The organism is Demequina phytophila (assembly GCF_000971135.1).
GTDB lineage: Bacteria > Actinomycetota > Actinomycetes > Actinomycetales > Demequinaceae > Demequina > Demequina phytophila.
In genome coordinates this window covers 110,484-168,154 of the sequence record NZ_BBLW01000004.1, presented here as the reverse complement: position 1 = coordinate 168,154, position 57,671 = coordinate 110,484, and the positions used below count along the sequence as shown (strand labels likewise).

The 57,671-nt window shown below is 72.3% G+C and carries 47 protein-coding genes (2 of these 47 cut by a window edge); 33 read left to right on the top strand and 14 right to left on the bottom strand.

Features of this window, described 5'->3' with window-relative positions; genetic code table 11:
- From AOM01_RS07725 to AOM01_RS07630, 20 genes are all read left to right on the top strand, one after another.
- Positions 1 to 417: the 3' portion of an immune inhibitor A domain-containing protein gene (locus tag AOM01_RS07725; protein WP_062291438.1), read on the top strand. Its footprint begins 1,938 nt before the window's first position; 417 of the gene's 2,355 nt are visible here — the last part of the coding sequence; its start codon lies beyond the left edge, outside the window; the stop codon is at positions 415 to 417.
- Positions 418 to 645: 228 nt separating this feature from the next.
- Complete coding sequence (gene rpmE / locus AOM01_RS07720) at positions 646 to 855, top strand: 50S ribosomal protein L31 (RefSeq protein ID WP_062291434.1); 210 nt, start codon at positions 646 to 648, stop codon at positions 853 to 855.
- Between the two features lie 13 nt (positions 856 to 868).
- Positions 869 to 1,951: a peptide chain release factor 1 gene (gene prfA, locus AOM01_RS07715; protein WP_062291431.1), complete on the top strand. Its 1,083-nt coding sequence runs from the start codon at positions 869 to 871 to the stop codon at positions 1,949 to 1,951.
- 26 nt (positions 1,952 to 1,977) lie between these two features.
- Positions 1,978 to 2,868 carry a peptide chain release factor N(5)-glutamine methyltransferase gene (prmC, locus tag AOM01_RS07710; protein WP_062291428.1) on the top strand — a complete coding sequence of 297 codons (891 nt, stop codon included), beginning with the start codon at positions 1,978 to 1,980 and terminating at the stop codon, positions 2,866 to 2,868.
- A gap of 16 nt (positions 2,869 to 2,884) precedes the next feature.
- Entirely contained in the window at positions 2,885 to 3,532 is a 648-nt protein-coding gene (locus AOM01_RS07705) for an L-threonylcarbamoyladenylate synthase (RefSeq protein WP_082110112.1), read from the top strand.
- Positions 3,529 to 4,785 carry an MraY family glycosyltransferase gene (locus tag AOM01_RS07700; RefSeq protein ID WP_082110086.1) on the top strand — a complete coding sequence of 419 codons (1,257 nt, stop codon included), beginning with the start codon at positions 3,529 to 3,531 and terminating at the stop codon, positions 4,783 to 4,785. The genes AOM01_RS07705 and AOM01_RS07700 overlap by 4 nt, the downstream gene beginning before the upstream one ends.
- Positions 4,782 to 5,201, top strand: a complete 420-nt coding sequence (locus AOM01_RS07695; RefSeq protein WP_062291422.1) for a Cg1360 family ATP-synthase-associated protein — start codon at positions 4,782 to 4,784, stop codon at positions 5,199 to 5,201. The genes AOM01_RS07700 and AOM01_RS07695 overlap by 4 nt, the downstream gene beginning before the upstream one ends.
- 75 nt (positions 5,202 to 5,276) lie before the next feature.
- The gene (atpB, locus tag AOM01_RS07690) at positions 5,277 to 6,128 is read left to right on the top strand and encodes a F0F1 ATP synthase subunit A (protein ID WP_369401559.1); all 852 of its coding nucleotides are present in this window, start codon (positions 5,277 to 5,279) and stop codon (positions 6,126 to 6,128) included.
- Between the two features lie 58 nt (positions 6,129 to 6,186).
- Positions 6,187 to 6,414 (top strand): ATP synthase F0 subunit C, encoded by a 228-nt coding sequence (locus AOM01_RS07685; RefSeq protein ID WP_062291419.1) that lies wholly within the window; start codon positions 6,187 to 6,189, stop codon positions 6,412 to 6,414.
- 2 nt (positions 6,415 to 6,416) lie between these two features.
- Positions 6,417 to 6,983 carry a F0F1 ATP synthase subunit B gene (locus AOM01_RS07680; protein ID WP_062291843.1) on the top strand — a complete coding sequence of 189 codons (567 nt, stop codon included), beginning with the start codon at positions 6,417 to 6,419 and terminating at the stop codon, positions 6,981 to 6,983.
- 4 nt (positions 6,984 to 6,987) lie between these two features.
- A complete protein-coding gene (locus AOM01_RS07675; protein ID WP_062291415.1) occupies positions 6,988 to 7,800 on the top strand; it encodes a F0F1 ATP synthase subunit delta in 813 nt (270 codons plus the stop codon).
- A gap of 48 nt (positions 7,801 to 7,848) precedes the next feature.
- Positions 7,849 to 9,480: a F0F1 ATP synthase subunit alpha gene (gene atpA, locus AOM01_RS07670; protein WP_062291412.1), complete on the top strand. Its 1,632-nt coding sequence runs from the start codon at positions 7,849 to 7,851 to the stop codon at positions 9,478 to 9,480.
- 3 nt (positions 9,481 to 9,483) lie between these two features.
- Entirely contained in the window at positions 9,484 to 10,380 is an 897-nt protein-coding gene (locus AOM01_RS07665; protein WP_062291409.1) for a F0F1 ATP synthase subunit gamma, read from the top strand.
- A 17-nt stretch (positions 10,381 to 10,397) separates the two neighbouring features.
- Entirely contained in the window at positions 10,398 to 11,876 is a 1,479-nt protein-coding gene (gene atpD, locus AOM01_RS07660; RefSeq protein WP_062291406.1) for a F0F1 ATP synthase subunit beta, read from the top strand.
- A gap of 2 nt (positions 11,877 to 11,878) precedes the next feature.
- The gene (locus AOM01_RS07655) at positions 11,879 to 12,169 is read left to right on the top strand and encodes a F0F1 ATP synthase subunit epsilon (protein WP_062291403.1); all 291 of its coding nucleotides are present in this window, start codon (positions 11,879 to 11,881) and stop codon (positions 12,167 to 12,169) included.
- The gene (gene nucS, locus AOM01_RS07650) at positions 12,169 to 12,864 is read left to right on the top strand and encodes an endonuclease NucS (RefSeq protein ID WP_062291399.1); all 696 of its coding nucleotides are present in this window, start codon (positions 12,169 to 12,171) and stop codon (positions 12,862 to 12,864) included. Before AOM01_RS07655 ends, nucS begins: the two co-directional genes overlap by 1 nt.
- 149 nt (positions 12,865 to 13,013) lie before the next feature.
- Entirely contained in the window at positions 13,014 to 14,465 is a 1,452-nt protein-coding gene (locus AOM01_RS07645; RefSeq protein WP_062291397.1) for a glycoside hydrolase family 1 protein, read from the top strand.
- A 65-nt stretch (positions 14,466 to 14,530) separates the two neighbouring features.
- Entirely contained in the window at positions 14,531 to 14,836 is a 306-nt protein-coding gene (locus tag AOM01_RS07640) for an Rv1322 family protein (protein ID WP_062291394.1), read from the top strand.
- 32 nt (positions 14,837 to 14,868) lie between these two features.
- Complete coding sequence (locus AOM01_RS07635; protein ID WP_062291391.1) at positions 14,869 to 15,615, top strand: alpha/beta hydrolase; 747 nt, start codon at positions 14,869 to 14,871, stop codon at positions 15,613 to 15,615.
- 29 nt (positions 15,616 to 15,644) lie between these two features.
- Entirely contained in the window at positions 15,645 to 16,409 is a 765-nt protein-coding gene (locus AOM01_RS07630) for an alpha/beta fold hydrolase (protein ID WP_062291387.1), read from the top strand.
- Between the two features lie 179 nt (positions 16,410 to 16,588).
- Here the strand turns inward: AOM01_RS07630 and AOM01_RS07625 are convergent, their stop codons facing one another.
- Entirely contained in the window at positions 16,589 to 16,993 is a 405-nt protein-coding gene (locus tag AOM01_RS07625) for a hypothetical protein (protein ID WP_062291384.1), read from the bottom strand.
- A gap of 1 nt (position 16,994) precedes the next feature.
- The gene (locus tag AOM01_RS07620; RefSeq protein ID WP_062291381.1) at positions 16,995 to 20,132 is read right to left on the bottom strand and encodes a hypothetical protein; all 3,138 of its coding nucleotides are present in this window, start codon (positions 20,130 to 20,132) and stop codon (positions 16,995 to 16,997) included.
- A gap of 147 nt (positions 20,133 to 20,279) precedes the next feature.
- Between AOM01_RS07620 and AOM01_RS07615 the strand changes: the two genes are divergently transcribed.
- From AOM01_RS07615 to AOM01_RS07605, 3 genes are read left to right on the top strand one after another with little or no spacing between them, the layout of a single operon-like run.
- The gene (locus AOM01_RS07615; protein WP_156155891.1) at positions 20,280 to 21,215 is read left to right on the top strand and encodes a hypothetical protein; all 936 of its coding nucleotides are present in this window, start codon (positions 20,280 to 20,282) and stop codon (positions 21,213 to 21,215) included.
- Positions 21,212 to 22,189 (top strand): DUF8094 domain-containing protein, encoded by a 978-nt coding sequence (locus AOM01_RS07610; protein ID WP_062291375.1) that lies wholly within the window; start codon positions 21,212 to 21,214, stop codon positions 22,187 to 22,189. Before AOM01_RS07615 ends, AOM01_RS07610 begins: the two co-directional genes overlap by 4 nt.
- A gap of 22 nt (positions 22,190 to 22,211) precedes the next feature.
- Positions 22,212 to 23,090, top strand: a complete 879-nt coding sequence (locus tag AOM01_RS07605; RefSeq protein WP_062291373.1) for a co-chaperone YbbN — start codon at positions 22,212 to 22,214, stop codon at positions 23,088 to 23,090.
- A 136-nt stretch (positions 23,091 to 23,226) separates the two neighbouring features.
- Here the strand turns inward: AOM01_RS07605 and glgB are convergent, their stop codons facing one another.
- Together glgB and AOM01_RS07595 are read right to left on the bottom strand one after the other, a co-directional pair.
- Positions 23,227 to 25,392 (bottom strand): 1,4-alpha-glucan branching protein GlgB, encoded by a 2,166-nt coding sequence (gene glgB, locus AOM01_RS07600; protein WP_062291370.1) that lies wholly within the window; start codon positions 25,390 to 25,392, stop codon positions 23,227 to 23,229.
- Positions 25,393 to 25,438: 46 nt separating this feature from the next.
- Complete coding sequence (locus AOM01_RS07595) at positions 25,439 to 27,439, bottom strand: alpha-1,4-glucan--maltose-1-phosphate maltosyltransferase (protein WP_062291366.1); 2,001 nt, start codon at positions 27,437 to 27,439, stop codon at positions 25,439 to 25,441.
- Between the two features lie 325 nt (positions 27,440 to 27,764).
- Between AOM01_RS07595 and AOM01_RS07590 the strand changes: the two genes are divergently transcribed.
- The 5 genes from AOM01_RS07590 to AOM01_RS07570 all read left to right on the top strand — a co-directional run bounded on the left by AOM01_RS07590 (position 27,765) and on the right by AOM01_RS07570 (position 37,856).
- Entirely contained in the window at positions 27,765 to 29,801 is a 2,037-nt protein-coding gene (locus AOM01_RS07590; protein ID WP_062291364.1) for a beta-galactosidase, read from the top strand.
- 161 nt (positions 29,802 to 29,962) lie between these two features.
- Positions 29,963 to 31,225: a sugar ABC transporter substrate-binding protein gene (locus tag AOM01_RS07585; protein WP_062291361.1), complete on the top strand. Its 1,263-nt coding sequence runs from the start codon at positions 29,963 to 29,965 to the stop codon at positions 31,223 to 31,225.
- 97 nt (positions 31,226 to 31,322) lie between these two features.
- On the top strand, positions 31,323 to 32,921 hold the full coding sequence (locus AOM01_RS07580; protein ID WP_062291358.1) for an ABC transporter permease subunit: 1,599 nt from the start codon (positions 31,323 to 31,325) through the stop codon (positions 32,919 to 32,921).
- The gene (locus AOM01_RS07575) at positions 32,921 to 33,817 is read left to right on the top strand and encodes a sugar ABC transporter permease (protein ID WP_062291355.1); all 897 of its coding nucleotides are present in this window, start codon (positions 32,921 to 32,923) and stop codon (positions 33,815 to 33,817) included. Before AOM01_RS07580 ends, AOM01_RS07575 begins: the two co-directional genes overlap by 1 nt.
- Positions 33,818 to 34,250: 433 nt before the next feature.
- Complete coding sequence (locus tag AOM01_RS07570; RefSeq protein ID WP_062291352.1) at positions 34,251 to 37,856, top strand: glycosyl hydrolase 53 family protein; 3,606 nt, start codon at positions 34,251 to 34,253, stop codon at positions 37,854 to 37,856.
- Between the two features lie 57 nt (positions 37,857 to 37,913).
- Here the strand turns inward: AOM01_RS07570 and glgX are convergent, their stop codons facing one another.
- Genes glgX through AOM01_RS07555 form a run of 3 tightly spaced genes read right to left on the bottom strand, consistent with a single transcriptional unit; the run spans position 37,914 to position 41,371 of the window.
- A complete protein-coding gene (glgX, locus tag AOM01_RS07565; protein ID WP_062291841.1) occupies positions 37,914 to 40,076 on the bottom strand; it encodes a glycogen debranching protein GlgX in 2,163 nt (720 codons plus the stop codon).
- Positions 40,077 to 40,135: 59 nt separating this feature from the next.
- Complete coding sequence (locus tag AOM01_RS07560) at positions 40,136 to 40,540, bottom strand: hypothetical protein (RefSeq protein WP_062291349.1); 405 nt, start codon at positions 40,538 to 40,540, stop codon at positions 40,136 to 40,138.
- 3 nt (positions 40,541 to 40,543) lie between these two features.
- Positions 40,544 to 41,371 (bottom strand): oxidoreductase, encoded by an 828-nt coding sequence (locus AOM01_RS07555; protein WP_062291347.1) that lies wholly within the window; start codon positions 41,369 to 41,371, stop codon positions 40,544 to 40,546.
- A 166-nt stretch (positions 41,372 to 41,537) separates the two neighbouring features.
- On the opposite strand from AOM01_RS07555, the gene AOM01_RS07550 reads away from it, so the two are divergent.
- A complete protein-coding gene (locus AOM01_RS07550; protein WP_169746534.1) occupies positions 41,538 to 45,854 on the top strand; it encodes an ExeM/NucH family extracellular endonuclease in 4,317 nt (1,438 codons plus the stop codon).
- A gap of 57 nt (positions 45,855 to 45,911) precedes the next feature.
- On the opposite strand, the gene AOM01_RS07545 is transcribed toward AOM01_RS07550, so the two are convergent.
- On the bottom strand, positions 45,912 to 46,292 hold the full coding sequence (locus AOM01_RS07545) for a hypothetical protein (protein ID WP_062291341.1): 381 nt from the start codon (positions 46,290 to 46,292) through the stop codon (positions 45,912 to 45,914).
- 84 nt (positions 46,293 to 46,376) lie between these two features.
- Between AOM01_RS07545 and AOM01_RS07540 the strand changes: the two genes are divergently transcribed.
- The gene (locus AOM01_RS07540) at positions 46,377 to 47,537 is read left to right on the top strand and encodes a cysteine desulfurase family protein (RefSeq protein WP_062291337.1); all 1,161 of its coding nucleotides are present in this window, start codon (positions 46,377 to 46,379) and stop codon (positions 47,535 to 47,537) included.
- A 2-nt stretch (positions 47,538 to 47,539) separates the two neighbouring features.
- Here AOM01_RS07540 and hutI read toward each other — a convergent pair whose 3' ends face one another.
- From hutI to hutH, 5 genes are read right to left on the bottom strand one after another with little or no spacing between them, the layout of a single operon-like run.
- Positions 47,540 to 48,724 (bottom strand): imidazolonepropionase, encoded by a 1,185-nt coding sequence (hutI, locus tag AOM01_RS07535; protein ID WP_062291334.1) that lies wholly within the window; start codon positions 48,722 to 48,724, stop codon positions 47,540 to 47,542.
- On the bottom strand, positions 48,714 to 50,033 hold the full coding sequence (locus AOM01_RS07530; protein ID WP_062291330.1) for a formimidoylglutamate deiminase: 1,320 nt from the start codon (positions 50,031 to 50,033) through the stop codon (positions 48,714 to 48,716). Before AOM01_RS07530 ends, hutI begins: the two co-directional genes overlap by 11 nt.
- Positions 50,030 to 51,289: an allantoate amidohydrolase gene (locus AOM01_RS07525; RefSeq protein WP_062291327.1), complete on the bottom strand. Its 1,260-nt coding sequence runs from the start codon at positions 51,287 to 51,289 to the stop codon at positions 50,030 to 50,032. Before AOM01_RS07525 ends, AOM01_RS07530 begins: the two co-directional genes overlap by 4 nt.
- On the bottom strand, positions 51,289 to 52,974 hold the full coding sequence (gene hutU / locus AOM01_RS07520) for a urocanate hydratase (protein ID WP_062291324.1): 1,686 nt from the start codon (positions 52,972 to 52,974) through the stop codon (positions 51,289 to 51,291). The genes AOM01_RS07525 and hutU overlap by 1 nt, the downstream gene beginning before the upstream one ends.
- 9 nt (positions 52,975 to 52,983) lie before the next feature.
- Positions 52,984 to 54,543: a histidine ammonia-lyase gene (hutH, locus tag AOM01_RS07515; protein WP_062291321.1), complete on the bottom strand. Its 1,560-nt coding sequence runs from the start codon at positions 54,541 to 54,543 to the stop codon at positions 52,984 to 52,986.
- A gap of 77 nt (positions 54,544 to 54,620) precedes the next feature.
- Here hutH and AOM01_RS07510 point away from each other — a divergent pair, with 77 nt between their 5' ends.
- Both AOM01_RS07510 and mnmA read left to right on the top strand, forming a co-directional pair.
- Entirely contained in the window at positions 54,621 to 55,403 is a 783-nt protein-coding gene (locus AOM01_RS07510; RefSeq protein ID WP_062291318.1) for an IclR family transcriptional regulator, read from the top strand.
- Positions 55,404 to 55,480: 77 nt separating this feature from the next.
- Positions 55,481 to 56,557, top strand: a complete 1,077-nt coding sequence (mnmA, locus tag AOM01_RS07505) for a tRNA 2-thiouridine(34) synthase MnmA (RefSeq protein WP_062291315.1) — start codon at positions 55,481 to 55,483, stop codon at positions 56,555 to 56,557.
- Between the two features lie 14 nt (positions 56,558 to 56,571).
- Here mnmA and AOM01_RS07500 read toward each other — a convergent pair whose 3' ends face one another.
- Positions 56,572 to 56,991 carry a hypothetical protein gene (locus AOM01_RS07500; protein WP_156155887.1) on the bottom strand — a complete coding sequence of 140 codons (420 nt, stop codon included), beginning with the start codon at positions 56,989 to 56,991 and terminating at the stop codon, positions 56,572 to 56,574.
- Positions 56,992 to 57,243: 252 nt separating this feature from the next.
- Here AOM01_RS07500 and AOM01_RS07495 point away from each other — a divergent pair, with 252 nt between their 5' ends.
- A protein-coding gene (locus AOM01_RS07495) for an ABC transporter substrate-binding protein (protein ID WP_439645108.1) crosses the window boundary here: on the top strand, positions 57,244 to 57,671 show its beginning. The gene runs 910 nt beyond the window's last position; only the first 428 of its 1,338 coding nucleotides appear in the window; the start codon lies at positions 57,244 to 57,246; its stop codon lies off the right edge, out of view.

The following is a 57,671-nucleotide window of genomic DNA, read 5'->3' as shown; positions in this document are numbered from 1 at the left end:
TACGCGAGCACCCGGCCGGACTGGGTGGACCACTACGCGTACCAGGAGGGCCTGCTGATCTCCTACTGGGACACCTCGTTCGCGGACAACGACACCTTCGCGCACCCGGGCGGAGGACGGAACCTCTACATCGACGCCCACCCGCAGCCGCTGCGGAACGTGAACGGCGACCTGTGGCGCGCACGTGTCCAGGTGTACGACGCCCCGTTCGGGCTGCAGCGCACGGACTCGGTCATGCTCCACGTCGACGGCAAGCGCAGCCCGATCCGTGGGACGCGCGGCAACCCCGTGTTCGACGACACGGACCAGTACTGGTTCGCGGAGCTGCCCAACCACGGCGTCAAGCTCCCCGCCGAGGGCGTGGAGATCCGCGTGGTCAAGCAGAAGGGCACGTCGATGACGGTCAAGGTCGCGTGACCGCCTGACCGCCTGACCGCGTGACAGCGGCGGCGCCCCGGGAGCCACGCTCCCGGGGCGCCGCTTGCGCGCTCAGGCGAGGGACGATGCGCCGGGACCTTGGCGGCGAGGCTCCCCTTGACAGGCATGGCAGAATAGTTCGTTGGCCCCGCCTGCGGACGGGGTCCACGGTTGCCGGTTCACCGACGCGAGATACGCGAAGGACCCGGTGGCGAACTAAGGGAGATCATGAAGAAGGACATCCACCCCGAGTACGTGGCCACCACTGTCACGTGCACCTGTGGCAACACGTTCGAGACCAAGTCCACCGTGACGGCCGGCGCGATCAGCGTCGAGGTCTGCTCGGCCTGCCACCCGTTCTACACGGGCAAGCAGAAGATCATGGACACCGGTGGTCGCGTGGCGCGCTTCGAGCGCCGTTACGGCAACAAGAAGTAACGCGCCCGACGACGTGGCCGAGGCCTTCGCAGCCGTCCAGCCCATGCTGGACGAGTACGCCGACATCGAGCACCAGCTCGCCGACCCCGCCGTTCACGCGGATGGGGGCAGGGCGCGCACGCTCGGGCGTCGCTTCGCGGAGCTCGGCCGCGTCGTCGCAGCACATCGTTCCTGGCAGGCCGCCCAGGACGACCTCGAGGCCGCCACGGAGCTGGCGGACCTCGATCCGGAGATGGCCGCGGAGATCCCGGCCCTCCGTGACGCCGTCGAGGAGGCCACCGAGCACCTCCGGCGCATCCTCATCCCGCGCGACCCCGACGACGCCCGCGACGTGATCCTCGAGATCAAGTCCGGCGAGGGCGGCGAGGAGTCCGCGCTGTTCGCGGGCGACCTGCTCAAGATGTACCTCAAGTTCGCGGAGACCAAGGGCTGGAAGGCCGAGGTCCTCGAGGCCGTGCACACCGACATGGGCGGGTACAAGGACGTGTCCGTCGCGGTGAAGGCGCGCGGCTCCGTCGAGCCCGAGGACGGCGTGTGGGCCCAGCTCAAGTACGAGGGCGGCGTCCACCGCGTGCAGCGCGTGCCCGCCACCGAGTCGCAGGGTCGCATCCACACGTCCGCCGCCGGCGTGCTGGTCTACCCGGAGGTCGAGGAGGTCTCCGAGGTCGAGATCGACATGAACGAGGTGCGCGTCGACGTGTACCGCTCGTCCGGCCCCGGCGGCCAGTCTGTCAACACCACCGACTCGGCCGTCCGCCTCACCCACCTGCCCACCGGCATCGTGGTGAGCTGCCAGAACGAGAAGTCGCAGCTGCAGAACAAGGAGTCGGCGCTGCGCATCCTGCGCGCCCGGCTGCTCGCCGCGCAGAAGGAGGCGGCCGAGGCCGAGGCCCAGGACATGCGCAGGTCGCAGATCCGGACGGTCGACCGCTCGGAGCGCATCCGCACCTACAACTTCCCCGAGAACCGCATCGCGGATCACCGCACCGGCTACAAGGCCTACAACCTCGACCAGGTGCTCGCGGGCGACCTGCAGCCGGTGATCCAGTCCGCGATCGACGCGGACGAGGCCGCCCGCCTCTCCGCGGCAGAGTAGCCGCGCCGAACCCGTAGACTCCGACCGTGCCTACCGTCGGCAAGCGTCTGCGCGATACCACCCGCCGCCTCGCCGAGGCGGGGGTGCCGTCCGCGCACCACGACGCGATCGTGCTCATCGCCCACACCCTGGGCCTCGAGCCCACCGACATCCGGACCGCCGCCGCGCGGGACGACGACTGGCCCCCGGGCGCTGATCTCGACCTGCTCGAGGCGCGTGTCACCCGCCGCATCGACCGCGAGCCGCTGCAGCACATCACCGGCAAGGCGTACTTCCGCTCGCTCGAGCTGCAGGTCGGGCCGGGCGTGTTCATCCCGCGTCCCGAGACCGAGGTGGTCGCGGGTGTCGCCATCGCCGCGGCACGCTCCGCTCTCGAGCTGCGCGGCGAGGTCCGCGTCACCGACCTGTGCGCGGGCTCCGGCGCGATCGGCATCTCCGTCGCCACGGAGGTCCCCGAGGCGCAGGTGTCGATGGTCGAGGCGAGCGAGGAGGCGCTCGTCTACCTGCGCCTCAACGCGCGCGCCCAGCCCGCCGACGTCCGCGCGCGCCTGCGCTCCGTGTACGCGGACGCCCGCAACTGCCTGCGCCAGTTCGACGCCTGCGCTGATGTGGTGGTGACCAACCCGCCCTACGTGCCCACCGCCGCCATCCCGCGGGACCCCGAGGTCGCGCTCCACGACCCGCCGCAGGCGCTCTACGGCCTCGGCGACGACGGCCTCGACGTGCCCCGCGCGATCCTCGACGAGGCCCAGCGGCTGCTGCGCGTGGGAGGCTCGCTGATCATGGAGCACGGCGACGAGCAGGGCGCGGCGATGCGCGCCTACGCGGAGTCGTCGGAGTGGTGGGGCGACGTGCGCACCCTCACGGACCTCACGGGGCGCGAGCGCATGCTCGTCGCGACCCGCGTGGGCGTCTGAGACACTTGACCCCGTGATCCTCGACACCCACGACCCCTCGACCTGGGGGCCGTCGCTCGACGCCGCCGTCGACGCGGTGAGCCGCGGCGCGGTCATCGTGCTCCCCACCGACACCGTCTACGGCGTGGGCGCCGACGCGTTCCAGCCGGACGCCGTCGCGGCCGTGCTCGCGGCCAAGGGTCGCGGCCGCCAGATGCCGCCGCCCGTGCTCATCCCGAGCGTGCGCACCGTCGACGGCCTCGCGCGCGAGGTGCCCGATGCGGCCCGCTCCCTCATGGAGGAGTGCTGGCCCGGGGCGCTCACCGTCATCGTCAAGGCGCAGCCGTCGCTCGCGTGGGACCTGGGGGAGACCCACGGCACCGTCGCGCTGCGGGTGCCCGACCATCCGGCGGCGCTCGCGCTCCTCGCCCGCACCGGACCCCTCGCGGTCACCAGCGCGAACCGCACCGGCGAGCCCGCCGCCACCACCGCGGCGGGCGCCGAGGAGCAGCTGGGCGCCTCGGTCGCGGTCTACCTCGACGCGGGCGACAGCCCGCTCGGCGTGGCCTCGACCATCGTCGATGCGACGGGCCCCCGCCTGCGCATCGTCCGCCAGGGAGGCATCTCCCACGCCCGCATCGTCGAGATCGTGGGGGAGGACGCCGTCGCAGGTGACGACGGGTGAAGGTCTACCTCACCCTCATGGCCATCGCGGCGCTCGTCACCTACGTCGCGACACCGGCCATGCGTCACCTCGCGTTCCGCGTGGGCGCCATCACCGCGGTGCGGGCGCGCGACGTCCACACCACGCCCATCCCGCGCCTGGGCGGCGTCGCGATCTTCCTGGGCCTCGCGACCGCCGGGGTGGTCGCCTCCGCCATCCCGTTCCTCTTCCCCGTGTTCGAGGCGGGCCGCGAGGCGTGGGCCGTGCTCGGTGCCGCCGCGATCGTGTGCGCGCTCGGCATGGTCGACGACATCTTCGACCTCGACTGGATGGCCAAGCTCGCCGGCCAGTTCCTCGCCGGGCTGGTGCTCGCCTCCGGCGGCGTCCAGCTGGTGACGGTGCCCATCGCGGGCGTCACCATCGGCAGCTCGTACGTCTCCCTCATCGCCACGGTGTTCGTGGTGGTGATCGCGATGAACGCCGTCAACTTCGTGGACGGCCTCGACGGCCTCGCCGCGGGCATGATCGCGATCGGCGGTCTCGCCTTCTTCACGTACACCTACATGCTGGCGCGGTCCGCGACGCCGGGGGACTACTCGTCGCTCGCCGCGATCGTGGTGGCGCTGCTCGTGGGCGCGTGCCTGGGCTTCCTGCCGCACAACGTCCATCCCGCGCGCATCTTCATGGGCGACTCCGGCTCGATGGTGCTGGGCCTCATGCTCGCCGCCGCCGCGATCATCGTGACGGGTCAGATCGACCCCGCCGTGGTGTCGGAGCGCGAGCGCATCCCCGCGTTCATCCCGATCCTGCTGCCGATCATGGTGCTCGCCGTGCCGCTCGTCGACATGGGCGCCGCGGTCATCAGGCGCACCGCGCGCGGCGACTCGCCCTTCTCGCCGGACAAGCACCACCTGCACCACCTGCTGCTGCGCCGCGGCCACTCGCACCGCTGGGCCGTCACCGTCCTCTACATCTGGACCGCGGTGCTGTCGTTCGGCACGGTGTCCGTGGTGTTCCTGCCGCTGTGGGGCGCCGTGCTCGTCACGAGCCTCGGCGTGGTGGCCGCCGCCGCGATCACGTTCTCCCCGCGCCTGGCGCGGTTCTTCTCGCGCCAGTGGCGCCGCGCGGGACACGCCGTGTTCGCGCTGCAGCGCATCACCCCGGAGGGACGGCACGGGGACGATGCGCCCGCCGGCCCCGCGCCCGCCGTCGCCTCGGCGACCGGGGCCACCGCCGCATCGTCCACCGTCCCCCACTCCGAGGAGGAGAAGTGACCGCCGAGGAGCAGCTGTACCGCCGCGCCATCAAGGTGACCACGATCGTGCTGGTCGCGATCGCCGTGATCGGCGCCGCCGTCGCCTGGCTCGTGGTCGGGCCCGAGGGTGCCGTCGCGGCGCTCGTGGGCGCCGTCGTGGCGGCCATCGGCGCGATCCCCACGCAGGTCTCGATGCTGGTCGCGCACCGCAAGCCGCCGCACGTGATGGCGGGGATCGTGGCCTTCTCCTGGCTGGGCAAGATGGCCGTCATCATCATCGCGCTCCTGCTACTTCAGGGGGTCGACGGCTTCCACCGCGAGGCCTTCGCCGCGACCGCCGTGACGGGCATCATCGCGTCCCTCGCGGTGGACGTCGCGGTGATGCGCAAAGCGCGCATTCCGTACGCCGATCCGGGTACTTCGTCCGGGGATTGATGCGTTAGGCTTTGGGCCAGTCAACGGCGCCGGACGGTGGTCCGCGCCCAAGAAGCCATTCGCACAGGAGACTTCGTGGGGAACTTGCTGGCCGCGGTCGTGAGCGCTGAAGCCACCGACTCGGGAGGGTCGAAGAGCTACATCGAGAGGATGTTCAGCTCGGACGGCTTCCACGCCCCGTCGATCACCGACTTCTTCCCGCCCGCCATCTTCGGCGACGGCACCATCTTCGAGTTCAACCGCATCATGATGGTCCGCGTCATCGCGGCCCTCATGCTGATCGCCCTGTTCTGGTTCGTCGCGAACCGCGCGAAGGTGGTCCCCGGCCGCCTCCAGGGCGCCCTCGAGTTCATGCTCGACTTCGTCAAGGACCAGATCGTCGAGCCCGTCATGGGCGCGGAGACCAAGCGGTTCCTCCCGATCCTCACCACGATCTTCCTGGCGATCACGTTCTTCAACATCACGGGCGTGATCCCGTTCCTCAACATCGCGAGCACGTCGCTGATCGGCCTGCCGATCATCATGGCGCTGTGGGTGTACGTCCTGTACCTCGCGTACGGCGTGAAGAAGCACGGCCTCGGCGGCTACCTCAAGAACAACCTGTTCCCCCCGGGCGTGCCGAAGGCGATCTACCTGCTGCTGACGCCCATCGAGATCCTCCAGGTGTTCATCCTGCGTCCCGCGACGCTCGCGCTGCGACTCGCGGCCAACATGATCGCGGGTCACCTGCTCCTGGTCCTGTGCTTCTCCGCCACGCAGTACTTCTTCTTCGCTGCGGCGGGCGCGATGAAGTCGATGGCCGCGGTGACGTTCGCCGCCGGCTTCGCCTTCACGCTGTTCGAGATCTTCGTCGCCCTGCTTCAGGCGTACGTCTTCACCATGCTTGCGGCCGTGTACCTCAACATGGCACTCGAGGAAGAGCACTAAACCCCCAAGCCTGCGCGGCCGGAAGCCCCGGCCTCGTCACAACGGAAGGAAACACACAGTGGACACCACCACTCTCGCTGAGGTCTCCGGCAACGTCGCGACCATCGGCTACGGCCTCGCCGCGATCGGCCCCGGCATCGGTCTGGGCATCCTGATCGGCAAGACCATCGAGGGCATGGCGCGCCAGCCTGAGGTCTCCGGCCAGCTCCGCGCCACCATGTTCATCGGTGTCGCGTTCGTCGAGGTGCTCGCGCTCCTCGGCCTGGTCACCGGCTTCATCTTCTGATGATGCTCGCCCAGACTCTGCTTCTCGCGGAGGAGGCGCACACCACGGAGGTGGAGGGTGCGGACCTGATCCTGCCCGCCCCCTACGACCTGCTGTGGTCGATCGTGATCTTCGCGATCATCGCGGTCGTGTTCACGCGGGTGTTCCTCCCCAAGATCCAGAAGGTGCTCGACGAGCGCGCGGAGCTCATCCAGGGCGGCATCGAGAAGGCCGAGAAGGCTCAGGCCGAGGCTGCTGCCGCGCTCGAGGAGTACACGGCTCAGCTCACCGAGGCCCGTGCCGAGGCCGCGCGCATCCGTGAGGACGCGCGCGTCGAGGCCGCGCAGATCCTCGCCGAGGCCCGCCGCCGTGCGGGCACCGACGCGGAGCGGATCGTCGAGACGGCCCAGCGCCAGATCGACGCCGAGCGCCACCAGGCCGTGGTGTCGCTGCGCTCCGAGGTGGGCACGCTCGCGACCGACCTCGCGTCGCGCATCGTGGGCGAGTCCCTCGCGGACGACGCGCGTCAGCAGCGCGTGATCGACGCGTTCCTGACCGAGCTCGAGACGACCGTCAAGGCGGAGGGTTAAGCACATGCGTGGAACGAGCCAGGCGTCGAGAGACGCGGTGCTCCGTGAGTTCGAACCGGTGGTGACGGCGAGCGGAGCCGAGGGCCTGGTCCTCGCCGAGCAGCTGTTCGCCGCCGTCGACGCGATCGACGCGTCGGGCTCGCTCCGCCGTGCGCTGACCGACCCCGCTCGCTCGGCCGAGGCCAAGGCCGGACTGGTCGCCGCGGTGTTCTCGGCGTACGACGCGAGGGTCAAGGACGTCCTCGCGTCGTTCGCCGGCGCCCGCTGGTCGGCCGAGCAGGACCTCGCCGAGGCGATCGACGACGCCGGCGAGCGCGCGATCTTCGCGTACTCGCAGACGCAGGGCACCCTCGACCAGGTCGAGGAGCAGCTGTTCCGCGTGCAGCGCGAGCTGGTCGCGAACCGCGAGCTGCTCTCGGCGCTCAGCAACCGGTCCGCCACCAAGGAGGCGCGCGTCGCGCTCCTCGACGGCGTGCTCGGCGGCAAGCTGGTCCCGACGACCGAGGCGCTGCTGCGCCGCGTCGTGGGCAACCCGCGCGGCCGTCGCCTCGTCCCGGCGATCGACGCGCTGCTCGAGTCCGCGGCCGAGCACCGCGACAAGGTCGTGGCGCAGGTCACGGCCGCGGTCGAGCTCAGCGCGGCCCAGCGCACGCGCCTCGCACGCATCCTCACGGACGCGTACGGACGCGAGGTGCTCATCAACGTCGCCGTGGACCCCGAGGTCCTGGGCGGCATCCGAGTTCAGGTCGGGTCCGAGGTGGTGGACGGCACCGTGCTGTCCCGGCTCGACGAGGCACGACGACGACTTGTCGGCTAGACCCGACGCACCATTCGCCGCCACCGCGGCACTGACAGGAGAGATGGCATGGCAGAGTTGACGATCAGCCCCGACGAGATCCGGGCTGCACTCGACAGCTACGTGAAGTCCTACGAGCCCAAGGGCGCCGTGGTCGACGAGGTGGGTCGCGTGACGCTCGCGGCCGACGGCATCGCGCAGGTCGAGGGCCTTCCGGGCTGCATGGCCAACGAGCTGCTGCGCTTCGAGGACGGCACGCTCGGCCTCGCGCTCAACCTCGACGTCCGTGAGATCGGCGTCGTGGTGCTCGGCGAGTTCACGGGCATCGAGGAGGGCCAGTCGGTGCACCGCACCGGCGAGGTGCTCTCCGTCGCCGTGGGCGACGGCTACCTGGGCCGCGTGGTGGACCCGCTGGGCAACCCGATCGACGGCCTCGGCGAGATCGAGACCGAGGCGCGCCGCGCGCTCGAGCTCCAGGCGCCCGGCGTCATGCAGCGCAAGTCGGTGCACGAGCCGCTGCAGACGGGCCTCAAGGCCATCGACGCGATGATCCCGATCGGCCGCGGCCAGCGCCAGCTGATCATCGGCGACCGCCAGACCGGCAAGACCGCCATCGCGATCGACACGATCATCAACCAGAAGGCGAACTGGGAGACCGGCGACCCGACCAAGCAGGTCCGCTGCATCTACGTCGCCATCGGCCAGAAGGGCTCGACCATCGCCTCCGTGCGTGGCGCCCTCGAGGAGGCCGGCGCGCTCGAGTACACGACCATCGTCGCGGCCCCCGCGTCCGACCCGGCCGGCTTCAAGTACCTCGCGCCCTACACCGGCTCCGCGATCGGTCAGCACTGGATGTACGACGGCAAGCACGTCCTCATCATCTTCGACGACCTGTCGAAGCAGGCCGAGGCCTACCGCGCCGTGTCGCTGCTGCTCCGCCGCCCGCCGGGCCGCGAGGCGTACCCCGGCGACGTCTTCTACCTGCACTCCCGCCTGCTGGAGCGTTGCGCGAAGCTGTCGGACGAGATGGGCGCCGGCTCGATGACGGGCCTGCCGGTCATCGAGACCAAGGCGAACGACGTCTCGGCGTACATCCCGACCAACGTGATCTCGATCACCGACGGCCAGATCTTCCTCCAGTCGGACCTCTTCAACGCGAACCAGCGCCCCGCTGTCGACGTCGGCATCTCGGTGTCCCGCGTCGGTGGTTCCGCGCAGGTCAAGGCCATGAAGAAGGTCTCCGGCACGCTCAAGCTCGAGCTCGCGCAGTACCGCTCGCTCGAGGCGTTCGCGATGTTCGCGTCCGACCTCGACGCGGCCTCGCGTCAGCAGCTCACCCGTGGCGCGCGCCTGATGGAGCTGCTCAAGCAGCCCCAGTACTCGCCGTTCCCGGTCGAGGAGCAGGTCGTGTCCGTGTGGGCCGGCACCAAGGGCAAGCTCGACAAGATCGCCGTGGGCGACGTGCTGCGCTTCGAGCGCGAGCTGCTCGACCACCTGCGACGCAACACGTCGATCCTCGACGACATCGCCTCGACGGGCCAGCTCTCGGACGACAACGAGTCCGCGCTGCACACGCACGTCGACGATTTCGTGTCGACCTTCCTCGAGGGTGAGAGCGTGAACCTCACCACCGAGTCGTCGGTCGACGACGGCGAGAGCGTCGCGGTCGAGCAGGAGCGCATCGTCGCGGAGAAGAAGTAGCCGATGGCCGGACAGCAGCGCGTCTATCGCCAGAAGATCAGGGCGACCAGCTCGCTCAAGAAGATCTTCCGCGCGATGGAGCTCATCGCGGCCTCGCGTATCGGGAAGGCGCGCCTCCGTGTGGAGCACGCCACCCCGTACACGCGGGCCATCACCCGCGCGATCAGCGCGGTGGCGGCGCACTCGAGCGTCGACCACCCGCTGACGACGGCGCGTACGGACACGGGCCGCGCGGCCGTGCTGGTCATCAGCGCGGACCGCGGCATGGCGGGCGCCTACTCGGCGAACGTCATCCGTGAGGCCGAGCGCCTTCGCGGCCGCCTCCAGGCGGACGGCAAGGAGATCGTGCAGTTCGCCGCCGGCCGCCGCGCCGTGTCGTACTACGCGTTCCGTCGCCGCGAGCTCGCGGGTCAGTGGACCGGCGCGTCCGACGCGCCGGACCGCGAGACCGCCCGCGAGATGGCACGGGCCCTCTTCGAGCGCTTCCAGGCGTCGAAGGAGGACGGCGGCGTCGACGAGATCTACATCGTCGGCACCCGGTTCATCTCCATGGTGACCCAGCAGTCGCAGGTCCTGCGTCTCCTGCCGCTCGAGATCGTCGAGGGCGTCGAGGAGACCGAGGAGGGCGAGATCGAGCCCCTCTACGACTTCGAGCCGTCGGCGGAGCAGGTGCTCGATGCACTGCTCCCGCGCTACATCGAGTCGCGCATCTTCGGCAGCCTCCTGCACTGCGCGGCCTCCGAGCTCGCCAGCCGTCAGCGCGCGATGAACACGGCGACCTCGAACGCCGAGGACATCATCCGCAACTACACCCGGCTCGCCAACCAGGCGCGTCAGGCCGAGATCACCCAGGAAATCAGCGAGATCGTCTCGGGCGCCGATGCGCTCGCGGCCTCGTGACAAGAAGCGAGAGATCCATGACCACCACCGCAGAGACCACCCCGGCCCACGCCGAGGACGCGCCCGTCGTCGGTCGCGTCTCGCGCGTCGTCGGCCCGGTCGTCGACATCGAGTTCCCGGCCGACGCGATCCCCGACATCTACAACGCGCTCACGGTCGACATCGACCTGTCCTCGCAGGGCGAGGACGAGGGCGTGCTCCACATGACCCTCGAGGTCGCCCAGCACCTGGGCGACAACCTCGTGCGCGCCATCGCTTTGAAGCCGACCGACGGCCTCGTGCGCGGCGCCGAGGTCACCGACACCGGCGCGCCCATCTCGGTGCCCGTCGGCGACGTCACCAAGGGCCACGTGTTCAACGTGACCGGCGAGGTGCTCAACGGGAAGGAGGGCGAGAAGATCGAGATCACCGAGACCTGGCCCATCCACCGCAAGGCGCCCGCGTTCGACCAGCTCGAGTCGAAGACCCAGATGTTCGAGACCGGCATCAAGGTCATCGACCTCCTCACCCCGTACGTGCAGGGTGGGAAGATCGGCCTCTTCGGCGGTGCGGGCGTCGGCAAGACCGTCCTCATCCAGGAGATGATCTACCGCGTCGCCAACAACCACAACGGCGTGTCGGTGTTCGCCGGTGTGGGCGAGCGCACCCGTGAGGGCAACGACCTCATCGAGGAGATGACCGAGTCCGGCGTCATCAACCAGACCGCCCTGGTGTTCGGCCAGATGGACGAGCCGCCGGGCACGCGTCTGCGCGTCGCCCTGTCGGCGCTGACGATGGCGGAGTACTTCCGCGACGTTCAGAAGCAGGACGTGCTGCTGTTCATCGACAACATCTTCCGCTTCACGCAGGCGGGCTCCGAGGTGTCGACCCTCCTGGGCCGCATGCCGTCCGCGGTGGGCTACCAGCCCAACCTCGCCGACGAGATGGGTCAGCTCCAGGAGCGCATCACCTCGACCCGTGGCCACTCGATCACCTCGCTGCAGGCGATCTACGTGCCCGCGGACGACTACACCGACCCGGCCCCGGCCACCACGTTCGCGCACCTCGACGCGACCACGGAGCTGTCGCGTGAGATCGCGTCGCGCGGCCTCTACCCGGCCGTGGACCCGCTGACGTCGACCTCGCGCATCCTCGACCCGCGCTACGTGGGCCGCGACCACTACGAGACCGCGAACGCCGTGAAGTCGATCCTCCAGCGCAACAAGGAGCTGCAGGACATCATCGCGATCCTCGGTGTGGACGAGCTCTCCGAGGAGGACAAGATCATCGTCGCGCGTGCGCGCAAGATCCAGCAGTTCCTCTCGCAGAACACGTACATGGCGACCCAGTTCACGGGCGTCGCGGGTTCCACCGTGCCGCTGTCCGAGACCGTCGAGGCCTTCTCGGGCCTGGTCAACGGCAAGTACGACCACATCTCGGAGCAGGCGTTCTTCAACATCGGCGGTCTCGAGGACCTCGACAAGAACTGGGCCCGCATCCAGAAGGAGATCGGCTGATCATGGCCGGTCCGCTCACCGTCGACGTCGTCGCCCCCGACCGGGTCCTCTGGTCGGGGACGGCGGAGCGTCTCATCGCCCCGACCGTGGAGGGCGAGATCGGCCTCCTCACCGGGCACGAGCCGGTGCTGTCCGTCCTGCGGGCAGGCACCGTGCGCGTGCGCGGCGGGGCCGACGGCGACGCCGAGTTCGCCATCGACGGCGGCTTCGTCTCCTTCGACCACGACATCGTCACCGTCGTCGTGGAGCCCGTGGTCGCCACGGGCGAGGCCGGGGAGACGGCCGCTCACTGATGCGGGTGGTGATCGCGCGCTGCGCGGCCCGGTACACCGGGCGGCTCTCGGCGCATCTTCCGCTCGCGACCCGAGCCATCATGGTCAAGGCCGACGGCTCGGTCCTGCTTCATTCGGACGGCGGCTCCTACAAGCCGCTCAACTGGATGAGCCCGCCGTGCACTCTGCGGACCTCCTCCGTCACGGAGGAGGCCGCGGAGCGCGGCGTCACCGCGGTCTGGGTGGTCCAGCACGACAAGACCGACGACCGCCTCGAGATCGACCTCCACGAGGTGCTGTCCGACACCGAGCACGAGCTCGGCGCGGACCCCGGCCTCATCAAGGACGGCGTCGAGGCGCACCTCCAGGAGCTCCTGGCCGCGCAGATCACCCTGCTCGGCGACGGCCACAGCCTGGTGCGCCGCGAGTACATGACCGCGATCGGCCCCGTCGACATCCTCGCCCGCGACTCCGCCGGCGGCTCCGTCGCGGTGGAGATCAAGCGCCGCGGCGAGATCGACGGCGTCGAGCAGCTCACGCGCTACCTCGAGCTGATGAACCGCGACCCGCTGCTCGCCCCCGTCCGCGGCGTCTTCGCTGCGCAGGAGATCAAGCCGCAGGCACGCGTGCTCGCGGAGGACCGCGGCATCCGCTGCCTGCTGCTCGACTACGAGTCCATGCGCGGCAACGAGGACCTCAGCGACCGCCTCTTCTAGACGCGGCAGTTCGCTGCGCACGGTCCGACACGCGACACGCGGAGCCGACCCGCGCATCGTCCCTCGCTGCCCGGCGCGGCGGCTCGCCGACCGTGCTGAGCGAACCGGTGGCGGGACGCGGGTCGAATCGTTTCGGCTAGGCTCGCGCCATGACCTTCCCTCAGGACTTCATCTTCGGCGCGGCCACCGCCGCCTACCAGATCGAGGGCGCCGCCACCGAGGGCGGCCGCGGCCCGTCGATCTGGGACACGTTCACCCACACGCCCGACAAGGTCGTCGGCGGGGACACCGGCGACGTCGCGTGCGACCACTATCACCTGTGGGAGCGCGACATCGACATGATGGTGGACCTGGGCCTGCAGGCGTACCGCTTCTCGATCTCGTGGCCGCGCGTGCAGCCCACGGGCACGGGGGAGTTCAACCCCGAGGGAATCGCCTTCTACAGGGCGCTGGTCGCGCGCCTCAGGGAGCGCGGCATCACCCCGCTCGCGACGCTCTACCACTGGGACCTGCCGCAGGCGCTCGAGGACCAGGGCGGCTGGCTCAGCCGCGACACGGTCGACGCGTTCGTCACGTACGCGCTGCGCATGACAGAGGAGCTCGGTGACGCCGTCGAGACCTGGGCCACGTTCAACGAGCCGTGGGTGAGCTCGTTCGTGGGCTACGGCTCCGGCGCGCACGCGCCCGGCCACGCGGACGACGTCGAGGGCCTCACCGCCGCCCACCACCTGCTGCTCGCGCACGGCCGCGCCTACCGCGCGATCAAGTCCGCCCGCCCCGCGCTCCAGGTCGGGATCGTCAACAACTCCCACACGCCGCGCCCGTGGGACCCCTCGAACCCGCGGGACCGCGACGCCGCCGCGCACATCGACGCGCTGGCGAACACGATGTTCCACCAGCCGTTCGTCGACGGCACGTACCCCGCGATCCTGAAGCCGAACACCGCGCACCTCACGGACTGGTCGTTCGTGCACCCCGGCGACCTCGACGAGATGCATGGGGCGGTGGACTGGTTCGGCGTGAACTACTACGCCTCGCACGTGGTGAGGCACAACGCCCGCAAGGCCGCGGCATCGTCCGACGTCGCGACCCTCGCCGACGGCCACAAGGCCGGCACCAACTCGCCGTGGCCCGGAGACGAGCAGATCGAGTTCATGACCCCGCCCGGTGAGCTCACCGCCATGGGCTGGAACGTGGACCCCGGCGCGCTGCACGCGCACCTCATGAAGATCCACCGCGAGACCGGCAAGCCGCTCTACGTGACGGAGAACGGCGGCGCCTGGGACGACGTCCTGGGCGAGGACGGCCGCGTGAGGGACGATGCGCGGGTCGCCTACCTCCACGACCACCTGCGGGCGGTCGAGACGGCGATCGCCGAGGGCGCCGACGTGCGCGGCTACATGGCATGGAGCCTCATGGACAACTTCGAGTGGGCGCAGGGCTACGCCAAGCGCTTCGGGCTGGTGCGCGTGGACTACGCGACCCAGGCGCGCACCTGGAAGGACGCGGCCTACTGGTACCGCGCGACCATCGAGCGCCGCGACCCGCTCCCGCTCGCGGAGCTCGAGGCCCACGTGGAGACCCCGGCGCGAACGTACTGAGAGAGGCGAGGGGACGATGCGCGGGCCGGGTGAGCCGCGCATCGTCCGCCCGTAGACTGGTCGCCATGCCCTCCGGTCGCCGCTCGTCCAAGCGTCCGTACGGCCGGCCCCACGAGGAGCTCGACGTCGACCGCGTCTGGGGCAACCGCGCGCGGATCGAGACCGGACCCCGGGGCGAGGACTTCTACGTCGCCACCCCGCGCCCGAGCGACCGCACCTTCGTGTGCCCCGGCTGCCAGGGCGAGATCTCGGGCGAGACCCCGCACGTGGTCGCGTGGCCGGTCGAGAGCATCATGGGTGCCGAGGCTGCCGCGGACGCGCGCCGCCACTGGCACACCGGCTGCTGGCAGTCGTTCGGACGCGCGCGCTGAACCCGGCGCCGCCCCTGCGGAGAGAGGACACCATGACCGAGGACGTCACCGACCTGGTCGAGCTGCGCTCGATGACGGTGCTGCGCGCGGATCGCGAGGAGATCGAGCTGCGCACCGAGGACGGGCTCACGCTCGTGGGCGAGCTCGCGCTGCCGGCCGAGGGGCCCATCACCGCGACCCTCATCACGCTGCACCCGTTGCCCACACACGGCGGGTTCATGGACTCGCACGTGTACCGCAAGGCCGCATGGCGGCTGCCGGCGCTCGCCGGCGTGGCCGTGCTGCGCTTCAACACCCGCGGCACGTCCTCGCCGCGCGGGACCAGCGGCGGGGAGTTCGGCGGCGGCGTCCCCGAGGGGGCCGACGTGCGCGCCGCCGTCGACTTCGCCGTGAGCCGCGGGCTGCCGCGCCGCTGGCTGGTCGGCTGGAGCTTCGGCACGGAGCTCACGCTCATGCACGGCGCGGATCTCGACGTCGAGGGCGCGATCCTGCTGTCGCCCCCGCTCCACCGCGCGACCGACGCGGACCTCGAGAGCTGGGCCGCGACGGGCAGGCCCGTCACCGCGCTCGTCCCCGAGCACGACGACTTCCTCCAGCCCGCCGAGGCGCGCGTCCGCTTCGCGCCGCTCACGCAGCTCGAGCTGATCGACGTGCCCGAGGCCAAGCACCTGTGGGTGGGGGAGAGGTTCGTGCGGATCGTGCTCGACGCGATCGTCTCGCGAGTCGCGCCCGAGCGCGCGCCGCTGCCCGACGCCGTCCCCGCGTCCATGGTGGAATGAGGGCAGGTCAGCCCCGAGAGGAGAAGCCCGTGAGCCTCGTTCCCGACGGCACGCCGCTGGTGCTGCTCAACGCCTTCCCCGTCGACCGGTCGCAGTGGGACCCGCTGCTCGAGGCGCTGCCCGTCCTGCCGGGCGACATCATCACGTTCGACGTCCCCGGCATCGGCGACATGCCTCTGCCCGAGGAGGAGCCGTCGCTCGAGCTCATCGCGGACGCCGCCGTGCTCGCGATGCGCGAGGTCACGGGCCGCGACAAGGCCGTCTGGGTGGGGTGCTCGATGGGCGGCTACATCGCGATGGCCGTCGCCGAGCGCCACCCGGAGGCGATCGCGGCGATCGGCCTGCTGGGCACCAGGAGCGCCGCGGACACGGACGAGGCGCGTGAGGCGCGCCTCGCGCTCGCGGACCGGGTGGACGGCTCGGACGGGCACCCGGACCCGCGCGGCGCCGCGGAGGGCCTGGTAGGCATGCGGGACGGTGCACGGGAGGCCCTGGTGGCCGCCGTCGCCGCGAACATCGCGAGGCACGGCGGCGACGGGATCGCCTGGGGGCAGCGGGCGATGGCGGCGCGCCCTGACCGCACCGAGGTGCTCGCGGCGCTCGAGGTGCCCGCGTTCGTCGCGGTGGGGGAGCACGATTCGATCGCGGGGGTGGACGCCGCCCGCACCATGGCGGAGGCCCTGGGCGTCGAGGCGGAGGTGCTCGACGGCGTCGGACACCTGAGCGCATGGGAGGCGCCCTCGCGGGTGGCCGCGCTGGTCGCGGACCTCGTCGACCGCGCCGACGCGGGCTGAACCGCCTGGGCGGCTTGTCCCGCGTTTCCGATTTGTGAAATATGGGCGGCGGCCCTGGCGCGTCGCGCGGCGCCGTGCCACCATGGCGAGCGGGGGCACCTCACCACGAGGGGGGCGTGAGGTGCCCCCTTCTCATGTCCGGCGAGAGCCGCGCTCGGCACGGCCGGGTGCCGCGGGCCTCAGCCCCAGCCGTTCCCGCCGTCGAGACGGAGCCTGAGGGCCTCGGTGAGGGGCAGGGACTCGCCGTCGCGGCCGCCACGCCCCAGCTCGAGCGGGGGATCCGACGGGGCGAGCATCGCGCCCCGCAGGCGCTCCTTGAGGCCGCCAGGCGTCGACAGGATGTAGAAGCGACCCTCCGTGTCCACGCCGACGGACCGGTCGCGCTTGAGATACCAGCCCCGCACCTGCGTGCGGACGCGCGCGGAGCCGCTGTACGTGCGCGCGGTGAGAGTCTCGGGCTCGACGCCCGCCGCCGCCGCGTCCCGCGCGAACGCCGCCAGCAGCACGGACGCCTCGCGCGCCTCCGCCCGCCGGCGTGCGTCGAGCGCGTCCGCGAGACGCTGGTGGTCGTCGCGCGAGGCCACGTCAGGCCTCGCTGCGCTCGGCCTCGTGCTCCGCCTGGAGGCGGCTCGCGCGGGCCAGGTTGCCCACCGGGTCGGAGGACAGCAGGCCGCGGAGGTCGTCGAGGTAGGTGGTGATGGACTCCCGCTGGCGGTTGAGCTCGTCGACCTCGCGCGCGGCCATGGTGCGCTCGCGCTCGGCGTCGCTCACGGCCTCGGAGATGATCGCCTCGGCGTGCTCGCGCGCCTCCGAGACGATCTCGTCGGCGTTGTTGCGCGCGTTGGTGAGGAGCGTCTGGGAGTGCACCTCGGCCTCGCGGCGCACGGACTCCGCGCGCTCGAGGGTCGCGCTGAGACGGTCCTCCGCCTCGGCGGTCCGGCGCTTGGCGTCCGCGACCATCGCGGCGGTCTCGGCGGTGGCCTCCTCGTGGCGGCGCGTGAGCTCGCGCTCGGACTGCTCGCGCTTGGTCACCACCTCGAGCTCGAGGTCCTCGCGGGTGCGCCGCGCGTCCTCGTGCGCGGCCTCCGCCTCGGCCTGGGCCTCCTCGCGCATGCGGGTCGACTCGACGGTCGCGGTCTCGACCAGGCGCTTCGCCTCCGCCTTCGCGTTGGCGAGGGCGTCCTTGGAGTCGCGGTCGGACGCCGCGCGAAGGTCCGACGCCTGCTGCTGGGCGCGGGCGAGGGCCGACTCGGCCTCGCGGGTGAGGCGCGTCGCCTCCGCGTCCGCGGTCGAGCGCAGCTCCGCGAGCTCGGCGTTGACGGTCGCGCGCAGGTCCGCGGTCTCGGACTCGGCGCCCTGGCGCATCTGGAGCGCCTCGGTGGTGGCGGCGCCGCGCACCGCGGTCGCCTCCTCCTCGGAGGCGCGGCGCAGCTCGCCCGCCTGACGGCGCGCGTCCTTGAGGAGGGCCTCGGCCTCGGCGTGCACCGTCTCGGCGGCGGCGTGGGCGGCCTGGCGCTGATCCGCGACCTCGGCGTCCACCGTGTCACGCAGGTCCGTGACCTCCTGGTCGGCCGTCTCGCGCACCTGCGTGGCGTACGAGTCGGCGTCGCGGCGCTGCTGCGCTGCGTACGCGTCGGCGTCGCGGCGCTGCTGCGCTGCGTACGCGTCCGCGGCACGGTGCTGCTCGGCGGCGTAGGCCTCGGCGGTCTGGCGCTCCTTGGTCGCGTACGCATCGGCGACGCGGCGGGTCTCGCCCGCGTAGCCGTCGGCCTCGCGGCGCGTGTCGGCGTCGTAGAGGTCGGCGTCCTGCCGCTGCGACGCGACCAGCTCCTCGTGCTCGCGTCGCTGCTGCGCGAGGTCGGCGTCCGTGGCCTCGCGCTGCTCGGCATCCCAGACGGCCGTGGCGGCGCGCAGCGCGGCCACCTCGGCGTCGGCGGTGCGGCGCTCGTCCGCGGCCCACGCCTCGGTCTCGTCGCGCAGGGCGGCGACCTCGGCCTCGGCCTGCTTGCGCAGCGCGCTCGCGTACGCGTCGGCGTCCTCGCGCAGCGCGGCGACCTCGGCCTCGACGCGCTTGCGCAAGGCGCCGGCGTAGCTGTCCGCGTCCTCGCGCTGCGTCGCGGCGTAGGACTCCGCCTCGCGGCGCAGGTCGACGGCCCACGCCTCGGCCTCCTCGCGGTGCGCGGCCGCGTAGGACTCGGCGTCGCGACGCTCGTTGGCGGCCCACGCCTCGGTGGCCTCGCGCAGGGCGGTGACCGTCGCATCGGTCTCGCGCCTCTCGGCGGTCGCCCACGCCTCGGTCTCCTTGCGCAGGGTCGCGGCGAACGCCTCGGCGTCACGTCGCTCCGTCGCGGACCAGGCCTCGGTCTCCTGACGCAGGTGCGCGACCCACGCCTCGGTCTCCTGACGCAGCTCGGCGGCGTAGGCGTCGGCGCTGTCGCGCGCCTCGGTCGCCTCCGCCTGCGCCGCGGTGCGCTGCGCGGCGGTCTCGCGCGCCGCGACGGCGCGCAGCTCGGCGACGTCCTGGTCGGCCGCGTGCCGCAGCTGGGCGACGTCCTGCTCGGCGGTGTGGCGCACGTCCGCGACATACGCGTCCGCCTCGCGGCGCTGCTGGCCCGTCTCGCGCTCCGCGAGGGCGCGCAGCTGGGCGGCCTCCTCGGCGGCGATCCGGCGCGCCTCCGCGGCATCGTGCTCGGCGGCGTCGCGCGCCTCCTGCGCCTCCTCCGTCGCCTCCGCGAGGGCCGCCGCCGCGTCGTTGCGCATGGTGGCCGCGTCGCTCTCGGCGGAGATGCGCATGTCCGAGGCCTCGGCCTCCGCGACGGCGCGCAGGTTCGCGGCCTCGCGCTCGGCCTCCGCGATCGAGTGGCCTGCGGCGGCCTCCGCCGCCTTGCGAGTCGCCGAGGCCTCCTCGCGGGACTCGGCGACGATGCGCGCGGCGTCCGCCTTGAGGCGCTCGGTGGCGACCCGGGTCGCCTCGGTCAGCTCGTCGGCCTCGGTGTGGGAGGCGGCCAGGAACGCGGCGGCCTCGTCACGCAGCCGGCTCGACTCCTGGTGGGCGTGCGCGAGCTTCTGCTCGGAGTCGGCGCGTGCGGCGTCGACCAGGTCCGCGGCCTCGCGCTGGCTGGTGACGCGCAGCTCCGTGGCCTCACGCTCCACGGAGGCACGGAGCGTGTGGGCCTCGCGCTCGCCGGTGGCGCGTGCCTCGGCGGCCTCGGCCTCGGCGGCGGAGCGGACGCGATCCGCGTCGCGCTGGGCGCGCTCGATCGCCTCACCCGCCTGACGCTCGGCGGCCTCCCGGAGACCCGCGGCGGCATGCTCGGCCTGCGTCTTGATCTCATCGGCCTCGCGGCGGCTCTGGGCGAGGATCTCCGCGACCTCGTTGTCCGCGCGGGCACGCAGCTGCTGCGCGGCGACGTTGGCGCGGGCGACGGTGTCCTGGGCGTGCGTGTTGGCCCGCGCGATCACGTCGGAGGACTGCTCCTCCGCGGAACGCAGGAGCTGCTCGACGCGCGCACCGAGCCCCTTGTACGTGGGCTGCTCCGCCTCACGCAGCGACTTCTGCGCCTCGTCGAGGGACGACCGCGTCTGCTGGGCCTCGCGACGCGCCTGCTCGACCGCGCTCGTCTGCTCGCGGACCGCGTCCTCCAGGCGAGCGATGTGGGCGGCGACCGCCTCGCGGTCATAGCCGCGCATCGCAAGCGGGAACGGCAGGTTCTCTTCGGCCATGACTCTCCTCGGTCGCGCGGCAACGCCGTCGCGGGTCTCGCATTCGACCCTCAGGGTAGTGCCCGTGCGGGGCGCGGAACAAAGTCGCCGGAAGCGGGGTTCGGGGCATGTCTCGTAGAGTGAACAACGAGACGAACGGAGAATCACGTGACTTTGCGCACCACCGCGCTCATCGCGGGGGCGCTCGGGCTGCTCCTTCTCATCGGAGGCCTGATCGCCGATGCCATGCGCCCGGCGGCCTTCGGGACGCCCAGCGCCGCTGTCGCCACCCCCGTGCTGATCATCGGACCCGAGATGGTGGCCATGGCCCCCGGCGGCACCCTGACGGTCGAGGGCGACGGCGAGATCGTCGTGTACGCCGGCCGCACGTCCGACGCCGAGGAGTGGGCCGCCTCCCGCGACGCCACCCGGGTGACGGGCGTCCCCACCTGGGAGGAGCTCTCGACCGAGCCCTTCGACGGCGCGGCCGCCTCGCCCGAGCCCACCGCCTCGGGATCCGCCGACCCGTCCGCGGACGCGTCCGCGACCGCCGGGACGGAGTCCGCGGAGCCCTCCGCGACGCCGTCCGCATCGGCGTCGCCCGACGCCACCGCATCGTCCACCGCCGAGATCGCCGACATCTGGCGCGCCTCGTGGGAGGGCGACGGCACGCTGACGCTCGACGCCGACGACATCTCGACTGACTACCTGGGCCTCACCCTCGTCGCCGAGTCGGCGGACGGCTCGCCGCTCACCGGCGTGTCGATGAAGATCGATCGGGTCGTCAACGACGGCTGGGTGACCCCGCTCAAGTGGTGGGGAGGCGTGCTCGCCGTCGTGGGCCTGATCGCTCTGGTGTCGCTGCTGGTCGATCACCGCGGTGCGGGCTCCAAGGTCGAGACCGCCGTCGCCAGCCGCAAGCCGGCCGCGCCCGCCACGCCCGGCGGGCGGCGCGAGCGCCGCGAGGCGATGACCGCCTCGGGCGGCATCCCCATCGTGGACGGCGAGATCGACCCCGTCACCGGCGAGGTCCCGGTGCAGGAGGACGATGCGCCGGCCGGCCCCGACGACGACCCCACCGACGAGCGAGAGGAGCGAGCATGAGGAGGCAGGCCGCAGTCGCCGGCGCCGCGCTCGCCGGGATCGCGCTGCTCGCCGGCTGCACGCCGGCGGTGCCCGAGCCCGTCGCGGCGCCCGCCGCGCAGGAGACGTCCGCGATCACGCAGACGCAGATCGACCGGATCGTGCCCGCCACGTTCGCGGAGCTGAAGGCCGCGGACAAGGCCAAGGACGCGTCGCTCCTGGGCGAGCGCGTCCAGGGCACCGCGGTGACCGTGCGCGGCGTCCAGTACCAGCTCGCGAAGGCGGGTGACAAGTCCGCGATCGAGGAGCTCCCCGCCCAGCAGCAGGCCGTGTACGTGAGCGCCGAGGGCGTGTTCCCTCGCATCATGGTCGGCGTGACTGAGGCGCCCGAGGACGCGACGCCCGTGGTGCTCCTGTGGGAGCAGACCGGCATCGACGCGGACTACGCGCTGGTCGACTGGGCGCACATGGTGCCCGGCGCGACGCTGCCCGCGATGCCGGGGCCCGCGGTCGGGTCGAACCAGCTGCCGCTCGACTCGGACGCGGTGGACCCCACGCCCGAGGCGGTGGTCTCCAGCTACGTCACGCTGCTGCGCAAGGGCCCCAAGAGCGACGTCGCCGACGAGTTCGCCGCCGACACGTACCGCGCGCGCCTGTTCGCGGCGCGCAAGGTGCTCACGGCCGCGGCGAAGAAGGGTGACGGCGACTACGTCGACACCATCCAGCCGCAGCTCGAGGACACGTTCGCGATGGCGACCGCCGACGGGGGAGCGCTGGTGTTCGCGCCTCTCGTGGTCCGGTCCTCGCTGCGCGTCAAGGGCGGCGCGACCGTGTCGATCTCCGACGCGGACAAGACGCTGGTCAAGGGCAAGCTCAAGGACCGCGTCACCCACACGTATCGCGACCTGGTGGTCATCCACATCCCGGCGAACGGCGAGGGCAAGCCCGCCGTCGTCGCCGCCGACCACCACCTGATCAAGGTCGCGGCGCAGTAGCCGCGGCGAGACGAGGAGACTCATGACCGACACCCCCGCAGCCCTCCGCGGCGCCGTGGACCTGGGCGCGCTCGCCGCGCGGTCCCGCCGCGCCGAGTCCGGGCTCGCCACCATCGACGAGGCCGCGTTCCAGGAGCTCGCGCAGCAGTCGATGCAGCGGCCCGTGGTGATCGCGTTCGTCTCCGCGGCGTCGCCGCAGAGCGAGGAGCTCGCGCGCACCATCGAGGAGGTCGCGGCGTCCGCGGGCGTCAACGCGGCCGCGTGCGACGTCGATGCGCAGCCCGCGATCGCGCAGGCGTTCCAGATCCGCGCGGTGCCCGCAGCGGTGGCGCTCATCGGCGGCCGCCCCGCCCCGCTGTTCCAGGGCGCCGCGTCGCGCGAGCAGATCGTCGAGGTGATGGGACAGGTGGTCGAGGCCGCACGGCAGATGGGCGCGGCCGAGGGCCTGGCGCCCGCCGGTGCGGGCGAGGAGGCCCCCGAGCCGCCGCTGCCTCCCCTGCACCAGGCGGCGCATGACGCGATCGACCGAGGCGACCTCGACGCTGCCGAGGCGGCGTTCGACCAGGCGCTGCGCGAGAACCCCAAGGACCACGAGGCGCGCGCCGGCCGCGCGCAGGTGCGCCTCATGGCGCGCTCGCGGACGGCGGACCTCGCGGCCGTGCGCCGCGCCGCGGCCGACGCCCCCGCCGACGTCGACGCGCAGCTCGCGGTCGCGGACATGGACGTGCTGGGCGGGCAGCTGGACGATGCGTTCGGCCGGCTGATCGAGCTGGTGCGCGCGACCGCGGGCGACGAGCGGGATCGCGTGCGCGCGCGCCTGCTCGAGCTGCTCGAGGTGGTCGACCCCGCGGATCCGCGCGTGCTGCGCGCGCGTCAGGCGCTGGCCTCGGCGCTGTACTGATCCCTCCCGCGGGCGCCTCTCCACACACCCAGCGCCTGGTGAGCGGTCACACGATGCAACTCTGCACACATCGCCCCTGGTGGAGTGTGCAGAGTTGCATCTCTTGTGTGGAGAGCCGCACGGGCGGCCGGGCCGGCTACGCAGACGGGCGCAGGATCACCGCTCCCATGGGCGGGACGCGGATCTCCGCGACGGCGGGGAAGCCGTGCATCGCCCTCTCCGCCGCGACCACGTGGCCCAGGTTGCCCACGCCGGAGCCGCCGTAGACCTCGGAGTCGGTGTTGAACACCTCGTCCCAGCCGCCCGCCTCGGGCAGCGGCAGCGCATACCTCTCGTGGGGGACGCCCGCGAAGTTCACGACGACCGCGACGGGACGCCCCGCATCGTCCATCCTCAGGAAGGCGAGCGTGTTGCGGCGCGTGTCGTCGGCATCGATCCACCGGAAGCCGGCCGGGTCGGAGTCGCGCTCGAACAGCGGCGGCGTGTCGCGGTAGAGGCGGTTGAGGTCGCCGAGCATGCGGCGCACGCCGTCGTGCAGGCGGTCCTCGAGGTGCCACCAGTCGAGCGACCGGCCCTCCGACCACTCGGCGTACTGGCCGAACTCGCAGCCCATGAACAGCAGCGTCTTGCCCGGGTGTGTCCACTGGTAGGCCAGCAGCGCGCGTAGCTGCGCCATCTTCTGCCAGTGGTCGCCGGGGAAGCGGTCCACCAGCGAACCCTTGCCGTGCACCACCTCGTCGTGCGACAGCGGCAGCATGTAGTGCTCCGAGAACGCGTACATCAGCGAGAACGTCACGGTGTGGTGGTGGTACGAGCGGTGCACGGGCTCCTCGCCCATGTAGCGCAGCGTGTCGTTCATCCAGCCCATGTTCCACTTGAGCCCGAAGCCCAGGCCGCCGCCGCTGGTGGGCGCGGTCACGCCCGGCCACGCGGTGGACTCCTCGGCGATCATCACGATGCCGGGCGCGTTGCGGTACGCGGTGGCGTTGGCCTCCTGGAGGAACGCGATCGCGTCGAGGTTCTCGCGGCCGCCGTGGACGTTGGGGCGCCACTGGCCGGCCTCGCGCGAGTAGTCGAGGTAGAGCATCGACGCGACGGCGTCGACGCGCAGGCCGTCCGCGTGGAACTCCTGCAGCCAGTAGACGGCGTTCGCGACCAGGAAGTTGCGCACCTCCGCGCGGCCGAAGTCGAAGATGAACGTGCCCCAGTCGGGCTGCTCGCCGCGCAGCGGGTCCGGGTGCTCGTACAGCGGGGTGCCGTCGAAGCGGCCCAGCGCCCACTCGTCCTTGGGGAAGTGGCCGGGCACCCAGTCGAGGAGGACGCCGATCCCGGCCTGGTGAAGCGTGTCGATGAGGTACCTCAGCTCGTCGGGGGAGCCGAACCGCGCGGTCGGGGCGTAGTAGCCCGACACCTGGTAGCCCCACGACCCGCCGAACGGGTGCTCCATCACCGGCAGGAACTCCACGTGCGTGAAGCCCAGCTCCGACACGTACTCCGTGAGCTGCTGCGCGAGCTCGACGTAGCCGAGCCCCTGGCGCCACGAGCCCAGGTGGACCTCGTACACGCTCATGGCGCTGCGGTGAGGCTGGGACGATGCGCGGTGGGCCAGCCAGTCGCCGTCGCCCCAGTCGTAGGACGACTCCTCGACCACCGAGGCCGTCGCGGGCGGCAGCTCCGTGCGGCGCGCCATCGGGTCCGCCTTCTGGCGCCAGTGGCCGTTCTTGTCGAGGATCTCGAACTTGTACGCGGTGCCCGCGGCGACGCCCGGGATGAACAGCTCCCAGATGCCCGAGGCGCCGAGCGTGCGCATGGCGTGGGCCGCGCCCTGCCAGTGGTTGAAGTCGCCGACCACCCGCACGGCACGGGCGTTGGGCGCCCACACCGCGAAGTCGGTGCCCACGACCTCGCCGAGCACCGAGTCGAGACGCTTGACGTTCGCGCCCAGCACGGTCCACAGGCGCTCGTGGCGGCCCTCGCGGATGAGGTGGAGGTCGAGCTCGCCCAGCAGCGGCAGGAACCGGTACGGGTCGTCGGTCACGGTGGTCGAGTCGCCGTAGGTGGCGTGCACGCGGTAGTCGGGGATCTCGGTGCCGGGAAGCTCCGCGAGCCACACGCCGTGGTGCGTGTGCTCCGCGGGGAAGCGCCCCTCCAGGGTCTCGATCTCGACGGCGTCCGCGAGCGGGCGGAGCGCACGGATCACCACCACCCCGTCCTCGGGGTGCGGGCCCAGCACCGCATGGGGATCGTGGTGCGTGCCGCGGGCGATGTCGGCGAGCACGGCGGGATCGAATCGGCGGGGCATCAGGACCTTCCCTCGAGGTGAGCCTGGCGGCGGGCGGAGATGGACGTCATGCGGGCCTCACCACGGCGACGTGGATCAGCGAGACGGCCGGGTCGAGCCGGACGTAGAAGTCCCTGCCCCACGTGTAGGTGGCGCCGCCCACGACGTCGTCGACCAGGAGCCGTGCGTCGTCGGCGAGGCCGATCGCGGCGAGGTCGAGCGTCACCACTCCGGACTGCACGTGATGCGGGTCGAAGCTCGCGACCACGATCACGGTGTCCGCCCTGCCCGTGGGCGACTCCGCCGCCGGCACGTGGCGCGAGAAGCACAGCAGCTCGGGGTTGGTGGTGGGGTGGACGCGGAGGCCGCGCAGCCGCCGCAGCGCGGGGTGCTTGGCGCGGGTCGCGTTGAGCGTGGTGAGCAGGCTCGTGATGCCGTACCTGTCGGCGTCCGACCAGTCGCGCGCCTTGAACTCGTACTTCTCGTTGTCGATCTGCTCCTCGACGCCCGGCCGGGGCACGTTCTCCACGAACTCGTAGCCCGTGTAGATGCCGTACGACGGGGCGCCCGTCGCGGCGAGCGCGGCGCGCATCCGGTACAGCGCGGGCCCGCCGTGCTGCATGTCCGGGGTGAGGATGTCGTGCGTCGTGGGCCAGAAGTTGGGGCGCATGTAGAACGACGAGTCGCCCGAGACCTCCTCGAGGTACTCGCCCATCTCCTCGGCGTTCTGGCGCCACGTGAAGTACGTGTAGCTCTGGTGGAAGCCGATCTTCGCGAGCGTGTGCATCATCGCGGGCCGGGTGAAGGCCTCGGACAGGAAGATCACCTCGGGGTGGCGCTCCGCGATGTCCCGCAGCAGCCGCTCCCAGAAGGTCAGCGGCTTGGTGTGCGGGTTGTCGACGCGGAACAGCGTGACGCCCGCGTCGATCCACACCTGGAGCATGTCGCGGATCGCGTGGTAGATGCCCTCGGGGTCGTTGTCGAAGTTCAGCGGGTAGATGTCCTGGTACTTCTTGGGAGGGTTCTCCGCGTACGCGATGGTGCCGTCGAGCCGCTGCGTGAACCACTCGGGGTGCTCCGTCACCCACGGGTGGTCGGGGGAGCACTGGAGCGCCACGTCGAGCGCCACCTCCATCCCCAGCCCCCGTGCCGCCTTGACGAAGGCCCGGAACGATCGCATCGTCCCCAGGTCCGGGTGGATCGCGTCGTGCCCGCCCTCCGCCGCGCCGATCGCGTACGGGCTGCCCGGGTCGCCCGGCTCCGCCTTGAGCGAGTTGTTGCGGCCCTTGCGGTGCGTGAGGCCGATCGGGTGGATGGGCGTGAGGTAGACCACGTCGAAGCCCATGTCCGCGATCGCGGGCAGGCGCTTGGCCGCCGTCGCGAAGGTGCCGGAGTGCCACTCGCCCGTGCGCTTGCTGAAGCGCGCGCCCTCGGACCGCGGGAAGATCTCGTACCACGCGGATACCAGCGCCTTCTCGCGCTGGATGAGCAGCGGGTACTCGCGGGAGGAGCTCACGTCGTCGCGCAGCGGCGCCGCGGTGAGGGCCGCCTTGAGCTCGGGGGACGATGCGGGGGCGAGGCGGGCCTCGGGGGCCAGGGCCCCGTCGCGCAGGGAAGCGATCGCGGACTCGAGCAGCGCCTTGCGGGCGGGCGTGTGCCGCACCTCGGTGAGCGCGCGGGTGAGGACGGCGACGCCCTCGTCGAGCATGAGCTGGACGTCGACGCCCGCGTGGATCTTGACCTCCGCGGCGTGGAGCCACGTGGCGAAGGGGTTGGACCAGGCCTCGACGCGGAAGTGATGGAGGCCCTCGTGGCGGGGGATGAAGGCCGCCCGGTAGTGGCTGTTGCCCCAGTCGTCGAGAGGCATCGGCAGGCGCTCGTGGCGGCCGTCCGGCCGGGTGATGACCACGGTGGCGCCCTCGGCGTCGTGACCCTCGCGGAAGATGGTGGCCGTGATGGGGACCGCCTCGCCCACGACCGCGCGGGCCGGCCACCGGCCCTCCTCGAGCGAGGGCTCCACCCCCACGACGGGGATGCGACCGATGGACGTCTCAGGGGAGCGGGCCATGTCCCGAACCTACTCGTAAAGAGGGGTGTCGCGCACCAGGCGGGGTACCGCGCGCCGCGGACCGCGCCCACCCGGGACCGCCGGATTCTTGCGTCCCGGTCGAGACGATGTATGGTGTGTCTCGCGGTCGATGTAACCGCTTGCATCCAAGGGAGGTTGTGCGCGGTCACAGTTCGATAACGACGTCTGCTGTGCGGGGGACGTCGCGCGGGTCGATTTGGAGATGTGCTCCTCGCCGGGGTACAACTGTGAACGGTCCCAGTACGGGCGGCCATCGTGGTCCGCCGCAGTTTTGCAAGGCTCCTCCGGGGGCCGGAGGAGTGTCATGACGGCAGCAGCCAGCTGGCCCAGCGTCGAGGGTCTCGCCTACGGAGGCGACTACAACCCCGAGCAGTGGCCGCGCGAGACGTGGGACGAGGACGTGCGCCTGATGCGCGAGTCCGGCGTCACGCTCGTGTCCGTCGGCATCTTCTCCTGGGCGATGCTCGAGCCCAAGGAGGGCCTCTACGACTTCGCGTGGATGGACGACCTCCTCGACCTGCTTCACGCGAACGGCATCGCCGCGGACCTCGGCACCCCGTCGGTGTCGCCGCCCGCCTGGTTCTTCCACCAGTACCCCGAGGCGCGCGTCACGGACAAGAACGGCACCGTGATGGGCTTCGGCTCGCGCGGCATGGCCTCGCACGCCGCACCCGAGTACCGCGAGGCGATCGCACGCATGGCGGGCGAGCTCGCGCAGCGCTACGGCTCGCACCCGGCCGTGGTGATGTGGCACGTCCACAACGAGTACGGCGTCCCCGTCGCCGAGGACTTCGGCCCGCGCGCCGTCGCGTCCTGGCGCCGCTGGCTGCAGTCCCGCTACGGCACCCTCGAGGGGCTCAACGCCGCCTGGGGCACCGCGTTCTGGGGGCAGCGCTACGACGACTGGGAGCACGTGGTCGCCCCGGCCGCGACGCCCACCATCGCGAACCCCGCGATGAAGCTCGACTGGGCGCGGTTCACCGACGACCAGCTGCGCGAGTGCTTCGTGATCGAGCGCGACGCGATCCGCGCACGCGCCTCGCAGCCCATCACCACCAACTTCATGGCCCACCAGTCGTGGAACACCGACCTGTGGAAGTGGGCCGAGCTGGTCGACGTCGTGTCCGACGACCACTACCTGTGGTCGCCCGACCCCGACGCGCACGTGGGCCTCGCGCTGTCCGCCGACCTCACGCGCTCCGTCGCGGGCGGCAAGCCGTGGATCCTCATGGAGCACTCCACCTCCGCCGTGAACTGGCAGGGCCGCAACATCGCGAAGCGCCCGGGGGAGATGCGCCGCAACGCGCTCACCCACCTGGGCCGCGGCGCGGACGCGATCATGTTCTTCCAGTGGCGCGCCTCCCGCTCCGGCGCGGAGAAGTTCCACTCGGCGATGCTGCCGCACGCCGGCACCGGCTCGCGCCTGTGGCGCGAGGTGGTCGAGCTCGGCGGCCACCTGGGCGACCTGGCCCCGGTCAAGGGCTCCGTGGTCGAGGCCGACGTCGCGGTGCTCTACGACTGGGAGTCGCTGTGGGCGCAGGACCTCGAGTGGCGTCCGTCCGACGACGTCCAGTTCCGCGAGCGCATGCGCACCTTCTACGAGCGCCTGTGGCGCGACGACGTCGCGGTCGACTTCGCGCACCCCGAGCAGGACCTGTCCCGCTACAAGCTCGTGGTGGCGCCGGCGTCCTACCTGCTCACCGCATCGTCCGCCGCGAACCTCACGCGCTACGTGGAGGCGGGCGGCACGCTGCTCGTCAACTTCTTCTCCGCGATCGTCGACGAGAACGACGCGGTGCACGAGGGCGGCTTCGTCGCCCCGCTGCGGGACGCGCTCGGCCTCACGGTCGAGGAGTTCCTGCCGCTGCGCGAGGGTGACGCGGCGGCCGTCCGATGGACGCGTGGAGGCGCGGACCTCGAGCTCCCGAGCGACGTGTGGCAGGACCACATCGCGCTCGCGGGCGCCGAGGTGGTCGCCGAGAACGCGACCGGGCCAGGCGCGGGCCTGCCCGCGATCACCCGCAACGAGCACGGGAAGGGCGTGGGCTGGTACATCGGCACGCGCCTGGACGTGGACGCGCTGAAGACCGTGTTCGACGCGGTCTACGCCGACGCCGGCGTCGAGGCCTCGGGCAACCCCGAGACCCTCGAGGTCGTGACGCGGCACGGCGCTGCTGAGGACTTCGTCGTCGCCGTCAACCACGGCACCGACGCAGCTCGACTCCCCGTGGCAGGCATCGACCTGCTCACGGGTGTCGAGACCGATGGCGAGCTCGAGGTGCCGGGAGGCGGCGTCGCCGTCGTCCGCACCTCGCGAACGTCCGGAGGTGCAGCGGTCTGACCCGCGGTGACGGACCGGGCTGCGCCGGTCCCGAACCCAGACCACGACAACAGCTGAGGACCCACGGCTCCCGCCGTGAGCCGTGATTCGGCAGCCAACAGTCGCAGAGACGCGATCTCGCCAGAGGCGCGCAATGTGGCCCCACTCTGGAAGGAACAACCATGCGTAACACGATCGGAAAGGTCGCCGTCCTGGCCACCTCCGTCGCCCTCCTCGCCGCGTGCTCGTCGGGCACCACCGAGGAGACCAGCAGCACCGAGCCGTCGGCCGCGGCGTCCGAGACCTCCTCGGCCGTCGACGCGACCGGCCTGACCCTGACGATCTGGACGGACGAGAACCGCCAGCCCGCCATCGAGGCCGCCGCGGCGACCTTCGAGGAGGAGACCGGCGCGACCGTCGAGCTCGTCCAGAAGAACTTCGAGGACATCCGTGCGGACTTCCTCGCCCAGGTCCCCACCGGCGAGGGCCCGGACATCACCATCGGCGCGCACGACTGGCTGGGCGCGCTCGTCGAGGCCGGCGTGGTCAACACGGTCGACCTCGGTGCGAGCGCCTCGAGCTTCTCGCAGGTCGCCGTCGACGCGATGACCTACGACGGCCAGGTCTACGGCCTGCCGTACTCCACCGAGGCCGTCGCCCTCATCCAGAACACCGACCTGGTCGGCACCGAGGCGCCCGCCACGTGGGACGACATGATCGCCGCGGGCGAGGAGTCCGGCGCGGAGCGCGCGTTCTGCATCAACGTCAACGGCGAGACCGGTGACGGCTACACCATGTACCCGTTCCAGACCTCGTTCGGCGCCCCCGTGTTCGTCCAGGAGGGTGGCTCGTACACGTCGGAGGTCGGCATGGGCGGCGAGGCCGGCGAGGCCTTCGCGACCTGGCTGTCGGAGAACGGCGAGAAGGGCGCGGGCCACCTCTCGACCACGGTCGACTACGCGACCAACAACACGCTGTTCAACAAGGGCAAGTGCGCGTACACCGTCGCGGGCCCGTGGGCGCTGGGCGACTACGCCGACGTCAACTTCACCGTGAACCCGGTCCCGAGCGCCGGTGGCGAGGCCGCCGCGCCGTTCGTGGGCGTCCAGGGCTTCTACGTGTCGTCGCAGTCGGAGAACGCGCTCCTCGCGAACGAGTTCCTCACCAACTACATCGCCACCACCGACGCGATGCAGGCGCTCTACGACGCCGACCCGCGCCTCCCCGCGTTCGAGGGCGTCGACACCTCGTCGGCGCAGTTCCCGGACGCGATCGCGGGCTTCCAGGCCTCGGCCGAGCAGGGCGTCCCGATGCCCTCCATCCCCGAGATGGGCTCGGTGTGGGACTTCTGGAACGCCGCCGAGGCCAAGATCATCAAGGGTGCCGACCCGGTCAAGACCTGGGACAAGATGATCACCGACCTGACCGCGTCCCTCGAGGGCTGAGAAGGTCATCCGTGACGGGGCGGGGCGCCGCAGGCGTCCCGCCCCTCACCGGCGGATCCCTCAGGGATCCGCGGAGCTGATGGGAACGGGAGAGCAGATGTCGATCGACACCGCCGAGAAGGCGCCGGCACCCCAGAGGGACTCGCTCGCGCGAGGCCTCACCGGGTTGGGCTGGGGCTTCATCGTGAAGCTGCTGCTCATGATGATCGTCAACGCCCTGGGCGTGGCGGGCATCATGGCGGCCTGGAACGCGGAGGCGTGGGTCATCCTCGGCGCCTCGGCCATCTTCCTGGTGGCCGCCGACTGGGTGTACTTCTCGCGGCGCGCGCTGCCGCTCAAGTACATCTACCCCGGGCTCATCTTCCTGCTGGTCTTCCAGGTGTTCGCGATGGGCTACACCGCCTACGTCGCGACCACCAACTACGGGGCCGGCCACCAGGGCACCATGGAGCAGGCCGTCGACGCGGCGCTCATCCAGTCCGAGCGCGAGGTCGAGGGATCCGCGAGCTACCCGCTCGCCGTGGTCCGCGACGGCGACACCCTCGGCTTCGCGATCAGCGAGGACGGCGTGGTCGAGGTCGGCACCGCCGAGGAGCCGCTCACCGCGGTGGACGGCTCCGTCGACGAGTCCGGCCGGCCCACCGAGGTCGCCGGCTGGGAGATCGTCGATCGGGGAGCGCTGCTGTCCGACCAGGAGCTGGCGCAGCAGGTCACCGACCTCCGCGTCCCCGTCTCCGACAACGCCGATGACGGCTCCCTGCGCACCCGCGAGGGCTCCACGGCCAAGGTCTTCCGTTCCTCCATGGAGTGGGATGCCGATGCGCGGACCCTCACCGACGTCGACTCGGGCGTGGTCTACTCCGCGAACGAGTACGGCACGTTCGTCGGCGACGACGGCAGCACCCTCCCGGCCGGCTGGTACGTCAACGTGGGCTTCGAGAACTTCACGCGCGCCGTCACCGACGCCGACTACCGCGAACCCCTCATCCGCGTCACGCTGTGGACGTTCGCGTTCGCGTTCCTCACGGTCGCCACCAGCTTCCTGCTGGGACTCCTCTTCGCGCTCGTCTTCAACGACGAGCGGGTCCGCGGCCGCAAGGTGCTGCGCACGCTGTTCATCCTGCCGTACGCGTTCCCCGCGTTCCTCACCGCGTTGCTGTGGCGCGGCATGCTCAACCCCGAGTTCGGCATCATCAACAAGTGGTTCTTCTTCGGCGCGGACATCAACTGGCTGGGCGACCCGTGGCTGGCGAAGTTCTCCATCCTGTTCGTGAACCTGTGGCTGAGCTTCCCGTACTGGTTCCTCGTCTGCACCGGAGCGCTCCAGTCGCTGTCCTCCGAGACCATGGAGGCCGCGCAGATCGACGGCGCGGGCCGGTGGCGCCAGTTCCGCTCCATCACGTTCCCGCTGCTGCTCGTGTCGACCGCGCCCCTCGCGATCGCGTCGTTCGCGTTCAACTTCAACAACTTCACGATCATCTACATGCTCACCAACGGTGGGCCACGGTTCGACGACACGAGCGTGCCGTTGGGCGCGACCGACATCCTCATCACCGCGATCTACCAGATCTCCGGTGTCGCGGGCGGTCGAGCCGACTACGGCCTCGCGGCCGCGCTCTCGATCGTCGTGTTCGTGGTGGTCGGCATCGTCTCCGCGATCGCCTTCCGCCAGACCAAGAAGCTGGAGGAGTTCTGATGACCGCCCAGGCACCCGCCGCCAGCAAGGCGTCCCGTCGTAGGCCCACCCGTCGCTCGCGGTGGTGGGCCGAGGTGGGCTGGAAGTACCCGTTCGCGGCGCTCATCATCTTCTACGCCGCGTTCCCCCTGGTGTTCGTGCTGTCCGCATCGCTCGATGAGAGCGGCAGCCTGTCCGGCACCGAGACGCTGTTCAGTTCCTTCAGCCTCGCCAACTACCAGGCGCTCAACGACACCCTGTTCTGGACGTGGGTGGGCAACACCCTCGTGATCGGCATTGCCGCGGCGGTGGGCGCGGTGCTCATGGGCGCCGCGGCCGCGTACGCGTTCTCGCGCTTCCGCTTCAAGGGTCGCCGCGGCTCGCTCACCGGCCTGCTCATCCTGCAGATGTTCCCGCAGACCATCGCGTTCGTCGCGATCTTCCTGCTGCTCATCTCGCTCGGCGAGGTGGTGCCGGCGCTCGGCATCGACTCGAAGATCGCGCTGATCTGCGTCTACCTGGGCACCGCGCTCGGGGCGAACACGTTCCTCATGTACGGCTTCTTCAACTCCATCCCGATGGAGATGGACGAGGCGGCCAAGATCGACGGCGCGAGCCACGCGCAGATCTTCTGGGGCATGATCATCCCCCTGGTGCGCCCCGTGCTCGCCGTGGTGGGCCTGCTCGCGTTCGTTTCCGCGTTCGGCGACTTCATCCTGGCCCGCATCGTGCTCGTGTCGAACGACAACTGGACGCTCGCGGTCGGCATGTACCAGTGGGTGTCCGACCAGCTGACCGCGCGCTGGGGCATCTTCTCCGCGGGCACCGTCATCGCGGCGATCCCGGTGCTGGTGCTGTTCCTGGCGTTGCAGCGCTACATCGTGGGCGGCCTCACCGCGGGCTCCGTCAAGGGCTGACCGCACCTTCTCGAGGAACGGGGTCCGGGATGGCGTGAGCCGCCCGGGCCCCGTTTCCGCGTGCCCGCCCGCGCGGAGACAGGCTGCAGGTCGGGCTCAGGGCGCCCGCCGGATGCCTCGGCGATCGATACTGCATACGGGTCGATCGACCCCGCATGCAGGGCTCCCGGGTGGTCCGTCCTGCATGCAGGACCGGGATGCCGGGTGGCCCCGGTTCGCCCGGGTCGGCACGGGCAGTGCCGCGCCGGGGGACGATGCGGCGGTCGCCCGACCCGTGCATCGTCCCCCGCATGTGGGACCGGTCACAGTACGGTCACAATCTGGCGATCCGCCGCGCGCGCCGTCCATGTTGACGATAACTTGGGACCGCTCACAGTCCGCGGCGCGGCCGCGCGACGGGCATCGGATCAATGTCGATCACAGGGAAGGAACGATGAGACTCACTCTCAGGTCCACCAGCGCCGCCACCGCGGCGACCGCGATGGCGGTGTGCGGGGTCGTCGCGACGCCGGGCGTCGCCGCGGCAGCGGACGAGCCGATCCCGGCAGGGATCACCGTGCCGCAGGTCGCGAACCTCGCGGACGACTTCATGAACGGCGTCGACGCCTCGTCGGTGCTGTCGCTCGAGGAGAGCGGCGTGACGTTCAAGGACTTCGACGGCCAGGAGGCCGACCTGTTCGAGGTCATGGCCGAGGCCGGCGTCAACTACGCGCGCATCCGCGTGTGGAACGACCCGTACGACTCCGAGGGCCGCGGCTACGGAGGCGGAACGGTCGACGTCGCGCGCGCCACCGAGATCGGTCAGCGGGCGACCGCGGCCGGCATGAAGGTGTTCGTCGACTTCCACTACGCGGACTTCTGGGCCCACCCCGGCCAGCAGCCCGTGCCCAAGGCCTGGGCGGGGCTCTCGGCCGCGGACAAGGCCGAGGCGCTCTACGACTTCACCGCGGACGCGCTGCAGACCATGGAGGACGCCGGCGTCGATGTCGGCATGGTGCAGATCGGCAACGAGACCACCAACCTGCAGCTGTCGGGAGAGAGCTGGCCCGCCTCCGCCGCGCTGTTCCGCGCCGGTTCGCAGGCGGTGCGCGACACCGTCCCCGACGCGAAGGTCGCGATCCACTTCACCAACCCCGAGCGGGGCAACTACCTCGGCTATGCCGAGCAGCTCGCGGAGGGACCCGACGGCACCACCGGCACCGGTGACGAGATCGACTACGACGTGTTCGCCAGCTCGTACTACGCGTACTGGCACGGCACGCCCGCGAACCTCACCACGCAGCTGAGCGCCGTGGCGGAGACCTACGGCAAGGACGTCATCGTCGCGGAGACCTCCTGGGCGCGCACGCTCGAGGACGGCGACGGCTACGCCAACAACATCCGCACCGCGTACGACCAGTACTCGTCGACGGTGCAGGGCCAGGCGCTCGCGGTCCGCGACGTCATCGCGGCCGTCGCCGAGGTGGGCGAGGCCGGCCTGGGCGTCTTCTACTGGGAGCCCGCGTGGCTGCCGGTGGGCCCCGCCGACGAGGCCGAGCAGAACGCGCTGCTGTGGGAGGAGCACGGCTCCGGCTGGGCCACCTCCTACGCGGGTGAGTACTCCGCCGACGCCGCCGCGAACCACGGTGGCTCCGGCTGGGACAACCAGGCGATGTTCGACTTCGAGGGCAACCCGCTCGAGTCGCTGCGCGTGTGGGACTACGTCCGCACCGGCACCGTCGCGCCGCGCGAGGTCGACCAGATCACCGCCCCCTCGCTCACGGTGGACGACGGCGACCCGATCGAGCTCCCCGCGACGGTGACCGTCGGGTACACGGACGGCACGTCGGAGGAGGTCGCGGTCACGTGGACCTTCGACCAGTCGTGGGCGACCGGTGCCGGCCAGTACGCCATCAGCGGCGTGACCGCCGGCGGCGACGCCGTCACGGCCTCGCTCACGGTCCTCGACCCCACCGTCGATTCGACCAACTACGTGGTCAACCCCGGCTTCGAGAGCGGCGTCGCGCCGTGGACAGGCACCGCGAACCTCTCCCGCACCGACGACCCGTACGACGGCACCAGGTCGGCCCACTTCTACACCGCGACCGGCGCCACCCGCACCGTGATCCAGGAGATCACCGGCGTCCCCGCCGGCGACTACCGCCTGTCGGTCTACGCCCAGGGCCGCGCGAAGGTCGCGGGGGAGAGCACCTACATCACCGCCTCCTCGGGCATCACCACGGTGAACAAGGAGTTCTCGCTCGCCGGCTACCTCGCATGGCAGCATCCCGTCACCGACGTCATCCACGTCAACGCGGGCGACCCCGTGACCGTGTCCGCCACCCTCACCGTGACCGACGGCGCGTGGGGCACGCTCGACGGCTTCGCCCTGGTCGCCGAGACCCCGATCGAGGAGGCGGACCTCGCCGCGCTCGAGGACGTCGTGGACGAGGCCGCCGGCCTCGATCGCGGCGAGTGGTCGGCGGTGTCGATGTTCCAGGTCGACAAGTCGCTGCGACGCGCGGAGTTCGTGCTCGGCTCGAAGCAGCCCAGCCAGGCGTCGGTCGACGCCGCGACGGCCGCGGTGCGCGCCGCGATCGACGGGCTCGAGCCCGGCGACGGCAGCATCCCCGAGCCGACCGTGCGCCCCGTCACGCTCACGGTGGCCGAGGGCGCGGAGATCGCGCTCCCCGCCACCGTCACGATCGAGGCCTACGACGAGACCACCACCACGGAGCCCGTCGAGTGGAACGGCTCGCTCGCGTGGATCGATGGGCCCGGCACCTACACGGTGACCGGCCTCACCGAGAGCGGTCGCACCGCGACAGCCACGGTGACCGTCACGGCGCGTGTGCTGCTGCGCAACGGCGGCTTCGAGAAGGGCGCGGACGACGTCTCCCCCTGGAGCATCGTCGCCAGCCCGTGGCCCGGACACTCGTCCGGCACGTTCTGGGTCAACGGCGACGGCCCGCAGCACGGCAGATACGCGCTCAACCTGTGGAACGGCACGGGCGCGCCGTTCGACGTGAGCGCGACGCAGGAGCTCACCGGCCTCGAGGCGGGCACCTACCGTCTCGCGGGCAGCATCCGCGGCGGCGGCTCCGCCGCGCTGTCCCTCACGGCGACGTCCACGGTGGACGATGCGGCGGTCGGCTTCACGTTCGGCGCATGGAACGAGTGGGTGCCGGCGAGCACCGAGGTGACCGTCGGCGAGGACGGCGCGCTCACCGTCGCGTTCGAGGGCACCACGCAGCACGACGCGTGGGGCTACCTCGACGACGTGACGCTCGAGCGTGTCGACCTGCCCGTGGCGGACCTCGCGGCGCTCACCGCGGCCGTCGACCGAGCCGCCGCGCTCGAACGCTCGCGGTACACCGCATCGTCCCTCGCGGCGCTCGACCTCGCGGTCGAGGCGGCGACCGTGGTGCAAGGCGCGGAGCACCCGCGCCAGTCGACGGTGGACGCGGCGACGGACCTGCTCGAGGACGCGATCGCGGCCCTCGAGCTCGAGCCGGTCGCGTTCGACGCGGCCCCGACGCCGACGATCACGGGCCACGCGAAGGCCGGAGCCGTGCTGCGCGCCCGCCTGGGCACGTGGGAGCCGACCCCGACCGCGGTCACCTACCAGTGGCTGCGCGACGGCACGCCCGTCGTGGGGCAGACGGGTGCGACGTACCTGGTCCGGGGGAGCGACCGAGGCAAGGACATCACCGTCGCCGTCACCGCGGCCAAGGCGGGTCGCGTCGACACCACGGTGGTCTCCGAGCCGGTCGCGGTGCCCAGGGTGATGGGCCGGCCCGCCCGGCCCACGATCGTGGGCACGACGGCGGTCGGGTCGCGGCTGTCCGTCCCGGTCACGCGCTGGACGCCCGCGCCGGACACGTACGCCTACCAGTGGCTCCGCAACGGCGCGCCGATCAGCGGCGCCACCGATGCCTCGTACACGGTGCGCAAGGCCGACCGCGGGTCGCGGATCCGCGTCACGGTGACCGTGTCCAAGGAGGGCTACCTCACCGACCGGGTGAGCTCGTACCCGAGGTACGTGCGCCACCCGAGCTAGCCGGACGGTGCGGGGGGAGGGCGGTCCCGTCCTTCCCCCGCACCGGAGCCGCCGACGTCAGGCGCCGGTCTCGGTGGTCTCGGTGAGGTAGAGGCGCAGCGAGAGGGCCTCCATGGTCTGGGTGTCGCCCGGCGCGACCACCGCCGCGGTGCGCTCCGCGAGCGAGTCCCATGCGCTGTCCCACGCGAGTCGCCACGGCGCCCCCTGGTCCTCGGGGATCCGCACGTCGACCGCGTGGTGGTGGCCGTTGACCACCACGAGCGCGTCCGCCTCCGAGGTGCGGGAGAGCGACCGCATGAACTGCACCACGCGGGTCTCCGGGTCCTCCCACCAGTCCTCGTCCTCGTGCTCGCCGTCGTGGCGGAACCACGCCGAGTCGGCGCGGTGGAGGCGGTCGGTGGGGTCCTCGTCGACGCCGTCGTAGAAGCGTCCGGGGCGCAGCACCCGGTTCTCGCGGCGCAGGCGCAGGAGCTCGGCGATCGACTCGCGCAGGTCCACCTGCCAGTCCTCGTGCTCCCAGTCGAACCAGGAGATCTCGTTGTCCTGGCAGTAGGCGTTGTTGTTGCCGCCCTGGCTGCGCCCGAACTCGTCGCCGCCGAGGATCATCGGCGTGCCCGCGGAGATCAGCAGCGTGCCCAGCATGTTGCGCACCGAGCGGCGTCGCGCGTGCAGGATCTCGGCGTCGTCCGTGTCGCCCTCGACGCCGTGGTTGAACGATCGGTTGTTGTCGGTGCCGTCGCGGTTGTCCTCGCCGTTGGCCTCGTTGTGCTTGTGGTTGTAGGCCGTGAGGTCCGCGGCGGTGAAGCCGTCGTGCGCGGTGATGAAGTTCACGGACGCGATGGGTCCGCGCATGCCGTAGGGCTCCGAGTGGCCGAAGAGGTCCGACGAGCCCGCGATGCGGGTCGCGAGCTCGGGAGCGGTCGGATGGTGGCGCTGGCCCGCCTGCGCGGCCCCCCACTGCAGCCAGAACGCGCGCGTGTAGTCGCGGAAGCGGTCGTTCCACTCGCTCATCGGCTGCGGGAAGTTGCCCACCTGCCAGCCGCCCAGCCCGATGTCCCACGGCTCCGCGATGAGCTTGAGCCCGCCGAGCACCGGATCCGTGATGAGGCCCACCAGGAACGGGTGGTCGCTCGAGAAGCCCTGCATGGTGCGGCCCAGCGTCGCGGCGAGGTCGAAGCGGAACCCGTCGACGTGCATCTCCGTCGCCCAGTACCGCAGCGAGTCGAGCGCCATCTTCGACACGAGCGGGTGGGCGAAGTCGAGCGTGTTGCCCGTGCCCGTGGTGTCGTCGTAGTGCTGCGGAGCGTGCGCCTGGCTGCGGTAGTAGACCCGGTTGTCGAGGCCCTTCCACGACAGCACGCGGTCCGCGCTCGAGCCCTCGCACGTGTGGTTGTAGACCACGTCGAGGATCACCTCGAGCCCGCCCTGGTGCAGCAGGTCGACCATGCCGCAGAACTCGTCCTGGACCGCCTGCGCACCCGCGGCCCTGGCCTGCGCGGTGGCGTACGGCGCGTGGGGGGCGAAGAAGCCGAGCGTCGAGTAGCCCCAGTACGAGTCGAGGCCGCCATGCTCGAGGTGCGGCTCCGGCGCGAACGCGTGCACGGGAAGCAGCTCGACCGCGGTGACGCCCAGCCCGGTGAGGTAGTCGATGGCCGCGGGATGCGCGAGGCCCGCGTACGTCCCTCGGAGCTCCTCGGGCACGCCCGGCATCGTCTTGGTGAACCCCTTGACGTGGGTCTCGTAGATCACCGTGTCCGTCCACGGCACGCGCGGGTGCGGCGTCTGCCACGGACCCGACGGCTTCTGGGTCACCACCGAGCGCGGCATCAGCGGGGCGGAGTCGGTCGCGTCCCGCGAGCTCAGCAGCGCCCGCGCGCCCGGCTCGGTCATGGGGGTGAGGCGGCCCTCGATGCCGCGGCCGTACGGGTCGAGCAGGAGCTTCGCGGGGTTGTACCGGTGCCCCTGCTTGGGAAGCCACGGCCCGGAGGCACGGAAGCCGTACCGCTGGCCCACCTCGATGCCCGGCACGAACGCGTGCCAGATGCCGTTCTGCGGCCCGTGCAGCTGGATGCGCGTCTCCGCGCGGTCGTCGGGCGAGAACAGGCACAGGTGCATCGCGGTGGCGTGGGCCGCGTACACGGCCACGGTCGCGCCGCCCTTCACCAGGTGCACGCCGAGGCGGTGCGGGTTGGGCGACGGCTCGACGGAAGGGGCGCTCATGTCCATATTGTGAGCCGTCAACGCGAGAAGACCAGGATTTTCTTCCCGCGGCGGGCCCATCAGCCCAGCATCGAGGCGCGGTCGGCGACGTAGCCGGGCCGGCCCTCGGGCACCACCGTGCCGCCGTCGCGGCCGTAGCGCTGCGCGAACACGAACGACCGGGACTGCCCCCGCTCCTGCGCGATCACCATGATCGCGTGCTCGTCGCCGTCCTTGCCGGTGATGCGCCCGTCCCACAGCATCGCGATGCGCTCCGCCGTCGACTTCCCGGCCGCGCCGCGCGCGGCGCGCACGCCCGCGTCGACCGTCGCGCCGGTGAACGTCTTGATGGTGCGTTCGCCGGTGCCGGTCTCCTCGACGAGCGACGGCGGGAGCCCGTCGGCGCTCGAGGCCGCGCGGATGCCGTGCTCGAGCACCGCGAACACGAGAGCGTGGAGCGTCTCGCCCCCGGGGATGCCTGCCATGGCTCAGTCCTCCTTGTCGATGGTGAGGGAGAGATCCTCCCACCGATCCACCTCGGCGCCGAGTCGAGCGAGCTTGGCCCGGGTCTGGGTGACCGCGTGCGCGCCGCAGATGAGGTGCAGCGGCGGCTCGGGATCCTCGGCCAGGCGCAGCATCGCCTCCGCGGCGGCCGAGGGCGAGCCGGGCTGGTTGCCGGGGAGCGAGTGGATGCGGTCCCAGAAGGGCTCCATCACCGGCGCGTAATCGGGAAGGATCTCCTCGTTCTTCGCGCCGCTCGGGATCCACAGCGTGCGGATGGGGCCCGGTTCGAGCAGCGTCACCCGGATGCCCAGGTGGGCGACCTCCGCCGCGAGAGCCTCCATGAACCCCGACACCGCGAACTTCGACGCGCAGTAGTAGCCGAGCCCCGCCGAGCCGCGCACGCCGGCGATCGAGGACACCGTGAAGACGTGACCCGCGCGCCGCTCGCGCAGGTGCGGCAGGAGCGCGGTGGTGACCTTCGCCGCGCCCCAGAAGTTGGCGTCCATCACCTCCTGGGCGTCGACCGGGTCGGACTCCTCGATCGTCGAGAAGTAGCCGATGCCGGCGTTGTTGACCAGCACGTCGACCTGCCCGAACCGCGCCAGGGCGGCCTCGACGGCGGCGGCGACCGCCGCATCGTCCCTCACCTCGAGCGGGAGGGCGAGGACCGTGTCGGGGAACGCGGCGACGAGGTCGTCGAGGGTCTCGGGGCGGCGCGCGGTGGCGACCACGCGGTGGCCGGCCGCGGCGGCCCTCTCCGCGGTGGCGCGGCCGATCCCGGTCGAGCAGCCGGTGACGAACCAGACGGACATGGGCGCTCCTTCGCTGGATGGAGGGGTCTCCCGCCACGCTAGCGCGCGCGGCTCCCGGGTCGCGCTGGCGCGCGAGTCTACTGGTTGCCAAGTGTTCATCACCGGGCCACGTGAGGTTCACCACGCCGACGCGAACTGTTTCCAGGGCCTCAATAGCGTCGAACGCGTGACTCTCACACCATCCCCAGCCCTGCGCCGAGCGAGCGCAGCGTCCATCCTCGGCGCCCTCGGCGTCTCCGTCCTCGCGGCGTTGCCGGCCTCGGCCGCCGACCCTGTCACGCCGATCTCGGCCGTGCAGGGCACCACCGACACCAGCCCGCTGGTGGGCCGGACCGTGACCGTCGAGGGCGTCGTCGTCGGCGACTACGAGGGCGCGAGCCCGACGCTTCGCGGCTTCTACGTCCAGTCCCGCGACGACGATCGGGACGCCGACCCGACCACCTCCGAGGCGGTCTTCGTGTTCAACGGCTCGAACGACTCCGTCGCGGTGGGCGACGTGGTCACGGTCACCGGCGTCGTCGCCGAGTACCAGGGCCAGACCCAGCTCGGCTCGGCCACGGTCGAGGTCCTCGAGTCCGGCGCGAGCGTGACGCCGACAGAGGTGGAGCTGCCGTTCGCCGATGCCGCGTTCGCCGAGCGCTACGAGGGCATGCTCGTGGAGCTTCCCCAGGAGCTCACGGTCACCGAGACCTACCTGCTCGGCCGCTTCAACGAGGTGACCGTCGCCGGCGACGGCAGGCTCGACCAGCCGACCGCGGTGGTCGAGCCCGGCGACGAGGCCGTCGCGCTGCAGGCCGCCAACGACCTCGACCGCATCAAGGTCGACGACGTCACCAACGCGCAGAACCTCGACCCCATGGGCCGCGGCGGCGAGCCGCTGACCGCGGAGAACCCGCTCCGCGGCGGCGACACCGTCACCGGGCTGACCGGCGTGCTCACCTACACGTGGGGCGGCGCGTCCGCGTCGCCGAACGCGTGGCGGATCCGTCCGGTCGACGCCGCCGCGGCGACCCCCGACTTCCACTCCGCGAACCCGCGCCCGACCGAGGCGCCCGAGGTGGGCGGCGACGTCAAGGTCGCGGCGTTCAACGTGCTCAACTACTTCCTCACCACCGGCTCGGGCGCGATCTGCGGTCCGGACGGCGCGAAGCAGGAGTGCCGCGGCGCGGACTCCGCCGAGGAGCTGGAGCGTCAGACCGACAAGCTGGTCGAGGCGCTCGTCGCGCTCGACGCGGACGTCATCGGCATGGCCGAGCTCGAGAACACCCCGGGCGTGGAGCCCCTCGCGGCGCTCGCGGATGCGATGAACGAGGCCACAGGCGCCGCGTCGTGGTCCTACGTCGACACCGGCGTCGTGGGCACGGACACCATCCGCGTCGGATTCCTCTACGACTCCGCCGCGGTATCCGAGGCCGGCGACCTCGCGGTCCTCGACGACTCGGTGGACCCGACCTTCGACGACGCCAACAACCGCCCCTCGGTCGCCCAGACGTTCGAGGACGGCGAGGGTGAGGCCTTCACCGTGGTCGCGAACCACTGGAAGTCCAAGGGATCCTGCCCCGCGACCGGCGAGAACGCCGACCAGGGCGACGGCGCCAGCTGCTGGAACGGCGCGCGCACCGCGGCGGCGGAGGCCGTCGTGAACTGGCTCGACACGGACCCGACCGGCGTCGGCGACGACGACTACATCCTCGTGGGCGACCTCAACTCGTACGGCCAGGAGGACCCGATCCGGGTGCTCCGTGAGGCCGGCTACGCCGAGCTCGCGGACGACTACTCGTACGTGTACGACGGCCAGTGGGGCTCGCTCGACTACGCCTTCGCCTCGCCGTCGATGGCGGCGCAGGTGACGGACGCCGCGCACCTGCACATCAATGCGGACGAGCCGACCGTGCTCGACTACAACACCGAGTACAAGTCCGCGGCGCAGCTCGAGGACCTCTACGCGGCCGACATGTACCGCACGTCCGACCACGACCCCGTGCTCATCGGTCTCGAGCTCGGCGCCACCCGCGTCCAGGTGCTCGGCACCAACGACTTCCACGGCCGCATCCTGCCGACCCTCGCGAACGGCGAGGCCGGCGCCGCGGTGATGGCCGGCGCTGTCGCCGAGCTCGAGTCCGGCTTCGCCAACTCGGTGTTCACGGCCGCGGGCGACCTGGTGGGCGCCTCGACCTTCGAGAGCTTCATCTCGCAGGACAAGCCGACGATCGACGCGCTCAACGCGATGGGCCTCGACGTGTCGGCCGTGGGCAACCACGAGTTCGACCAGGGCTTCGCCGACCTGACCGACCGCATCCTGGCCCCCTACGACGCCACGGACAACCCGTTCGGCGGCGCCACCTGGGAGTACCTGGGCGCCAACGTGCGGAACGCGGAGGACGGATCGGCCGCCCTGCCCGAGACGTGGATCGCCACGTTCGACAACGGCACCGACACCCCGGACGACGACGTGAGGCTCGGCTTCATCGGCGTCGTCACCGAGGAGACCCCCTCGCTCGTGTCGCCCACCGGAATCGCGGGCCTCGAGTTCGAGGACGAGGCGCTCGCCGCCAACCGCGCCGCGGAGGCGCTCGCGGAGGAGGGCGTCGACAGCACCCTCCTGCTGGTGCACGAGGGCGCGCCCACCACCCGCTACGAGGACGCCGTCGACACGTCGAACAACTTCGGCACGATGCTCTCCGAGCTCTCGCCTCGCATCGACGCCGTCATCTCCGGCCACACGCACCTGTCCTACAACCACCGGGTCCCGGTGGCGCAGTGGGCCGAGGAGGGCCGCGCGGTCACCGAGCGTCCCGTGGTCTCCGCAGGCCAGTACGGCATGAACCTCGACCAGCTGGTGTTCGTGTTCGACGACTCGACCCACGAGCTGCTGCGGATCGACTCCGACACGGTCAGCCTGACCAGGAAGGCGGACCCGACCTGCACCACGTCGTGCGCGCTCGTGGGTGCGTTCGAGGCCGACGCCGACGTCCAGGAGATCGTCGCCAAGGCGCAGGCGGATGCCGACGTCCTGGGCGCCGAGGTCCTCGGCGACATGTCCGCACCTCTCTACCGTGCGCGGAACGCGGGCGGCTCCTACGGCGGCACCCGCGGTGCCGAGTCGACGCTCGGCAACGCCGTGGCCGAGGTGCAGCGCTGGGCCACCGAGGGGCTGGGCGCGCAGATCGCGTTCATGAACCCCGGCGGCCTCCGCGCCGACATGATCGGTGGCGACGCGGGCGGCACCGGACCGATCACGTTCAAGCAGGCGGCGAGCGTCCAGCCCTTCGCCAACACGCTGGTGACCATGACGTTGACCGGCGAGCAGATCGCCGCGGTGCTCGAGGAGCAGTGGCAGCCCGCGGGCTCGTCGCGTCCGTTCCTCCGCCTGGGTGTCTCGGACGGCTTCGAGTACACCTACGACGCGACGGCGCCCGCGGGTGAGCGCATCCTCCAGATGTGGCTCGACGGCGAGCAGATCGCGCCGACGGACTCGTTCACCGTCACGGTCAACTCGTTCCTCGGCGGCGGCGGCGACAACTTCGCCACCTTCGCGGAGGGCGCCGACAAGGCGGACTCCGGGCGCATCGACCTCAACGCGATGGTCGACTACCTCGACGCGCTCGGGTCGCTCGGCACCGCGTACGACCAGCGCGCGATCGGCCTCCGGGCCGGCACGCTCGAGGCCGCGGCGGGCGAGGAGCTCTCCTTCGATCTCACCTCGCTCATGTTCACGGCGGCGACGGACCTCACCGACGACAACGTCGTGGTGAGCCTGGACGGCGAGGAGCTCGGCACCTTCCCGGTGACCAACACGCTCCCCACCGACGCGCTCGACGAGCACGGCACCGCGTCCGTCACCGTCACCATCCCCGCCGGGCTCGAGGGGCGCCAGCTCCTCGAGGTCGCGGGCGACGTCACCGGCACGTCCTTCGCGATCGCGATCGACGTGACCGACGGCCCGGCGGAGTTCACCGCCGCGCCGAAGCCGACCATCGCCGGTAAGGCCCGCGCGGGCCAGGTCCTCCAGGCGCGCACCGGCGCGTGGGCGCCCGAGCCGGAGTCCTTCACCTACCAGTGGCTGCGCAACGGGACGCCCATCAAGGGCGCGACCGACGCCACCTATACGGTCAAGGGCAAGGACCGGGGCAAGAACCTCCGCGTCCAGGTCACGGCGTCGCTCGACGGCTACGCCGACCGCACGGTGAGGTCGGACGCCTTCGCGGTGCCGCGGGTGTGGGCCAAGCCGGATCGTCCGAGTCTCACGGGCACCGTCAAGGTGGGCAACCGGATCGGCGTCGAGGCGGCCGGCTGGTCGCCCAAGCCCGCCGACGTCACCTACCAGTGGCTGCGGGACGGTGAGCCGATCAAGAACGCGACCGGCCAGAAGTACACGCTGCGCAAGGCCGACCGTGGTCACCGCATCAAGGTGAGGGTCATCGCCAGCAAGCCCGGCTACCTCAACGCCTGGGTGTACTCGCAGTCGCGGCTCGCACAGTAGCCGTATCGACGGGCCGGGTCTCGGGGTTCACCACCCCGGGGCCCGGCCCTCGTCGTCTCACGGCAGGGTCGGCAGGTCCTCGTCCGGGATCCACACGGTGCCGTCCTCGGTCTCGAACCAGGCGCCGTCCTCCGTCATCCATGGCTGGGAGCCGGACACCTCGGTCCATGACCGCACGATGACGGACGCCACAGCGGCGAACATCGCCAGGAACACGACCCCGAAGACGATCGCGATCACGAGGCCCGCGCGACGGGCGCCGGGCGACGGTCCGTCGAGCGGCGCGTCGCCCGAGCGGTGCCGCCGGAACGCGAGGGGCTGGGCCACGCCCGAGGCGGCCGCGGCATCGTCCATCGCCTGCTGGTGATGCATCCGGGCGATCGCCTCGTGCTGGAGGTGCGCCTGCGCCGCCAGGTGATCGTGGTAGCTCTGATCCATGCCCGCCCCCTCGCCGTTGCGCTCACGGTAGCGCCCGGCGGGCGCGCCGGGAAGAACGCGCGCGCGGTTCCTAGACTGGGCCGGGTGACGTACCTCGACCACGCCGCGACCACGCCGTTGCGCGACACCGCCCGCGAGGCCTGGATCGAGGCCTCCCGCCAGCTCGGCAACCCGTCCTCCCTGCACGCGGCCGGACGGCGTGCGCGGGCCATCGTCGAGGACGCACGCGAGCGCATCGCCGCGGCCGTGGGCGCCGACGCCCCCGAGGTCATCCTCACCTCCGGCGGTACGGAGGCGGACAACCTCGCGGTGAAGGGCCTCCACTGGGGCCGGGCCGCGCAGGATCCCGCGCGGCGGCGCCTCATCGTGTCCTCGGTCGAGCACCACGCCGTGCTCGACCCCGCCCGTTGGCTCGCGCACCGCCGCGACGCCGAGCTGATCGAGATCGGGGTGGACCCCGCCGGCGTCCTCGACCTCGACGCCCTGGACACCGCTCTCGACCACGAGGCCTCCGCGGTGTCGGTGATGTGGGCGAACAACGAGGTCGGCGCCGTCCAACCGCTCGCGGACGTGGTCGCGCTCGCGGCCGCGCACGGGGTGCCGGTCCACGCCGACGCGGTCCAGGCGCTGCCCTACCTCGACGTGCACCTCCACCGCTCGGGCCTCGACGCGGTGACGGTGTCCGCGCACAAGGTGGGCGGCCCGGTGGGCGTGGGCGCGCTGGTGGCGCGGCGGGGCCTCCCGCTCGAGCCGCTCGCGCACGGCGGGGGGCAGCAGCGGTCCGTGCGGTCGGGCACGCTCGACGCGCCCGGTGCGGCGGCGTTCGCCACGGCGGTGGACGATGCGGTGGCCGAGCGGGCCTCCGAGCGCGCCCGGGTCGAGCGGCTGAGGACGCACCTGGTGGAGGGCCTTCGCTCGCGCGTCCCCGAGGCCACCGTCACCGGACCCCTCGATGCCGCGCGGCGTCTCCCCGGCATCGTCCACTGCGTCATCCCTGGTGCGCGCGCGGAGTCCGTGCTGTTCCTGCTCGACGCCGCGGGCGTCGCGGCCAGCTCGGGATCCGCGTGCACGGCGGGGGTGGTGCAGTCGAGCCATGTCGCGATGGCCATGGGCTGGTCACCCGAGGACGCGGCGTGCACGCTGCGCCTCAGCCTGGGCCGCACGACCGCCGAGGCGGACGTGGCCACCGTGCTCGCCGCCCTCCCGGACGCGGTCGCCCGGGCGCGCGCCGCGTCGGGCCTGTGACGTCAGGCGACCCGCTTGGTCCAGCGGGTCGCCGCCTGCCCGTCGCGCCACACACGCGACACCAGGGGGACCCCGGGCCGGTAGGCGAGGTGCACCGGGTCGGGCGCGTCGAGCAGCACCAGGTCGGCGCGCGCGCCCACCGCGATGCGGCCCACGTCGTCGCGGCGCAGCGCCCGCGCGCCGCCGAGCGTCGCCGCCCGGATCGCCTCGCCCGGGGTCATCCCCATCTCCCTCACCGCGAGCGCGATGCAGAACGGCATCGACGTCGTGTAGGAGGAGCCCGGGTTGCAGTCGGACGCGATCGCCCAGGTCGCTCCCGCGTCCCGCAGCCGCTCGACGCCGGGATAGGGCTGGCGCGTGGAGAACTCGGCGCCGGGCACGAAGGTGGCGACGGTGTCGGACGCGGCGAGCGCGTCGACATCCGTGTCCGAGAGGAAGGTGCAGTGATCGATGCTCGCGGTGCCCAGCTCGACGCCGAGCGCCGCCGCACCGGACATCGTGAGCTGGTTCGCGTGCAGGCGCAGCCCGAGCCCCGCGGCGCGCCCGGCGGCCAGGATCCGCCGCGTCTCGTCGACGTCGAACGCGCCCTCCTCGCAGAACACGTCGATCCATCGCGCCAGGGGAGCGGCGGCCCGGAGCATCGGTCCCGCGACCAGGTCGACGTACTCGCCGCGACGGTCGGCCATCTCGGGTGCGACCACGTGCGCGCCCAGGAAGGTGGTCTCCTCGGTGAAGCGAGCGGCCACCTCGAGCAGGCGGCGCTCGGTCGCCACGTCGAGGCCGTACCCGCTCTTGATCTCCGCGGTGGTGGTGCCCTGGCGCAGGGCCTCGTCGAGCAGGTGCTGCGTGCGTGAGGTCAGCTCCTCCGTCGAGGCCCCGCGCGTCGCGGCCACGGTCGAGCGGATGCCGCCCGCCGTGTAGCGCGCACCCGACATGCGGGCGTCGAACTCCGCCGCACGGTCGCCGGCGAACACCGCGTGGGTGTGCGAGTCGACGAACCCGGGGATGACGGCGGCGCCGCCGGCGTCGAAGGATGCGTCCGCCGCCGGGGCGTTCGACGACGCCCCGACCCACGCGATGCGCCCGTCGTCGATGACCACGGCGCCGTCGCGGCGGAGGCCCATGAGTCCCTCGCCTTCGTCCATGGTGGCCAGGACGCCGATGTTGACGATCGCCTCAGCGGCCATGCGCGCGCTCCGTTCGGGGGTACGCGGCGACCGCGAGGTCGCGCAGGGTGGACGATGCCCGGTGACGGCCCCGTACGACCGTCCCGAGGACGTCGGCCGGGGACGCGGTCAGCACCAGCTCCCGCGGGTCCGAGCCCACGGTGCGCGGGGACCGTGCGTCGAGGATCACGAGGTCGCACGGGTGGCCGAGGCGGGGCTCCTGCCACGGGGCGCCGCGCGGGGCGAGCGCCCCGTGCCCGTCGACGGTGCCGGCGCGCCACAGCTCGGCGGGGGAGAGGACCCCGCGCCGGTGCGACGCGAGGCGCGCGCCTCCCTCGAGACGCCGCAGCTCGTCGAACGGGTCGATCACCACGTTCTGGTCCGAGCCGACCGTGAGCCGCGCGCCTGCGTCCCGCAGCGCCTCGGCGCGGCCCAGCCCGTCGCCCAGGTCCGCCTCCGTGGAGGGGCACATCGACACGGACACGCGCGCGGCGCCGAGCGTCGCGACGTCGACATCGGTGACGTGCGTCGCGTGCACCACCGTGGTGCGGGCGTCGAGCGCGCCCGCGCGGTCCAGCAGACCCGTGGGGGTGAGCCCCGTCGCGGCCAGGCAGTCCTGGTTCTCGCGGGTCTGCTCCGACAGGTGGACGTGGAGCGGGACGTCGTGCGGCAGGCCCGCGACCGCGTAGGCAAGGTGGTCGGGCGCGACCGCGCGCACCGAATGGAGCGCGGCGCCCAGGGTGACGTCCGGGTGGGAGGCGCGCAGAGCATCGTCCAGCGCATGCCAGCGCTCATGCCAGCGCTCGAGCGAGCCGTCCGAGAAGCGTCGCTGCGCGCCCTCGAGCTCGGCGTCGAAGCCGCCGCGCAGGTACACGGTGTCGAGCAGGGTGAGCCGGATGCCCGCCGCGTCCGCCGCCTCGGCGAGCGCGAGCTCCATGGCGTGGTCCGGGTACGGCGTGCCGTCGGGGCGGTGGTGGAGGTAGTGGAACTCGCCCACGGCGGAGTATCCGGCGGCGACCATCTCGGCGTACACCGCGGTCGCGGCGGCGCGCAGACCGTCGGGGTCGAGCGTCCCGGCGACCCCGTACATGACGTCGCGCCAGCGCCAGAAGTCGCCGCCCGCGCCGTTGGTGCGGCCGCGCAGCAGCCGGTGGAACGCGTGGCTGTGGGTGTTCGCGAAGGCGGGCGCGGCGACGTCGACCGCCAGATCCGCGGCGACGCCCGCCCCGGCCGCCTCGATGGCGGTCACGACGCCCGCATCGTCCATCTCCACGAGGACGTCGTGACGGACGTCCTCCGACAGGACCAGCGAGCCGACCGCGACCCTCACCGGGCATCCCCCGAGGTCAGGGCGCGCAGCGCCGCGGTGAGCGCGTCGACGCCCGCGCGGATGTCGGCCTCCGAGGCGCCCTCGTGCGGCGAGTGGGAGACGCCATCGGGGTTGCGCACGAACAGCATCGCGGTGGGCAGGTGTGCTGCCAGGACGCCGGCGTCGTGTCCCGCGCCCGTGGGGATGCGCGGGACCGCGCCGAAGCCGGGCGCGAGCGCGTCGCCCACGCGGTCGGCGAGGGCGGGGTCGAACTCGACGCGCGCGGAGAAGGACTCCTCGGCGACCGTCACCGAGCAGCCCTCGGCGCGCGCGGCGGCCTCGGCGTCGGCGACGATCCGCGCGACCAGGTCCCGCACGTCCGCGTCGTGCTCGGCGCGCGCGTCGATCCACAGCCGCACCTCGGACGCGATCGCGTTGGAGCCTCCTGGGATCACCTGGAGCTTGCCGACGGTCGCGCGCGAGCGGGTGGGCGGTGCGGCGGCGAGGGCGCGCCCGCGGGCGGCACGGACGGTCGCGGCCGCGACCATCATCGGGTCGTGCCGCGACGCGAGCTCGGTCGCGCCCGCGTGGTCGCCGCGGCCCGTCACGGTGACGCGCCAGCGGCCGTGCGCGAGGATGCTCGTCGCGATCCCCACGGGGGCGTCGAGCGGCGCGAGCTGGCGGCCCTGTTCGACGTGAAGCTCCAGGTAGAGAGCCATGTCGGCGAGGCGCGCGGCGTCCCGGCCGATGCCGGCCGGGTCGATCCCTCCGGCCTCCAGCACCGCCGCGCAGGTAACACCCGTCGCGTCGGTGAGCGCTCGGACGCGGTCGGAGCCGAGCTCGCCGGCGAGCAGCTGCGAGCCCAGGCACGGGACCCCGAACCGGGCGCCCTCCTCCTCGGCGAAGTTCGCGACCCGGATCGGGCGGGCGGGCGCATGACCGTCGGCTTGGAGACGCGCGACGGCCGCGAACGCCGACACCACGCCGAGCGGGCCGTCGAGCGGGCCGCCGCCGGGCACCGAGTCGAGGTGGCTGCCGGTGGCCACCGCCGGTCCGGTCGCGCCGTCGGGTGCCCAGGTGGCCCACTGGTTGGCGTTGGCGTCCGTCTCGACCGCGAGACCCAGGGACGATGCGGTGCGCTCGAACCACGCCCGCATGTCGCGGTCCGCCTCGTCCAGGAGGTGGCGCGACCAGCCGCCGCGCGTCCCATCCGCACCGATGGGTGCGAGCTCCGCGAGCGCGGCGACCGCGTCGATCGCCGTGGTGGTGGCCGTCATCAGGCGTCCAGCATCGGCACGCGCAGGCCGCGCTCGCGCGCGACATCCTTGGCGTGCTCGTAGCCGGCGTCGACGTGGCGCATGACGCCCGTGCCGGGGTCGTTGACCAGCACGCGCGCGATCTTCTCCGCGGCCAGGTCGGTGCCGTCCGCGACGATCACCTGGCCCGCGTGGATCGAGCGGCCGATGCCCACGCCGCCGCCGTGGTGCAGCGACACCCAGGTCGCGCCCGAGGCGGTGTTGAGCAGCGCGTTGAGCAGCGGCCAGTCGGCGATCGCGTCCGAGCCGTCCTTCATGGCCTCGGTCTCGCGGTACGGCGACGCCACGGAGCCCGAGTCGAGGTGATCGCGGCCGATGACGATCGGCGCGGACAGCTCGCCCGACGCGACCATCTCGTTGAACTTGAGGCCCGCAAGGTGACGCTCCTGGTAGCCGAGCCAGCAGATGCGCGCGGGCAGGCCCTCGAAGTGGACCTTCTCGCCCGCGGCGGTGAGCCAGCGGTGGAGGGACTCGTGCTCCGGGAAGAGCTCCATGAGCGCGCGGTCGGTCTTCGCGATGTCCTCGGGGTCGCCCGACAGCGCGGCCCAGCGGAACGGGCCGCGGCCCTCCTCGAACTGCGGGCGGATGTACGCGGGCACGAAGCCGGGGAAGGCGAAGGCGCGGTCGTAGCCGCCCAGCTGCGCCTCGGCGCGGATCGAGTTGCCGTAGTCGAACACGTCGGCGCCGGCGTCCATGAAGCCGACCATGGCCTCCACGTGCGCGGCCATCGAGGCCCGGGCGTCCCGGGTGAAGCCCTCGGGGTCGGCCTCGGCGCGCGCGTGCCACTCCTCGACCGTGTACCCGACGGGCAGGTAGGACAGCGGGTCGTGCGCGGAGGTCTGGTCGGTCACCAGGTCGATCGGGACCCCGCGACGCAGGAGCTCGGGGAAGACCTCGGCGGCGTTGCCGACGACGCCGACGGACAGCGCGACGCCCTCGGTGCGTGCCGCGACGGCGCGGGCCACCGCATCGTCCAGCGAGGACGCGACCACGTCGAGGTAGCCGTGCGCGACGCGTCGCTCGAGGCGGCTCGCGTCGACGTCGACGATGAGGCACGCGCCCTCGTTGAGCGTGACGGCGAGCGGCTGCGCGCCGCCCATGCCGCCGGCGCCGCCCGTGAGGGTGAGCGTGCCGCGGAGCGAGGCGGTGCGCGGGTCGCGGCCCTCGCGCTCGGCGCGCTGGCGCGCGGCGGCGGCGAAGGTCTCGTACGTGCCCTGGAGGATGCCCTGGGTGCCGATGTAGATCCACGAACCCGCGGTCATCTGGCCGTACATGGTGAGGCCGAGCGCCTCGAGGCGGCGGAACTCCGGCCACGTCGCCCAGTCGCCCACGAGGTTGGAGTTCGCGATGAGCACGCGCGGCGCCCACTCGTGGGTGCGGAACACGCCGACCGGCTTGCCGGACTGGACCAGGAGAGTCTCGTCGGCCTCGAGGTCCTTGAGGGTCTCGACGATCGCGTCGTAGGCCTCCCAGCTGCGCGCGGCGCGGCCGGTGCCGCCGTACACCACCAGGTCCTCGGGGCGTTCGGCGACCTCGGGGTCGAGGTTGTTCATGAGCATCCGCATGGGTGCCTCGGTCTGCCAGGACTTCGCGGTGAGCGCGGTGCCGCGGGGGGAGCGGACGGTGCGGAGGGGCGTCTCGGTCATCAGGGTTCCTTACGCGTGGTGGAGCGGGCCGATGCGGTCCTCGACCGCGCGGACGACGTCGCCCGAGCGGACGGCCGCGCCGGCGGCCTCCACCTCGGGGGCGAGGAAGCGGTCGGCGCCCGGCCGGGCGACCTCCGCGACGAGGGCGGCCGCGGCACCGGTGGCCACCGCGGGCGTGAGCGGCGCGCGCAGCGCGAGGCCGCGCGAGGCGGCGAGCAGTTCGATCCCGAGCACGCGCGCCAACCCGTCGATCGCGGCACGCAGCTTGCGGGCCGCATGCCAGCCCATCGACACGTGGTCCTCCTGCATCGCCGAGGACGGGATCGAGTCCACGGACGCGGGCGCGGCGAGGCGCTTGAGCTCGGACACGATGCCCGCGGCCGTGTACTGGGCGATCATCAGCCCGGAGTCCACGCCGACCTCGTGCGCGAGGAACGGCGGCAGCCCGTGGTTCCGGGCGGGGTCGAGCAGGCGGTCGATCCGGCGTTCGGACATGCTGGAGAGGTCCGCCACCGCGATGGCGAGGAAGTCGAGGACGTACGCGACGGGAGCGCCGTGGAACGACCCGTTGGACTCGACGCGGCCGTCGGGGGTGACCACCGGGTTGTCGACGGCGGCGGCCAGCTCGCGCGAGGCGACCAGTCGCGCGTGGGCCATGGTGTCGCGCACCGCGCCGGCGACCTGGGGGGCGCAGCGCAGCGAGTACGCGTCCTGGACGCGCGTGCATCCGGGACCCTGGTGGCTGGCGACGACCGGCGAGCCTGCCAGGACGCGGCGCATGTTCGCCGCGGCGTCGGCGATGCCCGGGTGCGGACGCAGCGCTTGGAGGTCGGCCGCGAACGGGGAGTCGGACCCCAGCAGCGCCTCGACGCTCATCGCCGCCGTGATGTCCGCCGTGGTGACCAGGCGGTCGAGGTCGGCGAGCGCGAGGATCAGCTGCCCGAGCATGCCGTCCGTGCCGTTGATGAGGGCCAGGCCCTCCTTCTCCTCGAGCGCGACCGGCGTGATGCCGGCGGCGGCGAGCGCCTCCGCCGCGTTCATCAGGGTGCCCGTCGCGTCGCGCACCGGACCCTCGCCGATGACGGCCAGCGCCACGTGGGACAGCGGCGCCAGATCACCGCTGCAGCCGAGCGAGCCGTACTCATGCACCACCGGGGTGATGCCCGCGTCGAGCATCGCCGCGTAGGTCTCCGCGACCTGAGGGCGGGCGCCGGTGCGGCCCGTGAGCAGCGTCGACAGGCGCAGCGTCGCGAGGGCGCGGACCACCTCCCGCTCGACCTCGGGGCCCGTGCCGGCGGCATGGGAGCGGACCAGGCTCTGCTGGAGCTGCGCGCGGCGGTCGCGGTCGATGAACGTGGTGGCGAGCGCACCGAATCCGGTCGAGACCCCGTAGTGCGGCTGCGGGTCGGCGGCGAGCGACTCGATGACCGCGCGGCTGGCCGCCATGGAGTCGAGCGCGGCGGGGTCGAGGACGATGCGGGCGTCATCGCGTGCGATCGCGACCACCTCGGCGGGGGTGGGCGCGCCGGTGCCGAGAGTGACGGCGGCGACGTGGGTGGCGAGGGTCATGGCTCCATGAAAGAGCCGGAGCCGTGCGCTCGGGGCCCGCAGAGTGAGGGTCGTGTCTCATATGTGAGACTGGTGACGTGTCGGAAACCTCTGCGCTGCCCCGCCCGTCCGCGCCGGCCGTCGACCAGGCGCTCGCGATCCTCACGCACCTGGGCCGCCAGCGGGGCCCCGTCTCGGCGGGCGCGCTCGCGACCGCGCTGGGCATCCCGCGCGCCTCGCTGTACCGGCAGCTTGCCGCGATGATCGACCACGGCTACGTGGTCCACCTCCCGGAGGAGTCCCGGTACGGCCTCGGCGTCGCGGCGCACGAGCTCGGATCGGGCTACGCGCGTCAGCAGCCGCTCACCCGCCTGGGTGCGCCCGTGCTCGCCGGGCTCGTCGACCGCGTGGGCGAGTCCGCGCACCTGGCGGTCCTCGAGGGCCGCGACGTGGTCTACCTGGTCGAGGAGCGGGCGCCGCGGCGGCCCACGCTGGTCACCGACGTGGGCGTGCGCCTGCCCGCGCTCGCGACCGCGACGGGCCGCGCGATGCTCGGGGCGTTGCCCGACGCCCAGATCCGCGCGACGTTCCCGGGACGGGCCGCCTTCGCGGCGGCGCCGGAGGGCTCCCCGCGGTCGTACCGCGAGCTCAAGGCGCTCATCCGCGACACGCGGGCGCGTGGCCATGCCCGTGAGGACGGCGATGTGACGCCGGGCCTGTCCTCGGTCGCCGTCGCGGTGCGCGACCACACGGGTTGGCCGGTCGCCGCGATCGCCGTGACCTTCACGACCGACCGCGCCGACGAGGACCGGCGGGCGACCCTCGTCCACGCCGTCGCGCGGGACGTGGCGGAGCTCGAGCGGCGCATCGGCCGCCGCTGACCGCGGTCCCGGCCGCCGCATCGTCCCGCGCCGGGCGGCCTCGTACACTTGTCGGGTCCCATCCCAGGAGGTCCCCCATGCGCGTGCTCGCCGCCCTGTCCGGCGGGGTCGACTCCGCCGTCGCGGCCGCGCGCGCGAAGGACGCGGGCCACGACGTGGTGGGCGTGCACATGGCGCTGTCCCGCAGCCGAGCGGAGCACCGCAACGGCTCGCGCGGCTGCTGCAGCCTCGAGGACGCGAACGACGCCGCGCGTGCGGCCGACCGTCTCGGCATCCCGTACTACGTGTGGGACCTGTCCGACGAGTTCCACGACACCGTGGTCGCCGACTTCCTCTCGGAGTACGCCGCCGGTCGCACCCCGAACCCGTGCGTGCGCTGCAACGAGCACATCAAGTTCGACACCCTGCTCGAGCGCGGCATCGCGCTCGGCTTCGACGCGGTCTGCACCGGCCACTACGCGCGGATCGACCTGCGCGAGGACGGCGTGAGGGAGCTCCACCGCGCCGCGGACGCCGCCAAGGACCAGAGCTACGTGCTCGCGGTGATGGGCGCGGACCGTCTGGCGCGCGCGATGTTCCCGCTCGGCACCGTCGCCTCCAAGGCGGAGGTCCGTGCGGAGGCCGTCGCGCGCGGGCTCGGCGTGTCGAACAAGCCCGACTCGTACGACATCTGCTTCGTCGCCGACGGCGACACCAAGGGCTTCCTCGCGCGCGAGCTGGGGGAGCGGCCCGGCGACATCGTGGACGAGAACGGCGAGGTCGTGGGCGGGCACGAGGGCGCGTACGCCTTCACCGTGGGCCAGCGCAAGGGCCTGCGCCTGCCGCGCCCGGCGGCGGACGGCGCCCCGCGCTACGTCACCGGCGTCGACACCGCGCGCAACGTGGTGACCGTCGGCCCGGAGACGCTGCTGAGCGTGCGCACCTTGATGGGGGAGCAGGTCGTGTGGCTCGCGCCGGACGTCCCCGCCGCGGACGAGACGCCGGTCGAGGTGCAGGTCCGCGCGCACGGCGCGCCCGTCCCCGCCACCGTCCGGAGGGACGATGCGCGGGTTACCGTCGCGCTCGAGGAGCCGATGCGCGGGGTCGCCGCGGGTCAGTCGCTGGTGATCTACCAGGGATCCCGCGTGCTGGGCCAGGCGACCCTCGCGCGGTAGCGGCGGCCGACCCGTCAGCCGGCGTACGGCTCGAGGTCCTCGTCCTGGACCAGGAAGACCTCGTTCCACTCGTTGAGCACGCAGCCGTCCGGGACCACCACGTCCTCCGCGGTGGTCGCGTCGACGAACCCACCGCCGGCGGAGACGGTGTCCCCGACGGCGTAGGTCGCTCCCCCGTAGGACAGGTACTGGGGTCGGGAGTCCCATGTCGCGAGCGATCGGGGGAAGGCCGCGACGGCCTCGCCCACGTAGAGGCAGTCGCCCTCGAGGCGCAGCTCGCCCTCGAGCAACGCCGCCATCCCGCCGTCGCGCGGGTCCCAGTCGTAGCGGGCGACGGGGCTGTCGGGCGCGTCGATGTCCTGGTGCGCGGGCCCCGCGCACGCCGCGCACGCCGCGACCGCTACCAGCGTCACTCCTGCTAGGAGAGTCCTCACAGGGTGATCATGGCCGTGCGAGCCGGCCCCTCGCAAGGGTCGAGACGTCACGATCCGGTGACCCGAGCATCGTCCCTCCGCACCCGCCCGTTCTCGATTCGTAACGTTTCGGCCACGAAAGTGTCACGCGCGGTCGAAACGGTTTGACAGCGTCCCGGGGTGGGCAATACGTTGATCGCGATGCGAGAGAGCGCTCTCACAACGAGAGCGCTCTCACGGTCACCGCACAGCAGTACGGACACACACAAAGGAGTGAACGTGAGCCTCTCACGACGCAAGACCACGTTCGGGTTCGCCGCGGGAGCCGCGACCCTTGCCATCGCGCTCGCGGGCTGCGGCTCGTCGAGCGAGCCCGAGTCCTCGAACTCGGCCGCGGCCGGCGGCAGCGGCGACGAGCCCGTCACCCTGACCCTCGCGACGTTCAACCAGTTCGGCTACTCGGCCGAGTCCGAGGGCGGCGCGGACTACGCGTACGACCTCATCGCGGAGTACGAGGAGCTGCACCCGAACGTCACGATCGTCTACAACGTCGCCGACACCTCGAACACCGCCCGCGAGAACTTCTTCACGAAGCTCGGCCCAGGTGGCCTCGCTGACGTCGAGGCGATCGAGGTCGACTGGCTGCCCGAGGCCATGCAGTACTCGGACATGCTCGCGGACCTCACCAACCCGGAGCTCGA

Bases quoted from the DNA above. Each gene is read 5' to 3' on its own strand.
- nucS (WP_062291399.1), top strand. From the start codon at position 12,169: ATGCGGGTGGTGATCGCGCGCTGCGCGGCCCGGTACACCGGGCGGCTC.
- AOM01_RS07645 (WP_062291397.1), top strand. From the start codon at position 13,014: ATGACCTTCCCTCAGGACTTCATCTTCGGCGCGGCCACCGCCGCCTAC.
- AOM01_RS07680 (WP_062291843.1), top strand. From the start codon at position 6,417: ATGCTCGCCCAGACTCTGCTTCTCGCGGAGGAGGCGCACACCACGGAG.
- AOM01_RS07545 (WP_062291341.1), bottom strand. From the start codon at position 46,292: ATGGATCAGAGCTACCACGATCACCTGGCGGCGCAGGCGCACCTCCAG.
- AOM01_RS07665 (WP_062291409.1), top strand. From the start codon at position 9,484: ATGGCCGGACAGCAGCGCGTCTATCGCCAGAAGATCAGGGCGACCAGC.
- AOM01_RS07675 (WP_062291415.1), top strand. From the start codon at position 6,988: ATGCGTGGAACGAGCCAGGCGTCGAGAGACGCGGTGCTCCGTGAGTTC.
- AOM01_RS07640 (WP_062291394.1), top strand. From the start codon at position 14,531: ATGCCCTCCGGTCGCCGCTCGTCCAAGCGTCCGTACGGCCGGCCCCAC.
- AOM01_RS07605 (WP_062291373.1), top strand. From the start codon at position 22,212: ATGACCGACACCCCCGCAGCCCTCCGCGGCGCCGTGGACCTGGGCGCG.
- mnmA (WP_062291315.1), top strand. From the start codon at position 55,481: ATGCGCGTGCTCGCCGCCCTGTCCGGCGGGGTCGACTCCGCCGTCGCG.
- glgB (WP_062291370.1), bottom strand. From the start codon at position 25,392: ATGCCCCGCCGATTCGATCCCGCCGTGCTCGCCGACATCGCCCGCGGC.
- AOM01_RS07525 (WP_062291327.1), bottom strand. From the start codon at position 51,289: ATGACGGCCACCACCACGGCGATCGACGCGGTCGCCGCGCTCGCGGAG.
- AOM01_RS07555 (WP_062291347.1), bottom strand. From the start codon at position 41,371: ATGTCCGTCTGGTTCGTCACCGGCTGCTCGACCGGGATCGGCCGCGCC.
- atpD (WP_062291406.1), top strand. From the start codon at position 10,398: ATGACCACCACCGCAGAGACCACCCCGGCCCACGCCGAGGACGCGCCC.
- AOM01_RS07560 (WP_062291349.1), bottom strand. From the start codon at position 40,540: ATGGCAGGCATCCCCGGGGGCGAGACGCTCCACGCTCTCGTGTTCGCG.
- hutU (WP_062291324.1), bottom strand. From the start codon at position 52,974: ATGACCGAGACGCCCCTCCGCACCGTCCGCTCCCCCCGCGGCACCGCG.
- AOM01_RS07620 (WP_062291381.1), bottom strand. From the start codon at position 20,132: ATGGCCGAAGAGAACCTGCCGTTCCCGCTTGCGATGCGCGGCTATGAC.
- AOM01_RS07595 (WP_062291366.1), bottom strand. From the start codon at position 27,439: ATGGCCCGCTCCCCTGAGACGTCCATCGGTCGCATCCCCGTCGTGGGG.
- glgX (WP_062291841.1), bottom strand. From the start codon at position 40,076: ATGAGCGCCCCTTCCGTCGAGCCGTCGCCCAACCCGCACCGCCTCGGC.
- AOM01_RS07655 (WP_062291403.1), top strand. From the start codon at position 11,879: ATGGCCGGTCCGCTCACCGTCGACGTCGTCGCCCCCGACCGGGTCCTC.
- AOM01_RS07575 (WP_062291355.1), top strand. From the start codon at position 32,921: ATGACCGCCCAGGCACCCGCCGCCAGCAAGGCGTCCCGTCGTAGGCCC.
- hutH (WP_062291321.1), bottom strand. From the start codon at position 54,543: ATGACCCTCGCCACCCACGTCGCCGCCGTCACTCTCGGCACCGGCGCG.
- hutI (WP_062291334.1), bottom strand. From the start codon at position 48,724: ATGGCCGCTGAGGCGATCGTCAACATCGGCGTCCTGGCCACCATGGAC.
- rpmE (WP_062291434.1), top strand. From the start codon at position 646: ATGAAGAAGGACATCCACCCCGAGTACGTGGCCACCACTGTCACGTGC.
- AOM01_RS07590 (WP_062291364.1), top strand. From the start codon at position 27,765: ATGACGGCAGCAGCCAGCTGGCCCAGCGTCGAGGGTCTCGCCTACGGA.
- AOM01_RS07585 (WP_062291361.1), top strand. From the start codon at position 29,963: ATGCGTAACACGATCGGAAAGGTCGCCGTCCTGGCCACCTCCGTCGCC.
- AOM01_RS07570 (WP_062291352.1), top strand. From the start codon at position 34,251: ATGAGACTCACTCTCAGGTCCACCAGCGCCGCCACCGCGGCGACCGCG.
- atpA (WP_062291412.1), top strand. From the start codon at position 7,849: ATGGCAGAGTTGACGATCAGCCCCGACGAGATCCGGGCTGCACTCGAC.
- AOM01_RS07580 (WP_062291358.1), top strand. From the start codon at position 31,323: ATGTCGATCGACACCGCCGAGAAGGCGCCGGCACCCCAGAGGGACTCG.
- AOM01_RS07610 (WP_062291375.1), top strand. From the start codon at position 21,212: ATGAGGAGGCAGGCCGCAGTCGCCGGCGCCGCGCTCGCCGGGATCGCG.
- AOM01_RS07635 (WP_062291391.1), top strand. From the start codon at position 14,869: ATGACCGAGGACGTCACCGACCTGGTCGAGCTGCGCTCGATGACGGTG.